Genomic DNA, 56,113 nt, shown 5'->3' with positions numbered 1-56,113 from the left:
ACGATGATGCGGCCGCGCCGAGGCCGGAGAAACAAGTGCGGCAACCGCCGCGAAGAAAAGCGCCAGCGCGACAACACGACGCGACAGGCGGTACGCAAACAACTCAACCATTCTTCATCCTTCGTTACACCCCGCTTCCCGTCGGCCCGTGCGGGGGCCGACATCCGCCGGGCCGTAAAGCTTCCGGATGTGGCGACAAAAAGACGCCACCTCGGCGAATGGCTGCGATGATTTTGTATCGGGACTGGCCTGATGCTGCCGCATTGCGGACAACTGCGTTAACTGCAATCCTGCAAACGCGGCTTGAAGAGAGGGAAACAGTTAATGCCCCACGCCACGACCAGGGACGACGTTCGCATCTATTTCGAAGAGGCGGGCCAGGGAACGCCGATTATTTTTCTGCACGAGTTCGCGGCCGACTACACCAATTGGGAGCCGCAGATGCGCTACTTCTCGCGCGGCCATCGCTGCATCACCTATTCGGCGCGCGGCTATACGCCGTCGGACGTGCCTGACGGCGAAGTCTATACCTACACGCATTTCTACACCGATGCGCTTGCCGTGCTCGATCACCTCGGCATCGAGCGCGCGCATCTCGTCGGGCTGTCGATGGGCGCCTATTCGTCGCTTCAGATCGGGCTCAACGCACCGCAGCGCGCGTTGTCGATGACACTGGCCGGCGTCGGCTCCGGCTCGGAGATCGAAGATCTCGAGAATTGGCGCAAGCAGTGCCGCGCCAATGCCGAGCAGTTCGATACGCTCGGCTCCGCTGAAGTCGCAAAGGTCACGCGCGAGGCGCCGAGCCGGATTCCGTTCCTGGTGAAAGACCCGCGCGGCCACGCCGATTTCTACGCCGCGCTGGCGCGGCACGATGCCAGGGGATCGGCCAACACGATGCGCGGCTTCCAGGGCGGTCGGCCCTCGATCTACACGATGACGGACGCGATCGCGAAGGTGACAACACCCGCGCTGATCATCTGCGGCGACGAGGACGATCCGTGCGTCGGGCCGAGCCTGTTCCTGAAGAAGCACCTGCCCGCGGCCGGCCTCGCGATGTTTCCGAAGTCCGGCCACGTGCTCAACCTGGAAGAGCCCGCGCTGTTCAACGAGAGCGTGGAGCGGTTCGTGACGCTGGTGGAAGCGGGGCGATGGCCGGTGCGGGATCCGCGGTCGCTGGCGCATTAAGGCGACGCAATCACCACACACTCCGTCATTGCGAGCGTAGCGAAGCAATCCAGGATCCCTCCGCGGGGACAGTCTGGATTGCTTCGTCGCAAGAGCTCCTCGCAATGACGGAGGAACTACTTCCCCCCGCCGCGGCTCAGCAAGAACACCGCCTGCTCGCCGAACATGTTCCACACCCACCAGGGCAGGTTCAGCGGCACGGGACGGCCGTAGAGATCGAGCGCGACCGAGCGCTCCATCTTGACGTTGATCTCGTCACAGAGCTGCACGAAATCCTTGATGGTGCAGAAATGGATGTTGGCGGTGTCGTACCAGGTCGCCGGCAGATTCTCCGTGCGCGGCATGTGGCCGCCGATCAGGAGCTGGAGCCGCATCTTCCAGAAGCCGAAATTCGGGAACGACACGATGGCGCGGCGGCCGATGCGCAGCAGGTTCTCCAGCACGACCCTCGGCTGCCGCGTCGCCTGCAGCGTCTGCGACAGGATCACGTAGTCGAAGGCATCGTCGGGATAGTTGACGAGATCGGTGTCGGCATCGCCCTGCACCACCGCAAGCCCCTTGGCGACGCAGCGGTTGACGCCCTCGCGCGACAGCTCGATGCCGCGGCCGTCGATGCCGCGGGTCTCCAGCAGCTGAAGCAGATCACCCTCGCCGCAGCCGACGTCGAGCACTTTCGAGCCCGGCTTGACCATCTCGGCCACCAGCAGATGATCGGCGCGAAACCGACCCGACGGCCCGGTCGCAACGCCGTTCAGGGGCAGCACTTCCTGGGCAGACATCGCTAGCGGTCCTCAAGGGTGAGCCCGCGCGCCTTGCCTGCCGATTGCAGGAACGCGCGGGAGATGTCGAAGAATTCGGGCACGTCGAGCAGGAAGGCATCGTGACCGCGATCGGTCTCGATCTCGGCAAAGGACACCCGTGCGCTCGATGCGTTCAGCGCGTGCACCAGCGCGCGCGATTCCGAAGTCGGGAACAGCCAGTCGCTGGTGAAGGAGACCACGCAGAAGCGGGTCTTGATTCCCGCGAACGCCTTCGCCAGCACGCCGCCATGGTCGGCAGCGATATCGAAATAGTCCATCGCGCGGGTCAGATAGAGATAGGAGTTGGCGTCGAAGCGCTCGACGAAGGACGAGCCCTGGTAACGCAGATAGGATTCGACCTGAAAATCCGCGTCGAACGAGAAGGTCGGCAGCTCGCGGTCCTGCATGCGGCGGCCGAACTTGCGATGCAGCGCCGCATCCGAGAGATAGGTGATGTGCGCCGCCATCCGCGCCACCGCGAGCCCGCGATGCGGATGGATGCCGCGATCGGCATAGCCGCCACCGTGCCAGTCGGGATCGGCCATCACGGCCTGGCGGCCGAGCTCGTGGAAGGCGATGTTCTGCGCCGAGTGCCGCGTCGCGCAGGCGATCGCGAGCGCAGAGAACACGCGGGCAGGATAGGCCGCGGTCCATTGCAGCACCTGCATGCCGCCCATCGAGCCGCCGACGACGGCAAACAGCGTGTCGATGCCGAGCCGGTCGATCAGCATCGCCTGCGCGCGCACCATGTCCGGGATGGTGATGACGGGGAAATCCAGGCCCCAGACCTTGCCGGTGGCGGGATTGATCGATGCCGGCCCGGTCGAGCCCATGCAGCCGCCGATCACGTTGGAGCAGATGATGAAGTAGTGCTTGGGATCGATGGGACGGCCGGGGCCGACCAGCGTCTCCCACCAGCCGGGCTTGCCGGTGACGGGATGCACATTGGCGACATGCTGGTCGCCGGTCAGCGCATGGCAGATCAGCACGGCGTTGGAGCGATCGGCGTTGAGCTCGCCATAGGTCTGGTAGGCGATCTGGAACGGGGAGAGATCGACGCCGCAATCGAGCCGCAGCGGCTGCTCGGCGCCGAAATGCGCGACCGGCGAGCTTGGATGATCCACCTCGTGCGACCGTTCGTCGGCGCTGATCGCAGGACTCGGTATCGACTTGACGCTACCCATCTCGGACATCGACCTCGTTTGCGACTGGCTGCTCGACCGCGCCGCTGACATCAGGCCATGAAAAACCCGGCCTGAACGATAGGTTCGGCCGGGATCGGAAGCGTCCCCGGCCTGTTTAGCGAATTTTTTAACGTGGCTGCAAGCCGGCCGGCTCAAATGACCACGGAACAGGCAAAAGCTACCGTCTTGGGCGGTTTTCGTCAAGTCGCGGCCCGGATCGGGCCAATTCGCCTCCCGCGCTGCCCGCGGAAAGGGCCGTCATTTCTCTTTGCTTTCGCCGCCCCGACTGCCTAATCAGGACATTGATCGCAGCGGTGACGGCCTTACCAATTGTCCTGCCGATCCGCACCGGAACGTCCTTCAACAGCCCAAGCGCTTCAACAATCAAGTCAGACATGACCCAACGTCCGCCCGCGCCACCATCGCTCCAGGAACTGCGCAAGGAGATCGACGCGATCGACGAGGGCATGCATCGCCTGCTGATGCAGCGCGGCGACATCATCGACCGCCTGATCCAGGTGAAGCAGACCCAGGAGGTCGGCTCGGCGTTCCGGCCTGCGCGCGAGGCTTCCATGATGCGCGAGATCGTGCAGCGTCATCGCGGCATCCTGCCGCTCGACACGGTCGAGAGCATCTGGCGCGTCATCATCTCGACCTTCACCTATGTGCAGGCGCCGTTCTCCGTGCATGCCGACATCTCGGTGAGCGAGCCGGCGATGCGCGATTCCGCGCGCTTCCATTTTGGCTTCACGGTGCCTTACGTCGCCCATTTCAGCGCGCAGGCGGCGGTCGAGGCGGTGGCGAAATCCAAGGGCGACCTGGCGCTGGTCTCGGCGACGTCGAGCCGCACGCCGTGGTGGCTGGAGCTGGAGGCGGATGGCGCGCCGAAGATCATCGCGCGGATGCCCTTCATCGAGCGCGCCGACCATCCGGCGGCACTGCCGGTGTTCGCGATTTCGCGGGTCGCCGACAGCGCTTTGGTGACGGAGGTCGAGACCTTCAGCGTCCGCGTATCCGGGTGGAATGCCGAGGTCGCGCGCGCGCTGTCGCCGCTCGCCGAGATCGTGGCGGTGCCTGACACCGCCTTTGACGGCGCGGCCCTGCTGGTCTCGGTCACCGGCGCGACCAGAATCGACAAGATCAGGGCTGCCCTGATCGAGGCGGGGGCCTCGGTCCGCTCCGCGGCCCTCGTCGGCAGCCACGCAACGCGCTATACGGTGCCCCCGACCGGGGCGAGATCGTAAATCGCGAGCAGCCCAGCCTATCCGGAGTCCAAGATGTCCCGCCCCGTGCCGAATCCCGGCATTCTCGATATTGCGCCCTATACCCCCGGCAAGAGCCCGGTGCCGGAGCCGGGCCGCAAGGTGTTCAAGCTCTCGGCCAACGAGACGCCGTTCGGGCCCTCGCCCAAGGCGATCGAGGCGTTCAAGCGCGTGGCGGATCATCTGGAGGACTATCCGGAAGGCACCTCGCGGGTGCTGCGCGAGGCGATCGGCCGCTCCTTCGGGCTCGATCCCAATCGCATCATCTGCGGCGCCGGCTCGGACGAGATCCTCAACCTGCTCGCCCATACCTATCTCAGCCAGGGCGACGAGGCGATCTCCACCACGCACGGCTTCCTGGTCTACCCGATCGCGACCATGGCGGTCGGCGCCAGGAACGTCGTCGCGCAGGAGACCAACCTCACCGCTGATGTCGACGCCATCCTGAAGGCCGTGACGCCGAAGACAAAGCTGGTCTGGCTCGCCAACCCGAACAACCCGACTGGCACCTATCTGCCATTCGACGAGGTCAAGCGGCTGCGCGCCGGCCTGCCCTCGCACGTGCTGCTGGTGCTGGATGCCGCCTATTGCGACTACGTCTCGCGCAACGACTACGAGATGGGAATCGAGCTCGTCGCCACCACCGAGAACACGGTGGTGACGCACACCTTTTCCAAGATCCATGGCCTTGCGGCACTGCGCATCGGCTGGATGTTCGGGCCCGAGCACATCATCGACGCGGTCAACCGCATCCGCGGTCCCTTCAACGTATCGACGCCGGCGATGTATGCCGCGGTCGCCGCGATCGAGGACACCGCGCACCAGGCGATGTCGAAGCAGTTCACCGAGACCTGGCGCAACTGGCTCACCGAGGAGATCGGCAAGCTCGGGCTGAAGGTGACGCCGAGCGTCGCCAATTTCGTGCTGATCCACTTCCCGACCGACAAGGGCAGGACCGCTGATGACGCCGACGCGTTCCTGACCAAGCGGGGCCTCGTGCTGCGCGGCTTAAAGAACTACGGCCTGCCGCATGCGCTGCGCATGACCATCGGCACTGAGGAGGCCAACCGCCTCGTGGTCGAGGGCTTGCGCGACTTCATGGGCGGCAAATGAGCACGACCGCGCACTTCCAGCGCGTCGCGCTGATCGGCTTCGGCCTGATCGGCGGCTCGATCGCGCGCGCTGCGAAGCTCCAGGGCTTAGCCGGCGAGATCGTCACCACCGCGCGCTCGGAGAAGACGCGCGCGCGGGTCGCCGAGCTCGGCATCGTCGATCAGGTCGTGGCCACCAATGCGGAGGCGGTGAAGGACGCCGATCTCGTCATCCTCTGCATTCCCGTCGGTGCCTGCGGGCCGGTCGCGCAGGAGATCGCCAGCCATCTGAAGCCGGGCGCGATCGTGTCTGACGTCGGCTCGGTCAAGGGCGCGGTGGTCCGGGACATGGCGCCGCATCTGCCCCAGGGCGTCCATTTCGTGCCCGCACACCCGGTCGCGGGCACCGAGCATTCGGGTCCGGATTCCGGCTTCGCTGAGCTCTTCATCAACCGCTGGTGCATTCTCACACCGCCGGAGGGCACCGACACCGAGGCCGTCGCTCACTTGCGCGCCTTCTGGGCGGCGATGGGGGCCAAGGTCGAGGTCATGACGCCGGATCATCATGATCTCGTGCTTGCGATCACCAGCCATCTGCCGCATCTGATCGCCTACACCATCGTCGGCACCGCCGACGAGCTGGCGCAGGTGACGGAATCGGAGGTGATCAAATTCTCCGCCGGCGGTTTTCGCGATTTCACCCGCATCGCGGCGTCCGACCCGACGATGTGGCGCGACGTCTTTCTCGCCAACAAGGAGGCCGTGCTGGAAATGCTCGGCACCTTCACCGAAGATCTCGCCAAGCTCACCCGCGCGATCCGCCGCGGCGACGGCGATGCGCTGTTCGACCACTTCACCCGCACCCGCGCCATCCGCCGCGGCATCGTCGAGATCGGCCAGGATTCGGCCGCGCCCGATTTCGGCCGGCCGCATGCGGCGCTGAAGAAGCCGTAGCTCCGCCCGTCTCTCCTCCGTCATTGCGAGGAGCGAAGCGACGAAGCAATCCAGACTGTTTCTCCGGAGAAAGTCTGGATTGCTTCGCTTCGCTCGCAATGACGGGGGAATCAATACAGCGGCGGAATCTCGCCGACCTTGACCGGGCCGAGCAGCACGGCGCCGTCGACGAATTTCAGCGGGAAGCTTCTCGCCTTCTTGCCTTCCAGCGTGCTCTCGGTGCCGATCGAATTGATGCCGGCGGCAACGCCGGCGTTGGCGTTCTGCTTGATGACCTTGCCGAGGCCGGGCACGGCGCGGTCGAGCGCGCCGAACAAATTGTTGAGGTCCTGCGACTTCACGCCGGGCGCGACGCGGTCGAGCGTTGCCTGCGGCACCCCCTCCTCCAACAGCTTCTCGATGCCGAGCGCCGGGATCACGCGCTCGAGGCCGGTCACCGTCATCTGCAATTCGCCGTCGAGTCGGCCAGAGGCCGAGAGGCCGAGCGTGCCGGCCGCAACCGCGATCATCTCGCCCTGCTGGATGCGCGACTGGACGATCTCGATGTGACCGCCGGCAGCCTGGATCTCGCGGAAGCGCTGCGGCCAAGGCTTTGGCGTGAGGTCGGAGAGGCCGGTGATCTTGGCGCGGGTGTCCGCCTCGAACGGCTCGGCGAGCAGCGGATGCACGCCCTGGATGCTGCCCTGCGCGACATGGAGCACGGTCTCGATCACGGGATGATCGGACGGCGATCCGTCGGCGAGGCGACCGTGCAGCTCGACCTGCTTGGCGCGCGCAAGCGGCACCTGCACGCTGCCGTCGAGACGGTTGAGGCTGGGACCGTCGAACACGATGGAAGCACGGTCCGGTACGGCCGGCAGGCCAGCCACGCTGGCGCGGCCCTTGCTCCAGTTCACCACAAAGGTGTTTTGCGTGACACCATCGGTCAGCGTCGCCGGCGCAGAGAATTCGGCGATGACGCGCTTGGGATCGTAAACCTGGGCCAAGACCAGGATGTTGTCGAGCTTTGCCGTGAACGGCGTCTTGCTCGCGTTCTGCGAGACCAGGGCGACGCTGGCGCCGGAGCACTGGACCTCGAAGCGGAATGGGAAGCCCGCGATCGAGCGCTTGGCGCAATCATAGATTCGACCGGACTTGGCTTCCTGCGCCCGCCAGGCGTCTGCGACGATTTCGGCCTGCGACGCGGCGTAGAACCAGAAGCAGCTCCAGGCGACGGCGAGGATCAGGACGAGGACGGGGGCGATGAAAAGGCCCCAACGGGAGCGGCGGCCTGGGGCAACGGTCATATTGGACATGCGGCGATCCTTTGACCCCAGATTCTGGCAAATGTAAGCGAGGCCCGTCTGCGACGAAAGGCGGAGAATTCACTTCGCCTGGGCCCGCGGTTCTGGTAGCCGTTCCCGAAATGTCCGAAATCTCCCTCCCCTCCGTCACCACTGCCAAGGGCGACCTCTGGGTGTTCGGCTACGGCTCGCTGATGTGGCGGCCGGGCTTCGAATTCGAGGAACGCGTCCCGGCGCGGCTGGTCGGCGAGCATCGCGCGCTCTGTGTCTATTCCTTCGTGCATCGCGGCACGCCGGAAAAGCCCGGCCTGGTGCTCGGCCTCGATCGTGGCGGCGCCTGCCGTGGCATCGCCTTCCGCGTCGCCGATAAGAACCGGGCCGACGTCGTCGCCTATTTGCGCGCACGCGAGCAGGTCACGTCGGTCTATCGCGAGGTGATGCGCTCGGTGTGGCTGGAGAACGATGCGCGCCAGCGCGTCTCCGCGCTCGCCTATGTCGTCGATCGCGGCCATGCGCAATATGCCGGCCGGCTGTCGCTCGCCGAGCAGCACCGCCATGTCATCCAGGGCCACGGCCAGTCCGGCGCCAACCGCGACTACGTGACGGCAACTGTGAAGGCCATCGAGGCCGAAGGTTTTCGCGACACGCAGCTGCATCAGCTTGCATTGATGCTGCATGGTGATGCCCATTCGCTGCACGCACCGGCTCCGGGCGAAGACAGCGAAAGCCGCTAAAGCGCGATAAGATTTGGACGAATTGCCATCGCGGTTTAGGTTGTTGTCCACGCATGATCTTTCCGGAAAACCGCTTCGTCTTTTGCGGATCATGCTTTAGCCGCCGGTCGGCGCGTAGCTTGGCGCGCTGCCGATCAACTGCTCCTGCTCTGTCCGCCCCGCTTCGACGAGGCGCCCGGTCGCGTCTTCGATGACCGTTTGCACGCGGGAGAGAAACTCGTCCTTCGGCAGACCCGCCGGCAACGGTTCGAGAAACTCCACCACCAGCGTGCCGGGATAGCGCATGAAGGTGCGGCGCGGCCAGAACAGGCCGGAGTTGAGCGCGATCGGCAGGCACGGCACGCCGCAGGACGAATAGATCTGTGCAAAGCCGGTCTTGTAGTTGGGCGGCGCGCCGGGAGCACGGCGCGTGCCTTCCGGAAAGATGACGAGCTGACGGCCGCTGCGCACCGCCTCGCGCGCCCGCCGCGTCATGTCGAGCAGCGCCTTCACACCGGCATTGCGATCGATCGCGATCATCCCGGTCTTGACCAGGAATTGACCGAACACCGGGATCTGCATGAGCTGACGCTTGAGGATGAAAATCGGCCGATTGAAGAAACCCGGTAGCACGAACGTTTCCCAGAACGACTGATGCTTCGCCACGATCAGCAGCGGTCCTTGCGGGATGTTCTCGACGCCGCGGAATTCCACCTTGATGTTGCAGACCACGCGCATCAGGACCAGCGTTGCCTTGGCCCACCATTCCCCCACCGTCAGCATCGCGCGCGGCGGCAAGGCGAAGGTCGGCAGCGCCACGATCGCAAGGCACACCAGCACGGCATAGAACAGCACGTTGAACACGAGCGAGCGCAGGAAAATCAGGAACATCGACGGTCCGATCAATTGCAGATCAATTGGCCTGTGCGGTGGCGGGCCGCTTCGGCTGCTGACCCGCAGGCTGCTCCGACATCTCGGGCCAAAGGTCAATCCCGAAATCCTCCAGCCGGACCCTGAGCTCGGCCGCGATATACTTGACATATTCCGACAGGAGCAGCCGCAGCGTCGAGCCCGAGGTCCACCACGGCTCCTCGCGCCATTTGTCGCCGACCACCGCGAACGGGATCAGCGTCGTCTGTGGCATCGCATGCGAGAATTCCACCAGCGCGCGCGGCATGTGATAGTTGGAGGTGACCACGATCAGCGATTTGAACCGGCGCCCCTCGGCCCAGCGCCGCGCCTCGGCCGCGTTGCCGCGGGTCGAGAGCGCGGTGCGGTCGAGATCGACGCAGCAGGTCATGAAGGACTGGTTCTCCGGCAAGGTGCGGGAGATGTCGCTCGCCGTCGAGGTCGGATGCACGCCGGAGATCAGGAGCCGCCTGCCGTAGCCGGCAGCGAGCAGCTCCATCGCATCCGAGACCCGCGAGGAGCCGCCGGTGAGGACCACGATGCCGTCCGCCTTGCGATCGGGCACCTTCTCGGCCCCGCGCAATTGCGCCAGGAACGCAATGAAGCCCGCCGCCGCGCCGACGAAGGCAAGCGCGATGATCGACACGATTGTCGCGCGCAGCCAGCCGCGCGGCAGTTTCGGCGATCGATCGTCGGTCGGCGCGGTCATGCGATGTCGGTGATCCCTTCCCTGAATGATTTTATGACGTTTTGAGGCGAAGTGGAGTCCGGTTTGAAAGGCTTATCAACGCTACGAAACTGTCAGGTCGCAAAGTCGAGCCACCCTCTCCCCTTGTGGGAGAGGGTGGCTCGCCGCGACAGCGGCGAGACGGGTGAGGGGTTCTCTCCGCGCGCAAATCTCTTGCAGCGAAATTGCGGAAGCAACCCCTCATCCGGCGCCATAGCCGAAGCTTCGCTTCGGCGTTCTCAAGAACGGAGGCCGAAGGCCTCCTATGCCACCTTCTCCCGCAAGGGGAGAAGGAAAGAAAAGAGCTCAATCAACATCATTCAATGTCGCGAACAGCGTCTGACGTGAGGCGACCGCCGTGATGGCGCCGATCAGCACGGCCTGGACCGCGAGAACGATGTAGCCGGACGGCCGCAGCGAGAAGGTGCCGAGCAGCGCGGCGAACTGGTCGCCAACGGGGGTACCGGAAAACCAGCCTGCGATGGACTCGGAGAAGCCGAACACCAGCATGGCGGCGCTCCCGCCGATCACGCCGCCCTCCAGGCCCAGCCTGAGGAAATGACGCAGGAAGTGATTGGCGATGTAGCGGTCGCCGGCGCCGACGAAATGCAGGACCTCGACGATCGGACGGTTCGCCGCCATGGCGCCGCGGGTCGCGAACGAAACCGAGATGATCGTGGCGATGATGACGAGCGCGAGGATGCCGAGGCCGGCCAGCACGGTGGCGTTCGTCATCAAGCGCATGCGCTCGATCCAGGCGCGGTGATCGTCGACGCTGGCGCCCGGCGCGACCTGCGTCACGCGCGCGCGCAAGGCGCCGAGATCGAGCGGCGTGCCCGGCTGCACGCGCGCGATGATCATGCGCGGCACCGGCAGATCGTCCATCGACAGGCCGGTGCCGAGCCAGGGCTCGAGCAGCTTGCCGCTCTCCTCCCTGGTGAACGGCTTGACCTCGACGATGCCGGCTTGCGCGCGCATCGCCTCCGTCACGGCTGCGGTATCGCGCTCGAGATCACGGCCGGTCTGCGGACGAACCTGGATGGTGATTTCGCTCGCGACGTCCGACTGCCATTCGGCGGCGGAGGCGCTCACCAGCAGCACCGTGCCCGTGGCCATCGAGGCGAGAAAGGTCATGATGGCGACCACGGCGACCAGCGCTCTGCCGTGGATCGAGGCGCGCGGCACGATCGGAGACATGTTGCGCGCCTTCGCCGGAAGCTGCGGACGCTCCTGTCCGAGGTCGACCAGCACGCCGCGCTCGTCGGTCCTACTCATAGACGTGCAACCGCCCCTGGTGCAGCACCAGGCGTCGCGCCTCGTACTGGTCCATCAGGCCGATGTCGTGGGTGGCGATGATCACGGCGGTGCCTGATTTGTTGAGCTCGATGAAGAGCCGCAGCAGGCGGCGGCCGAGCGTCGGATCGACGCTGCCGGTCGGCTCGTCCGCGAGCAGCAGTTGCGGCCGCGAGATCACGGCGCGCGCGATCGCCGCGCGCTGCTTCTCGCCGCCCGACAGGATCGGCGGCAGCGCGTCCATGCGATCGCCGAGGCCGACCCAGCGCAACAGGTCGATCACCTCCTTGCGGTAGCTCGACTCGCTGCGGCCCATGACGCGGAACGGCAGCGCGACGTTCTCATAGGTCGTCATGTGGTCGAGCAGGCGGAAATCCTGGAGCACGATGCCGATGCGCTTGCGCAGGTCCGCGATCTCGTCCTTGCTGAGCTGCGAGATGTCGTGGCCGAACAGATTGACGAGGCCCCGCGTCGGCCGATGCGACAGGAACAACAGGCGCAACAGGGAGGTCTTGCCGGCACCGGACGGTCCGGTGAGAAACTGGAAGGAATGCGCCGGGATCTGGAAGCTGAGATCGCGCAGGATCTCCGGCCCCAGACCGTAACGCAATCCGACATTTTCGAACCGAACCAAGCTCAGCTCCGTTCGAGAGGGGGCGCGGGTCGCACTGCGACGTTCCGCCATGCGCGATCAACGGGTTTTGCCGCCGTTATGGTTTCCGGTTCGTTAACGGTCGCCCTGTAGCGTAAAGGACGCCCGGTTCTCCGCGACCGTGGCATCGTCAAGACCAGTCCAAGACCTTCGTTCATGCATCAAGGCTCGTCCATGCATATCGTCTGCCCCCATTGTATGACATCCTACGCCATCAAGCTCGCGAGCCTTGGGGCGAACGGACGGGCGGTCCGCTGCTCCCGCTGCAAGGAGACCTGGATCGCCCATGCCGAGGATGCCATCGAGGAGGCCTCCGTTCCGGCCATGGCCGCAGCCAGCCGAGCCGACGACCAGTCCGATCTCGCCGAGCAATGGAACTCCTATGCCAAGGACAACGGCACCACTGAGGCGCCCGTCGTCGACAGCCCCTCGATCGCCAGCGACTGGCCGGATGAGGAGGCCCGCGAAACCGAGGACGAATGGTCAGCGGCGGCCCGGCAGGCCGAGGAGGAGGCCGCCGGCGCACAGCACCAATCCTGGTTCCGCGGCCTGTTCCGCCGCCGCGGCGCGCGGGTGAGCCGTCCGGTCGCCACCACGGCTCCGCGCAAATCCTGTTTTGGCCTGCCGACGGCCTGCGCCGCGATGGGCGCGCTGGTGCTGGCACTGGTGATCTGGCGCGGCGACGTGGTGCGGCTGCTGCCGCAGACCGCGGCGTTCTACAAGATGGTCGGGGTCGAGGTGAACCTGCGGGGCCTCGCCTTCAAGGACGTCAAGCTCTCCAGCGAGACCGTGGACGGTAAGCAGGTGCTGGTGATCGAAGGTGTGATCGTCGGCGAGGGCAAGAAGCCGCTCGACATCCCCAGGCTGCGCTTTGCCGTACGTGACGCGCAGGGCGCGGAGATCTACGCCTGGAATACGGTGCTGGAACAGACCGTGCTGCGGCCCGGCGAGCGCGCCTTCTTCCGCTCGCGCCTGGCCTCGCCGCCGCCGGAGGGCCGCAATATCGACGTTCGTTTCTTCAACCGGCGCGACATCGCCGGCGGCAGCGTATAATCGACCCCGCAGCGGAGGTTGATCCCAAGGTTGGTCTCATGCCGAAAATCTTGATCGCCGACGACGAGGATTCGATGCGCACGCTGGTGGCGCGCGCCATCGCCATGGACGGCCACGAGACCGTCACCGCCCAGGACGGCGCCGAGGCGCTGGAGATCCTGACCCGCGAGGACGGCGCCTTCGACCTGTTGCTCACCGACATCCAGATGCCGGTCATGGACGGCATCGCGCTGGCGCTCTCCGCCGCGCGCGATTTCCCTGATCTGACCATCTTGCTGATGACCGGCTTTGCCGACCAGCGTGAGCGCGCCTCCAACCTGAATGCGCTGGTGTATGACGTCGTGACCAAGCCTTTCTCGGTCGCGGACATCCGCACGGCGGTAGCCGATGCGCTGGCGGCGAGGAAGGGTCAGCGGCGGCGATAGCCACACACTTGCCGCTGTCATGCCCCGCCTAGTGCGCAATTGCGCACGGGGGCATCCAGTACTCCGCGGCTTCTCGATTCAAGCACCGCCGTCTCGGAGTACTGGATCGCCCGGTCAAGGCCGGGCGATGACACTGAGAGTGCCGCTCAAAACTCCTTCAGCAGACGCTCGAGATAGTCGAGCTCGATCTGCGGCCGCGAAGGATCGCCGAGGCGACGGCGGAGCTCTTCGAGAATGCGGCGGACACGCTGGGTGTCGATCTCGCCGGGAATCTTGACCGTGTAATCGTCGCCATATTCGCGCCCATGCAGCGGACGGCCCAGCGGATCGGTCTGGTTGCCACCGCTCTGCTGACGGCCGGCGCGCTGGCCGGGGCCGTCGCCCTGGCCGTCACCATCGCCCTGCTGCATCGCCTCGGCCATTTTCTGCGCACCCTTGCGCATCGCGTCGAGCGCCTTGCCCTGCGAATCCACGGCCCCGTCGGCATTGCCCTCGCCGAGCTTTGATCCCGCATCGCCCATGGCACCGTCGGCTGCATCCAGACTGCCGTCGTCATCGCCCTGGTCGCCGTCCTGATCGCCGTTCTGGCCAGGCTGGCCCTGGTCGCCTTGCTGGCCCTTCTGGCCCTGTTGGCCTTTCTGCCCCTTTTCCCCCTTCTGCGTGAGGCCGCGCTTGGCAAGCTCGTCCTGCAGCTTCTTCAGGCGGTCGCGCAGCCCCTGCTGGTCCTGCTGCAGCTCCGACATGGACTGATCGCCCTGCTGCTGCTTGCCGCGCGAGCGGTCGCGCCGGGAATCCTGGCCCTGCTTGAAGGTCTTGTCGCGCAATTGCTGCTGCTTGCGGATCATGTCGCCGAGCTCGTTGAGCGCCTGCTCCATGTCGCTCTCGCCGGACTGCCCCGGCTGCGCCATCTGGAGGCCTTCCAACATCTGCTGGAGCTGTTCGAGCAACTGCTTGGCGGCATCCTTGTCGCCGGAGCGCGACAGGCGCTCCATCCGGTCGATCATGTTCTGCAGATCCTGCTGGCGCAGGACCTTGGTATTCGGGTCGAGCGGCCGCGCCAGCTGCTGCGGATCATTGTTGTTGCGGAACTGCTCGGCGAGCTGGCGCATGAAATCGTTCAGCGCCTGACGCAGATCCTGCGTCAGCTTCTTGATCTCTTCATCGCTCGCGCCGCGCTCCAGCGCCTGCTTCAGCGCGTCCTGAGCCGCGCGCAACGCCTTCTCGACGTCGGAGATCTTGCCATCTTCGATCGTCACCGCAAGCGCCCACAGACTTGCGACGACCTCGCGCAGGGCCTCATCGGTGCGCGCGGCCTCGAGCTGTCGGGCCACGCTGTGCAGGCCGAGATATTGTCCGGGCTCCGGCGTGAACATTTCGGGCGCGATCATCAGCGCGTCGAGCGCGGCATAGACGTCGGAATTCTTGTTGGCGTCGAGCGCGAGAATGCGGCGCTGCTCGATCAGTGCACGTGCCAGCGGCTTGGTGAAGAGCCGTTCGGGCAGGCGCATGTTGAACGGTTTCGCTTGCGGCCTCATTGCCGGCCTCGTCCTTGGCCGTGAGGATCAGCGTGACCTCGGCGCCGGCATAGGGATCCTCGCTGAGATCCTTCACCGACTGTCCGACGCCGTTGCGGGTTCGCGCATTCGGCAGCGCGAGCGGGAATTGCGGCGGCTGGAACAGCGGCCGCGGCGCCGTCCTGGTGTCGCCATCACCGGCAGCGGTCTTCGCACCATCCTTGGCGCTGTCTTTGGCACCGTCCCGGGCATCGGTCGACCGCGGGGCGAATTTCACCTCGGCGCCGGTGACGCCGTAATCGTCCTCGATCTTGTAGGAGAGCTGGAGCGCGCCGCGCGCCTGGCGCTCCGGGTCCTTGGCGAGCGCGATCGTCGGCGGACGATCCGGCGTGGCCGCAAAGGCCCATTGCGGCTGGCCGGAGGGCGCGCGGACATGCGCGGTGCCGTCGCCGGAAATGGCGAAATGCCGCTCATTGGTCCCCTTGGGGCTGGCTTCAGTGGGGGCGACCTCCTTGAGGCCGCCGGAGACGGCGACATCCAGGTTGCCGCCGGAGGAGCGCACGATCAGGGTCGAGCCGGCGGGAACGGCGAGCGGACCGCTGGCGGGCAACGCGGCAGCCTCCTTGTTGGCGGCCGACAGGATGACCGGCGGCTTGCCGGTATAGAGCGGCGGCGTGACCCAGGCATCGACGCGAACATTGGTCGGCGCCAGCACCCCGTTCCAGTCGAAGGCGGCGCCAAGGCGCATCGCACGCTCGTCACCCGCGGCGAAGAAGGTGGCAACCAGCATCACCATGACGAGGGCACGCAGCGCCCAGGGATCGTGAAGCGCGAGACGCGGATGCGGCAGACCGGCGCGGATGCGCTTGATGGAGGCCAGCGTCCGCTCGCGCTGCGCCTGCCACAGCGCCTGCGCGACCGGGTCCTGCGAGGTCAGCGTGTCCGTGAGCGTGGTGGCCGGGCGGTGACGGATGCCGGAGCCGCGGTCGAGCCGGGCGAGCGCTTCCTCGCGGCTCGGCCAGCGGAAGCGAATCAACGGGAACAGGGCGACGGCCGCGATCGCGGCGAAGAGGCCAAGGCCGACGGCCCGGGCAACGAACGGGACGGCAAGCCAGAGGCCGGCCCAGGACACCACCAGGAACAGGCCGACGACGGTCAGAAGGCGCGCCACATTGGGCCAGGCACGCTCCCACGCGATGGCATAAGTAGCCCGATCAAGGGCCTGCGCCAGCTTCAGCCGCGACAGCGCATCACTGTTGCGGATCGGGTCTGACGGGCCGGGGGTGACGCCGTTCAATCAACTCTCCAGGTTGCCCGGTAGAGAAGAGCCTATCACAACGGCAGCACTGAGGCATCCGTTCCTGTACGGGAGAGCCTCCTTTTCCCGCATAACACGAGGACGTGACTGGCCCGGTGCAACCCCGTAATTTCCGCGCGCCATCCCCGAGGGAACGAAGGAAACGTCATGGACAAGAAGATGCACGACAAAGGCCTGGAGGTCCGCAAAGCGGTGCTGGGCGAGGCCTATGTCAACAACGCCCTGAAGAACGTCGACGATTTCAACCGTCCGTTCCAGGAGATGCTCAACGAATATTGCTGGGGCACGGTGTGGGGCCGCGAGGAGCTGCCGCGCAAGACCCGCAGCATGCTCAACATCGCCATGATCGCGATCCTCAACCGCCAGCACGAGTTTCGCGCGCACCTGAAGGGCGCTCTGACCAATGGTGTCACGCGCGAGGAGATCCGCGAGATCCTGATGCAGGTCGCGATCTATGGCGGCATGCCCGCCGCGGTCGACAGCTTCCGCATCGCGCGCGAGGTGTTCGCGGAGATCGACGGGAAGGCGTGAAGCCACAAACAGCATTCAACGTAGTGCACCGTCATTGCGAGCGCAGCGAAGCAATCCAGAATCCCTCCGCGGAGACAAACTGGGTTGCTTCGCTGCGCTCGCAATGACGACGGAAGGAGATGACACCATGGACATCGGATTCACCGGCCTCGGAAACATGGGCTTCCCGATGGCGCGGCGACTGATCGAGGCGGGACACAAGCTCGTCGTGTTCGACACGCGCAAGGAGGCCATGGACAAGCTGGTTGCGCGCGGGGCGACTGCGGCGTCTTCGCCGAAGGACGTCGCCGACCAGGTCGAGACCGTGATGGCGAGCCTGCCCTCGCTGCAGGCTTCCCGGGACGTTGCCACCGCCGCCAACGGCGTGATCGAGGGCAAGCGCGTCAAACGTTTCGTCGACCTCTCGACCGTCGGCTCGGCGATGGCCGCGAAGATTCACGGCCTGCTCGCCAAGCGCGGCATCGTGCAGATCGATTGTCCCGTCTCCGGCGGCGTCGGCGGCGCCGAGAAGGGCACGCTTGCGGTGATGGTGTCGGGCCCGAAAGCCGAGTTCGAGCTGCTGAAGCCCGCGCTCGACGTGATCGGAAAACTGTTCTTCATCGGCGAGAAGCCCGGCGCGGCGCAGACCATGAAGCTCGCCAACAATTTCCTCTCGGCCACCGCGATCGTGGCGACGTCGGAAGCGGTGGTCATGGGCGTCAAGGCCGGGCTCGATCCCGCCGTAATGATCGACGTCATCAACGCGGGCTCCGGCATGAACACCGCGAGCCGCGACAAGTTTCCGCGCGCGGTGCTGCCACGCACCTTCGACTTCGGCTTCGCCACGGGGCTGATGGTGAAGGACGTGCGGCTGGCGCTGGAGGAGATGAAGCAGCTCGGCTTGTCGATGGAAGTTGCGGATGCCGTCGGGCGGTTGTGGGAAACGGTGATCAGCGCGGAAGGCGCCGAGTCCGATTTTACCGCGGCGATCAAGCCGATCGAGAGGAAGGCGGGCGTTGTGGTCGGCGGGGCGAAATAACGCTCGTTCCGTAGATCAATTGCTCACAGCCACGGCGCGGGCTTATCCATCGCGATGAGTTGCTCGACCTCGATGCGCGGGCGCACCACCGCGTACTGGTCGTCCTTCACCAGCACCTCGGGCACCAAGGGCCGCGTGTTGTAGGTGCCGGCCTGCACGGCGCCGTAGGCGCCCGCGGTCATGATGGCGAGGAGATCGCCGGGCGTGGGCGTCGGCAGCGTGCGGTCGAGGGCGAGATAGTCGCCGGTCTCGCAGACCGGGCCGACGACATCGGCCTTGATGGTGGCGGCGCCCTTGGCGGGCTGCTTCACCGGCAGGATGTCGTGATGCGCCTCGTACAGCGTCGGGCGGATGAGGTCGTTCATGGCAGCGTCGATGATGACGAAGTTCTTGCCGTCGCCGTGCTTCACATAGATCACCTTGGCGACGAGAATGCCGGCATTACCGACGATCATGCGGCCCGGCTCGAACATCAGCGTGCAGCCGAGATTGTGGCTGACGCGCTTGACCATGGCGGCATAGGCGGCCGGCGCCGGCGGCGCCTCGCGGTCCATGTAATAGGGAATGCCGAGACCACCGCCAAAATCGACGTGGCTGATGTCATGGCCGTCCGCCCGCAGCGTCTGCACGAATTCGGAGAGGATGCGGAACGCGGTCTCCATGCCGGACAGGTCAGTGATCTGGCTGCCGATATGCACGTCGGTGCCGGTCACCTTGATTCCGGGCAGCTTCGCGGCGCGGGCATAGACCTCGCGGGCATGGGCGATGGGAATGCCGAACTTGTTCTCCGACTTGCCGGTCGAGATCTTGGCGTGGGTGCCGGCGTCGACATCCGGATTGACGCGCACGGAGATGCGCGCGGTCTTGCCCATCTCGGTCGCCAGCCGCGACAACAGCTCGAGCTCAGGCTCGGATTCGACGTTGAGGCACAAGATGTCGGCCGCGAGCGCCGCGCGCAGCTCTGCTTCCGTCTTGCCGACGCCTGAGAACAGGATCTTGCTGGCGGGAATGCCGGCGGCCATCGCCCGCTTCAACTCACCGCCCGAGACGACGTCGGCGCCGGCGCCCAGCTTGGCCAGCGTGCGCAGCACCGACTGGTTGGAGTTCGCCTTCATGGCGTAGCAGACCAGCACCTTCTCGCCGGCGAAGGCGTCCGTGAAGACGCGGTAGTGCCGCTCGAGCGTTGCGGTCGAATAGCAATAGAACGGCGTGCCGACGGTCGCGGCCAGCTCGGACAGGTTCACCGCCTCGGCGTGCAGCACGCCGTTGCGATAGTCGAAATGGTTCATGGCGCAGGCTCGGTTGTCCCGGCTTATTTCTTGCCGGGAGGTTCGTCCAGGAGCGGGTCGAGAATAAACGGCTTCTTCCGGCCCTTGGCCGCCGCGGGCTCGGCGTCCGCGCCGGAGGTGGGGTTGAAGAGGCTCGGCGTCTTCTGGGCTGCGGTCTCGGCGTCGGTCGGAGCTGCGACGTTGCCCGTGGGCGCATTGGAGGCGGTCGGCGGCAAATCCAGCGGGCCCTTGCGGCCGCAGCCGGCAAGCGCAAGCGCCGTCAGGCTCAAGACAATGATGGCCCACCCCGAACCGGCCGGGCGAAACTTTGACGTCACGACGAAATCCCCACTACGCGGGCCGCACCATACAGAGATTGGCACGCTCTGGCGAGAGCCGGATGACCATGAAACATCAGCGAAATTTTGCCTTCAGCCCAATTTTCGCTCTTTTTCCAGCCGCTTCGCCCAGGCGTTGGCCTGAGACGCGACATTCTTCGGCGCGGTGCCGCCGAAGCTGGTGCGGCTCTTCACCGACGATTCGACCGAGAGCACGCCGAGCACGTCCTTGGTGATCTTTGGCTCGATCGCCTGCATCTCCTTGAGCGGCAGCTCATGCAGCGCGACGCCGCCCTCGGCGGCCTTGGCCACGATGCGGCCGGTGACGTGGTGGGCCTCGCGGAACGGCATTTTCAGGGTCCGCACCAGCCAGTCGGCAAGGTCCGTTGCGGTGGCGTAGCCCTCGCCCGCGGCCGCCTTCATCCTGGCTTCGTCGGGAACGAGATCACGGACCATGCCGGTCATGGCGCGGATCGCCAGCGACAGCGCGGCAAAGCCCTCCATGGCGCCCTGCTTGTCCTCCTGCATGTCCTTTTGATAGGCGAGCGGAAGGCCTTTCATCACGATCAAGAGGCCATTGAGCGCGCCGATGACGCGGCCGGTCTTGGCGCGCACCAACTCGGCGGCATCCGGGTTGCGCTTCTGCGGCATGATCGAGGAGCCGGTGGTGAACTTGTCGCTGAGCCGGATCATGCCGACCAGCGGCGAGGTCCAGATCACGATCTCCTCGGCAAAGCGCGACATGTGCACGGCGCAGATCGAGGCCGCCGACAACGTCTCCAGCACGAAGTCGCGGTCGGACACCGCGTCGAGCGAGTTCGCCATCGGGCGGTCGAAGCCGAGCGCCTTGGCGGTGGCATGGCGGTCGATCGGGAACGAGGTGCCGGCGAGCGCGGCAGCGCCGAGCGGGGATTCATTCAGCCGCGTGCGCGCGTCCTGAAAACGGCCGCGGTCGCGTGCGGCCATCTCGACATAGGCGAGCAGGTGATGGCCGAAGGTGACGGGTTGCGCCGTTTGCAGATGCGTGAAGCCGGGCATCACGGTTGCGGCGTGCTCCAGCGCGCGCTCGACCAGCACCTGCTGGAACGCGGCGAGCGCGGCATCGGTCTCGTCGATCACGTCTCGGACGAACAGACGAAAGTCGGTCGCGACCTGGTCGTTGCGCGAGCGCGCGGTGTGCAGACGGCCGGCGGCGGGGCCGATCAGCTCCGACAGGCGGCTCTCGACATTCATATGGATGTCCTCGAGCGCGCGCTTGAATTCGAAGCCGCCGTTGCCGATCTCTGACAAAATCGTGTCTAGACCCTTGCCGATATTTTTCGCATCAGAGGCCGTGATGATGCCCTGGCTGGCCAGCATCGCAGCGTGAGCCTTGGACGCGGCAATGTCCTGGGCGAAGAGGTGACGATCGACGTCGATGGAGACGTTGATCTCCTCCATGATCTCGTCGGGACGTTCCGAGAACCGGCCGCCCCACATCTTGTTGCTCATGATCCCCTGCTCACGCCTTGATTTGCCGCACGTTTGCTGGCCGCAGCCAGCCGTATTAAGAGGCCCCTGATAGCCATATCTGCGACCGGATGACAAACGATATGCTCGACCAGAAGCCCTCCGCCACGCGCCGCATCCCCCTCGTCATTGCTACCGTGGCGATCGGAGGGCTGGCCGGCTTCGCTGCGCTGTACGGGCTAGGCCTCAGCCGGGCGCCGTCAAGTGACCCCGCGTGCCGGACGGCGGTGGCGACGGCGCAAAAAATCGCCCCGCTCGCCCATGGCGAGGTGGCGGCGCTGACCATGGCGAGCGCCCCGTTGAAGGTGCCTGACCTCGCCTTCGAGGACGCCGACGGCAAGCCGAAAAAACTGTCCGACTTCCGCGGCAAGACCCTGCTGGTCAACCTCTGGGCGACCTGGTGCGTGCCCTGCCGCAAGGAAATGCCGGCGCTGGACGAGCTCCAGGGCAAGCTGTCGGGCCCGAATTTCGAGGTGGTGGCGATCAACATTGACACCCGCGACCCGGAGAAGCCCAAGACCTTCCTGAAAGAGGCCAACCTGACCCGGCTCGGATATTTCAGCGACCAGAAAGCGAAGGTTTTTCAGGATCTTAAAGCCATAGGCCGGGCGCTGGGCATGCCGACCTCGGTACTGGTCGACCCGCAAGGCTGCGAGATCGCAACGATCGCGGGGCCGGCGGAATGGGCGAGCGAGGACGCGCTCAAGCTGATCCGGGCGGCGACGGGCAAGGCCGCCGCGTCGCTTTGAAGCTTAGGCGGTCACATTGAGATTGCCGCCGACACCAGGGCCGACATTGGCGAGCGAGGGCTGGCCGGCGCCGAGCAGGGTCAGGACGGTGGATTTCTCCATATCCGCGTTCTGCTTGGTCAGCGTCGCCGCAATATTCGACTGCAGCGCGCCTTGCTGAGCGGCCAGCATGGTGCTGACCATTGCCATCATGTCCATTACGCGAACCCTCGTACCGGCCGTAACCTAGGCGCGAGAGGTTAACGAGAGATGAGCGGAGAGAGGCGTCCCGGACAAGTTGCGGCACCATAAGCGCGTTCACGCGCGTCTTCGACGCACTATGGTGGCGCGCCGCAGAGCCGGAACCCACGCTTCTGCGTACAGGCGGCTTCCTGGGCCCCGGCTCTGCAGCGCATCGCACCGGACGATGCTTCGCATCGCCGGGAGCGCTGCGCAGCGTCCGGGGCACGAGACCACCTACCGCGTCGGTACCGGCTTGGCGCCGCGATAGTCGTAGAAGCCGCGCTGGGTCTTGCGGCCGAGCCAACCGGCCTCGACGTATTTCACCAGCAGCGGGCACGGGCGGTACTTGGAGTCGGCCAGCCCTTCGTGCAGCACCTGCATGATGGAGAGGCAGGTATCGAGGCCGATGAAATCGGCAAGCTCGAGCGGGCCCATCGGATGATGCGCGCCAAGCTTCATCGCCGCGTCGATGGCCTCGACATTGCCAACGCCTTCATACAGCGTGTAGATCGCCTCGTTGATCATCGGCAGCAGGATGCGGTTGACGATGAAGGCCGGGAAATCCTCGGAGACCGCGACCTGTTTGCCGAGCCTTGCCACGAATTCCTTTGCCGCTTCAAAGGTCGCATCATCGGTGGCGATGCCGCGGATCAGCTCGACCAGCTCCATCAGCGGCACCGGATTCATGAAGTGAATGCCGATGAAGCGCTCGGGCCGGTCGGTGGCGGCGGCAAGCCGAGTGATCGAGATTGAGGACGTATCGGAGGCGACGATCGCCTCGGGCTTCAACACTGCGCAGAGCTCGTGGAAGATCTTGCGCTTGACCTCTTCCTTCTCGACCGCGGTCTCGATGACGAGGTCGCAATCAGCGAGATCGTCGAGCTTTTCGGCGGGCGTGATGCGCGCCATCGCCTTGGCCTTGTCGTCCTCGGTGACGGCCTTTTTGGAGACCTGGCGCGCCAGATTGCCATTGATGGTGGCCATGCCTGACTTGAGGCGGTCGGCCGAAACGTCGTTGAGCACCACGTCGAAGCCGGCGAGTGCCGCGACATGCGCGATCCCGTTGCCCATCTGACCCGCGCCGATCACGCCGACCTTCTTGATCACTGCCGCCATAATGTCATCCACCGGAACGGCGCGACAAGCGCGCCCTGCCTATCCCCTTGAGCCGGGAGATCCGATTTAATCAGAACCTTGGCCCGAAACCTAGATTGGATCGCTTCGAAGGCGTGCCCCACGCCAAAGAAAACGCCTCAAAAATGAAACACCGGCCGGAGTTTATACCTCCGGCCGGTGTTTGTGATGCCTTTTACTTGCCGAGCTTGCCGAGTTCGGCCGTCAGCTCCGGAACCGCCTGGTAGAGATCGGCGACCAGGCCGTAATCTGCAACTTGGAAGATCGGCGCGTCCTCGTCCTTGTTGATCGCAACGATCACCTTGGAGTCTTTCATGCCGGCGAGATGCTGGATGGCGCCGGAAATGCCGACCGCGACATAGAGCTCGGGCGCCACGACCTTGCCGGTCTGCCCGACCTGCCAGTCGTTCGGCGCATAGCCCGCATCGACCGCCGCGCGCGAGGCACCGACACCGGCGCCCAGCTTGTCGGCGAGCGGCTCGATGTACTTGGCGAAGTTCTCGCGGCTCTGCATGGCCCGGCCACCGGAGACGATGATCTTGGCCGAGGTCAGTTCGGGACGGTCGCTCTTGGCGACTTCCTCGCCGACGAAGGTCGACAGGCCCGGATCGGCCGCCGCCGCCACGTTCTCGACCGGCGCGCTGCCGCCTTCACCCGCTGCGGTGAAGGTCGAGGTCCGCACCGTGATGACCTTCTTGGCGTCCTTCGACTTCACCGTCTGGATGGCGTTGCCGGCATAGATCGGACGCTCATAGGTATCGGGCGCGACCACCTTGATGATTTCCGAGATCTGCATCACGTCGAGCAGAGCGGCGACGCGGGGCATCACGTTTTTGAAGCGCGAGGTCGCCGGCGCGACGATCGCGTCATAGCCGGACGCCAGCGACACGACCAGTGCGGCCAACGGCTCGGCGAGATCGTGGGCGTAGAGGTCGCCATCGGCGAGCAGCACCTTCTTGACGCCGGCGAGCTTGGCAGCGGCATCCGCCGCGGCCTTGGCGTTCTTTCCGGCGATCAGCACCTCGACATCCGCGCCGAGCGCGGCAGCCGCGGTCAGGGCCTTGTTGGTCGCATCCTTGAGCGACGCGTTGTCGTGTTCGGCAATCAGAAGCGTCGTCATCAGAGCACCCCGGCTTCGTTCTTGAGTTTCGACACCAGCTCGGCGACGTCCTTGACCTTGACGCCGGCCTTGCGGCCCGCCGGTTCGGTCGTCTTCAGAACTTCGAGACGCGCGGCGACGTCGACGCCGTAATCGGCAACAGTCTTCTCCGCGATCGGCTTCTTCTTGGCCTTCATGATGTTCGGGAGCGACGCGTAACGCGGCTCGTTGAGACGGAGATCGGTAGTGACGATCGCCGGTCCCTTCAGCTTGACAGTCTGCAGACCGCCGTCGACTTCGCGCGTGACCTTGAAATCAGAGCCTTCGACTTCGAGCTTGGAGGCGAAGGTCGCCTGCGACCAGCCGAGCAGCGCGGCCAGCATCTGGCCGGTCTGGTTGCTGTCGTCGTCGATCGCCTGCTTGCCGAGAATAATGAGGCCGGGCTGCTCTTCCTCGGCAACCTTCTTCAGGATCTTGGCGACCGCGAGCGGCTCGACAGTGCCTTCGGCCTTCACGAGGATGCCGCGATCGGCGCCCATGGCAAGACCGGTGCGGATCGTCTCCGACGCCTGCGCCGGCCCGATGGAGACCACCACCACTTCGGTCGCCTTGCCGGCTTCCTTCAGGCGCAGCGCTTCCTCGACCGCGATTTCGTCGAACGGGTTCATGGACATCTTGACGTTGGCGAGTTCAACGCCCGATCCATCGCTCTTGACGCGGACCTTGACGTTGTAATCGACCACCCGCTTTACCGGCACTAAGACCTTCATCGATCCTCTTTCACTCAATTTGGGAGGGGGAGTTATCAACTGGCGCGGAACCTAAAGGCCTGATCCTGCCCGGTCAACGCGCGAAGGGGCCAATTTTTAGACCTTACAATGCGCCGCCCAAATGGGTCAGCGGTTCTGGCCCGGAACCCAGAGCACGTCCCCGGCGCCGTTATGGTTAGCGGCCCGGCTCGCCACGAACAGGAAGTCGGACAGGCGGTTCATATATTGGATGCCAGCCGCGCTGACCGGCTCGCCCGGCCGAGCCGCCAGTTCCACGATCGCGCGTTCCGCCCTGCGGCATATCGTGCGCGCCACATGCAGATAGGCAGCAGCCGGCGTGCCGCCGGGAAGCACGAAGGAGGTCAGCGGCGCGAGCTTGTCGTTGAGCGTGTCGATGTCGCGCTCGAGCCGCTCGACCTGGCTCGTCACCACCCGCAGCCGCTCGGTTTTCCCCTCCCGTTCGGGCACGGCGAGATCCGCGCCAAGGTCGAACAGATCATTCTGAATGCGGCCGAGCATCGCATCGAACTCGGGCATGTCCCCGGTGTGGAGCCTGACCACGCCGATCGCGGCATTGGTCTCGTCCACGGTGCCATAGGCGGCGATGCGTAGATCGTATTTCGGACGCCGCTCGCCGGTTCCGAGCGCCGTCGTGCCGTCGTCACCGGTCTTCGTGTAGATGCGGTTCAGCACCACCATGCTGGTTTCCTTGATTTTAGGGCATGATCTTGTCGGAAAACCGCTGAGCACTTTTCGCAAACGCGGTCCTTCGGGGTATGGATCATGCCCTATCGCCCCATCGCCCAGACCGCGAGCATCGCGATGATGATCGCCACGAACTGAAGCAGCACGCGCCAGCGCATCAGCTTCTGCGAGGTGTTGGGCGAACCACCGCGCATCATGTTGATGAGCCCGAGCAGCAGCACCAACGCCACGGCGCCGGCTGCCGCCGGTAGGATGAAAGTACTCAGGAGAGATGCCATTTGAGGGTAGATAACACCACGTGCGGCGGTCCGCCATCTCCCCAGTTCGTCATTCCGGGGCGATGCGGCGGGACCGAGCGAAGCGAGGCCCGGCGCGTCGAGCCCGGAATCCATCGTGCCACTTGCGCTGCGATTAGATGGATTCTCAGGTGCGCAATTGCGCACCGTAGCTCGCGCTTCGCGCGCCCCGGAATGACGGCGGGGCGCTTCGCGATCTGGCTTTTGAGCCAATAATGTCAGAAGCTAGCTGGATGATTTCCGATTTGTGTCCCTCGCCGACCGTCTTCCCCTCTCCCCGCAAGCGGGAGGAGGGAGCAGTACAGGGCAAGCCGTGAAAGCGATCCGCTACATCTACGTCGTCGTGATGGATGCGTTCTACACGTTCCTCGCCGATGACGGCTGGGCGATCGCTAGCCACATCGCGTTGTCGACGCTGATGGCGCTGTTCCCGTTCCTGATCGTGCTGACCTCGCTCGCCGGCTTCTTCGGCTCCAAGGAGCTTGCCGACCAGGCCGCCAGCCTGATGCTCCAGGTCTGGCCCAAGCAGGTCGCCGATTCGATCTCGGGCGAGGTGCATGACGTGCTCACCACCACCCGCACCGGCATTCTAACCATCGGAGCGGCGCTGTCGGTCTATTTCGCCTCCAACGGCGTCGAAGCGCTGCGGGTCGCACTCAACCGTGCCTATGCGGTAGTGGAGATGCGGCGCTGGTACTGGCTCCGGTTGGAATCGATTGCCTACACACTAATTGCAGCCTTCACTGCCCTCGCGATGGCGTTCCTGATCGTGCTCGGCCCGCTGATCATCGAGGCCGCGCGGCGCCACATTCCCCTGTTCGTCGAATCGAACGAGAGCATTCTCACCTGGCTGCGCTACGGCATCACTATCAGCGCGCTGGTGGTGGCACTGTTCATCCTGCACGCTTGGCTGCCGGCGGGACGGCGCAGCTTCCTCCAGATCATGCCGGGCATCGTCTTCACGGTGGTGGCGTCGCTGATCTCCGGCGTTGTCTTCGGACAGTATCTGGCGCGCTTCGCCAACAACTACGTCACGATGTATGCGGGGCTTGCCTCGGTGATCATCGCGCTGGTGTTCCTGTATTTCATCGCCGCGATCTTCGTTTACGGCGGCGAGCTCAACGCCGCGATCATCAAGTCGCGGCTTCCTCACGGCGTGTCGCTTCAAGCAGCGCAGTCGCTAAAGCCCGCGGAGACACAGGCTTGACAAGAAAGGCGTCGGCACCGGCCTCGCGCGAGGCTGCCTCGTCCTCGCCACGGCCGGACACGCCGATGATCGGGATCTGAGCCAGCGGCGTCGGCAGCGCGCGGATCCGCTTGATGGCCTCGATGCCGTCGATGCCCGGCAGCACCATGTCCATCAGCACCGCGTCGAACGCACCCTGCTCCAGCCGGTTCACGGCATCCTCGCCGCGCCCGATGAACTCGGCCTGATGGCCAAGCTCGGTCAGGATGGTGTTGAGCACGACGCGGCCGAACGGATTGTCCTCGACGCTGAGCACGCGAAGGGCGGCCACCGCCTCGGGCTCGCCGCCGTCCTTCGCCTTGCGGGCCTTGCCCGATCCCGTAGCGTCCAGCGACACCGTCAACGTGAAGGTGGCACCGCCACCGCGGCGCGGAGCGACGGTGATGTCGCCGCCCATCGCACGCGCCAATTGCTTGACCGAGGAGAGCCCCAGGCCGGCGCCGCCGAAGCGTGAGGCGATGGTGACATTGGCCTGGGTGAACGGGCGAAACAGCCGCTTGATCTCGGCCATGGTCAGGCCGATGCCGCTGTCGGAGACCGCAAAGGCGACGCCGACCCTGCCCTTGCCCTTCGCTTTGCCCTTGGCGGGACGCCACGGCTCGACTGCGAGCGCCACGCCGCCCTGGTCGGTGAATTTCACGGCATTGTCGATCAGGTTCTCGAGCGCGGCGCGCAGGCGGACGGGATCACCGACCACGAGCCCCGGGAGCTTTTCGGAGATCTCGACCTCGGCCTGGAGACCTTTGGCCGCGGCGCGGCCGGCCAGCGAATCGCCGGCGCTGCGGGCGAGCGTCCTGAGGTCGAACAGGTCCTGCCGCAGCGTGCTGCCGCCCTTTCCCGTTCCCTTGCCCGTTCTGGCGGCATCCACGAACAGCGTGGCAAGGCTCGCCAGATGCTCGGCACCGGCCTTGATGGTGTCGGCCCAGCGCCGCTCCCGTTCTCCGAGATCGGACGTCGCGAGCAGGTCGCTGATCGCCAGAATACCGGTCAGAGGGGTGCGGACCTCATGGGCAAAGGCGGCCAGCGCGGCCTGGACGACGTCCGGCGCGACCGCCTTGGTGCTGCGCTTGCGCAACCGGCCGGCCGCCCGCGGCCCCTTCCGAGGCAGCCGCCTGGACGTCCGCGTGGTGCGCGCTGGACGCGTCTTCGCCGCCATGAATCCCCTTCGAAGTACCCTCTTCGAACCCCGCGCTGGCCAAGCATGGCACGGAGGAACACCCGGAGTCACGGCGACGTTTTGCTAACCCCCAGAGAAACTTAACCTAATCCCACCAGCTGGCGGATAGCGGCAAGCGTGACGCCGGCCGCGCGCAATTCGCGCAGACCGGTCGAGCGGCTCGATTTCGACAGCTTCCGGCCCGCCTCATCGCGAATCAGCCGGTGATGGCGATAGGCGGGCTCGGGCAGGCCGAGCAGGGCCTGGAGCAAACGGTGCACCGAGGCGGCGTAAAACAGGTCCTGGCCCCGCACGATCTCGCTGACGCCCTGGAGCGCGTCGTCGACGACCACCGACAGATGGTAGCTGGTCGGCGTCTCCTTGCGGGCCAGGATCACATCGCCCCACGCCTCCGGCCGCGCTGGGACGATGCCGCGCTCGGCATCGGGCCCCTCGCCGAGCTCATTCCAGGTCAGGCCGGCGGCGCGACGGCAGGCCGTCCTCATGTCGAGCCGCAACGCGTAGGGCACGCCCGACGCGATCAGTCGTGTCCGCTCGTCAGCCGACAGCGATTTGGCATCTCCGGGATAAAGCGGCGCGCCGTCGGGATCGCGCGGCCACGACCCGTCAGCCTCGCGCGCAGCCACCAGCTTTCCGATCTCGGCCCGGCTTTCGAAGGCGGGATAGACGAGACCGAGCGCAAAAAGCTTTTCCAGCGCGGCGCGATAGTCGGCAAGATGCTCGGACTGCCGGCGCACCGGCATCTCCCAGGCAATCCCGAGCCAGGCGAGATCCTCGTAGATCGCGGCCTCGAACTCCGGCCGGCAGCGCGTCGCGTCGATGTCCTCGATCCGCAGCAACAGCCGCCCACCGGTTTCTCGCGCGCGATCGAGATTGAGCAGCGCCGAATAGGCGTGGCCGAGATGCAGGAGCCCGTTCGGGCTGGGGGCGAATCGGAAAACGGGTGGCATGGATTCTCACGAGACTTGTCATGGCCGGGCTTGACCCGGCCATCCATCTTCCAAGACTCTGTTACGATAGGAGATGGATGCGCGGGTCAAGCCCGCGCATGACGAGCAGGGCCACAATGACCATCCACCTCGAAACCCAGTCCGATCTCGAAGAGGCCGTCCACGCGCTGATCACGCGCGATCCGCGTCTCAAGCCCGTGCTCGAAATCGCGGGCATGCCGGCGTTGCGGCGGCGCGAGCCGGGTTTTACGGGGCTGGCGCACATCGTCTGCGGGCAGCAGCTCTCGACCGCGAGTGCCACGGCGATCTGGGGACGGCTGTCGGCCGCGTTCGATCCGTTCGACCATGACGCCGTGCGCCGCGCCCGCACCGACCGGCTGGGGCGGCTCGGCCTCTCCGCCGCCAAGATCAAAACGCTCAAGCATCTCGCCCGCGAGATCACCGCGCAGCGGCTGAACCTCGACGTGCTCGCCGAGGAGGATGCCGACGCGGCGCATCACACCCTGATCGCGCTGCCCGGCATCGGCCCCTGGACGGCCGACGTCTATCTGCTGTTCTGCCTCGGCCACGGCGATGCCTGGCCGGCCGGCGACCTCGCCGTGCAGGAGGGCATCCGCATCGGGCTCGGCCTCAAGGCGCGGCCGACGGAGAAGCAGATGGCGCCACTCGCCGAGCCCTGGCGCCCGCTGCGCGGTGCGGCGGCGCATCTGTGGTGGAGCTATTATCGTGCCGTGAGGAAGCGCGAGGGCGTGCTCGCGGGCCAGGCCTCATCATGACAGATGCGGTGTCCCGGACGCGGTGCGGCACGAAGTGACGCGCCGCAGAGCCGGGACCCTTGAGCGTCGCGAGATGGATGCATGGGCCCCGGATCAGCAGCGCAACACTGCGTGCTGCGCTGCGTCCGGGGCACGAGACCCTAACCCCGCAGCCTCGCGCGGTCGACCCGCGCGCATTCGGCCACGAAATCGACCACGGCGCGCACCGCCGGGAGCTCGACTAGGTCGGGATGGGCCAGCAGCCAGAGATCCGCGACGCTGGCCAGCTTCTGCGGGGCGACGCGCACGAGATCGGAATAGGCCTCGGCGACGAAGCACGATAGCGCGGAGATTCCGATGCCGGCGCGGACCGCCGCCAGCATGTCCCCCTGGGACGAGCAGCGCATCACCACCCTCGCCTGCCGCGTGACGACGTCGCTCCAGCGCGCAAGCTGCGCGTTGGATGCCTGGTCGGCGAAGCCGATGACGCTGTGCTCCTTCCACTCGCCGCGGCGTTCAGGCAAGGACCGCCCGGCGGCATAATCGCGCGAGGCATAGAAGCCCGTGCCGAGACGGCCGATCTTGCGGCCGACCAGGTTTTCCTCGCCGCTGTCGAAGGGCCGCAGCACCACGTCCGCCTCACGCCGGCGCACGCTCGCCGGAAACGGATGGGTGATGATCTCGAGCTGGATATGATCGTGCGCACGGAGGAAGGCCGGCAAGCGCGGCATCAGCCAATGCGAGGCCAGCGTCGCGCCGATCGACAGCTTGACGATGCCGCGCGCCTTGTGTCCTCCCGCTGCGACCGCGGTCTCAGCCCGGAGCGCCGCGGCCGCCATGGCCTCGGCGTGCTCGCGCAAGGTCCGCCCATCCGCGGTCAGCGCCAGGCCGTCGGTGGCGCGCGCCACCAATCGGGTGCCGAGCTGGGCTTCCAGCGCCGCGATCTTGCGGCTGACGGTGGGATGGCTGGTGTGCAGCCGGCGGGCGGCGGCGGTGAAGCTGCCGGTATCGGCGACCGCGACGAAGGTCTTGCAAAGGTCCCAGTCCATCGGCCGCCCCGTTCATAGCTGAATGACCATCCGTTCATTATTGAACGGCCCGAGCGCGCCGTCCAACCTTATAGTGGGATCAAATCCGCAACACGGGCGGCAATCCGCCTGGGCGACAATCAACAAGGAAACGCCTCGTCATCCGCCCACCGGCGGGACCCGCGTTTCAGGAGGACATGATGGCGCTGCCCGCTCTCTTGAAGGACTCGCTCGAGCTGCCCGTCGTCGGCTCGCCCCTCTTCATCGTCTCCGGGCCGGAGCTGGTGATCGCCCAGTGCAAGGCAGGCGTTGTCGGCTCCTTTCCCGCGCTCAATGCCCGTCCGGTCGAGAAGCTCGACGAATGGCTGAGCCGGATCGAGGACGAGCTCGGCGAATACAAATCGCGCAATCCCGGCAAGAAGGTCGCACCCTACGCGGTCAACCAGATCTGCCATGCCTCCAACGACCGGCTGATGAAGGACATGGACACCTGCGTAAAGCACAAGGCGCCCATCATCATCACCTCGCTGCGGCCCCCGGCGGAGATCGTCGAGGCCGCGCATTCCTATGGCGGGCTGGTGTTCCACGACGTCATCAACGTCAAGCATGCGCGCAAGGCCGCCGAGCAGGGCGTCGACGGCCTGATCCTGGTCTGCGCCGGCGCCGGCGGACATGCCGGCACGCTGTCGCCCTTCGCGCTGGTGCGCGAGGTCAAGCAGTGGTTCAAAGGCGCGATCCTGCTGTCGGGCGCGATCAGCGACGGTTTTGGCATCGCCTCCGCGCTGACGCTGGGCGCCGACCTCGCCTATATGGGCACGCGCTTCATCGCCACGAGGGAAGCCAATGCCGACGAAGCCTACAAATCGGCGCTCACGCAGCACGCCGCGCACGACATCGTCTACACCAACCTGTTCACCGGCGTGCACGGCAACTATCTCGGCCCATCGATCGCTGCCGCAGGACTGGACCCGGACAATCTCCCGGCCGCCGACAAATCGAGGATGAATTTCGGCTCCGGCGGCAACATGAAATCGAAGGCTTGGCGCGACATCTGGGGATCGGGCCAGGGCATCGGCCAGATCACCGACGTCCCTCCCGTCGCCGAGCTCGTCGGCCGCATGAAGGGTGAATTCGATCAGGCCCGGCAGGATTTCCTGATGCGCGTCAGCGCCTGACGGCTTGGTCCGACAAGAAAATTGGACTGGCAACAAAAATGGGAGGACATCATGAAACTGGCAGCCGCGCTGATCGGCCTGTCCCTGCTGGCGCTGGCCAGCGGCGGCGCCCGTGCCGAAGGCAGCGACGAGATCCGCATCGGCCAGACCCTGCCCTATAGCGGCCCGGCCTCCGGCTTCGGCGCGATCGGACGGACGCAGGAGGCGTTCTTCGACAAGATCAATGCCGAAGGCGGCATCAACGGCCGCAAGGTCAAGTTCATCACGCTGGACGACGCCTATTCGCCGCCGAAGACGGTGGAGCAGACCCGCAAGCTGGTGGAGCAGGACGAGGTGCTGATGATGTTCGGCTCGCTCGGCACCGCCACCAACAGCGCCGTGCAGCGCTATCTCAACGGCAAGAAGGTGCCGCAACTGTTCGTGCTCTCGGGCGCGACGAAATGGGCCGATCCGCAGAAATATCCTTGGACCATGCCCGGCATGGCCGCCTACGAATCCGAGGGCGTGGTCTATGCCAAGCACGTGCTGCGGGCCAAGCCCGACGCGAAGATCGCCATCCTGTCCCAGAACGACGATTTCGGCCGCGACTATGTCGCCGGCTTCAAGCGCGCGCTCGGCGCCAAGGCCGCCAGCATGATCGTCGCGGAAGCGACCTACGAGACCAGCGCGCCGACGATCAGCTCGCAGCTCTCGACCCTGAAGGCGTCAGGCGCCGACGTGCTGTTCGGCGTCGTGCTCGGCAAGTTCACCTCGCAGATGATCAAGGGCGTGGCCGAGATCGGCTGGAAGCCCGAGCTGTTCTTCGTGCCGACCTCGGCCTCGTCGATCTCGTTCCTGGAGCCTGCGGGGCTCGACAACGCCGTCGGCCTGATCTCGTCGAGCAATCAGAAGGACACGATGGACCCGCAATGGGCCAGCGATCCCGGCGTGAAGGAGTATTTCGCCTTCATGAAGCAATACATGCCGAACGCGGACCTCTCCAACTCCAACTACGCGGCCGGCTACCACTACGCGACGCTGCTGATGACGGTACTGAAGGCCTGCAAGGATAATGTCAGCCGCGACAACATCATGCGCCAGGCGGCCTCGCTGAAGGACGTGAAGCTGCCGCTGCTGCTGCCGGGCATATCCGTCGCCACCGGTCCCGACGACTACCTGCCGTTCCAGCAGCTTCAGCTCCGGCGTTTCAACGGCAAGAGCTGGGTGGGCTTCGGCGATGTGCTGGACGATCGCTAGATTCGAGGACACACAATGATCATCAGCGGCGAACGCCGGATCGGCTATGACGAGATCCAGGCGCGCATCAAACGCGCAGCGAGCGGCTTTCGCGCCCTCGGCCTTGCCGAGGGCGCCCCGGTCGCGATGATGCTGCGCAATGATTTTGCCCTGTTCGAGGTGGTTGCGGCCTCAGCCGCGCTGGGCAGCCCGGTGGTGCCGATCAACTGGCACCTCAAGGCCGAGGAGGTCCGCTACATTCTGACTGACAGCGGCGCAAAGATCCTGGTCTGCCACGCCGACCTGCTGCCGCAGATCCGTACTGGCATTCCGGAGGATGTCCGCCTGCTCGTGGTCGCGACGCCGCCCGAGCTCGCGGCGACCTTCGCCATTCCCCCTGATCTGACCGAGATCCCGGCGGGACTGACCGATTGGGATCGCTGGCGCGATAGCCATCCGGAAATGCAAGAGCCGCCGCGCCGTGCGGCGGCGATGATCTACACGTCGGGAACCACAGGCATGCCGAAGGGTGTGCGGCGCATGCCGATGCAGCCCGAACAGGCCGCCGCCTCCGAACGCGTCGGCGCGATCGCCTACGGCATCAAGCCGCGCGAGGACCAGATCGTGCTGATCAACGGGCCGATGTATCACTCGGCGCCGCATTCCTACGGCATGATGGCGTTCCGCAACGGCTGCACCATCGTGCTCCAGCCGCGGTTCGACGCCGAGGAGCTGCTGGCGCTGATCGAACGCCACCGTGTGACGCATATCCATATGGTGCCGACCATGTTCGTCCGCCTGCTCCGCCTGCCCGAAGTGGTCAGGCAGCGCTACGACCTCTCCTCGCTGCGCTTCGTCGTGCATGGCGCTGCGCCCTGCCCGCCCGAGGTCAAGCGGGCCATGATCGCGTGGTGGGGACCGGTCATCAACGAGTATTTCGGCTCGACCGAGACCGGCATCCCGATCTGGCACTCGGCCGAGGAGGCACTGAAGAAACCGGGCACGGTCGGCCGCGCCATCGAAGGCGGCATCGTCAAAATTTTTCGCGATGACGGCAGCCTCTGCGGCGAGAACGAGGTCGGCGAAATCTACATGCGCCAGACCGCCGTGCCCGACTTCGATTATCACGGCAGGGCGCAGGCCCGCGCCGAAGCGGGGCGCGACGGCCTCGTCAGCGTCGGCGACGTCGGCTATCTCGACGAGGACGGCTATCTGTTCCTGTGCGACCGCAAGCGCGACATGGTGATATCGGGCGGCGTCAACATCTATCCCGCCGAGATCGAGAACGCGCTGATCGCGCTACCCGGCGTCCGCGATTGCGCCGTGTTCGGCATCCCTGACGCGGAATATGGCGAACGGCTGTGCGCCTGCATCGAGCCCGAAAGCGGCGCGCAACTCTCAGCCGCCGCCGTGCAGGCGTTTCTGCGGGAACGGCTGGCCAACTTCAAGGTGCCGAAGGAGATCAAGTTCCTGGATGCGCTGCCCCGCGAGGCAACCGGAAAGATATTCAAACGCAAGCTGCGCGATCCCTATTGGGCAGATCGGAGGCCGAGCGCGCCTTAGCCCGCCGCCCCCGAATCCGGGGCTGAAGCATCGCCCGGCATATTCCGTCCGAGCAGGGCCATATGCTGGCATTGCTCGGGTCATCGGCTTTTGGCGGCCTGCGAAACCGTATAGCTTCGATCAGAGGAAACGCCGCGAAGACGGCCAAGAGGTCGCGCATGCTGGACAGGACGAAGGATATCTCCGTCGCCGCGCAAAGCTGGCTCGACGAGTTCGAACGCATCCTGGGCAAGCCTGATCCCTCGTCGCTCGGCGATCTCTTCGTCGCCGACAGCTATTGGCGCGACGCGTTGGCGCTGAGCTGGAACCTGCAGACGATCGCCGGCCGCGATAAGATCGCGCAGGAGCTGACCAGGCTCGCACCCAAGGCGGCGCCGATCAGCTTCAAAATCGCTCCCAACCGCGCGCCGCCGCGATGGGTGATGCGCGCCGGCACCAACACCATCGAAGCGATCTTCCACTTCGAGACCGCGATCGGCCGCGGCAGCGGCATTGTCCGGCTCATTCCCGACGGCCCTGACGACCGCCTGAAAGCCTGGACGCTGCTCACCGCCCTCGACGAACTCAAGGGGTTTGAGGAGCAGCTCGGGACGTCGCGGCCGCGAGGGCAGGCCTATTCGCGCGATTTCCGCGGGCCGAACTGGCTCGACCAGCGCAACGCCTCGCGCGACTACGCCGACCACGATCCGGCCGTGCTGGTGGTCGGCGGCGGCCAGGCCGGGCTCGCGATTGCGGCGCGGCTGAAGCAGTTGAAGGTCGACACCCTGATCGTCGATCGCGGGATGCGGATCGGCGACAATTGGCGCAAGCGCTATCACGCACTGACGCTGCACAATCAGGTGCAGGTCAATCACCTCCCCTACATGCCGTTCCCGCCGAGCTGGCCGGTCTATATCCCCAAGGACAAGCTGGCCAACTGGTTCGAAGCTTACGTCGATGCCATGGAGCTGAACTTCTGGACCGGCACCGAATTCGCAGGCGGCGCCTATGACGAGGCCGACAAGCGCTGGACGGTGACGCTGCGGCGCGCCGACGGCAGCCGGCGCACCATGCATCCGCACCATGTGGTGATGGCGACCGGTGTCAGCGGCATCGCCAATATTCCAGACATTCCGACCCTCGCCAATTTCAAGGGGACGCTGGTGCATTCCAGCCGCTACGAGGACGGCGAGAGCTGGATGGGCAAGCGCGCCATCGTCATCGGCACCGGCAACAGCGGTCACGACATCGCGCAGGATCTTTATTCCAGCGGCGCCGAGGTGACGCTGGTGCAGCGTTCGCCGACGCTGGTCACGAATATCGAGCCGTCGGCGCAGCTCGCCTACGCCACCTACAATGAGGGCACGCTCGAGGACAATGATCTGATCGCAGCCTCGATGCCGACGCCGCTCGCCAGGAAGACGCACGTGATGCTGACCGAGCAGTCGAAGCAGCTCGACAAGGAGCTGCTCGACGGCCTTGCCCGCGTCGGCTTCAAGCTCGATTTCGGCGAGGCCGGGACCGGCTGGCAGTTCAAATACCTCACCCGCGGCGGCGGTTATTATTTCAATGTCGGCTGCTCCAATCTCATCGTCGAGGGCAAGATCAAGCTCACGCAGTTTTCCGATATCGAGAGCTTCGTCGCCGAGGGCGCGCGGATGAAAGACGGCTCGACCATTCCGGCCGATCTGATCGTGCTCTCCACCGGCTACAAGCCGCAGGAGTACCTCGTGCGAAAGCTGTTCGGCGACGACATCGCCAACCGCGTCGGTCCGGTCTGGGGCTTCGGCGACGGCTTTGAGCTGCGCAACATGTACGCGCGCACGAAACAGCCCGGCCTCTGGTTCATCGCCGGCAGCCTCGCGCAATGCCGGATCAACTCGAAGTACCTCGCGCTCCAGATCAAGGCGATCGAGGAAGAGATGTTGGGGCAGATCTAGACACGTCATTCCGGGGCGCGCGCAGCGCGAATTATGATGCGCAATTGCGCATCTGAGAATCCATTTACCCACGAAAACACCGTACGATGGATTCCGGGTTCACGCTTCGTGGCGCCCCGGAATGACAAGAGGAGAAATCAATGCCAGCCATTCTCGGCACCGGCGAGCACCGCTACCGCGTGGTCGAAAATTTCGCGAAACTGCCGAACGGCTGGCAGCTCACCGACGTCGCCTCGGTCGCGGTCGACAGCAAGGACCAGATCTACGTCTTCAACCGCGGTGCCCATCCGATGGTGGTGCTGGACCGCGAGGGTAATTTCCTGCGCAGCTGGGGCGAAGGACTGTTCTCCCGTGCGCATGGCCTGCACATCGATGCCGACGACAATCTCTATTGCACCGATGACGGCGACCACACCGTGCGCAAATGCACCACCGACGGCAAGGTGCTGCTGACGATCGGCATCCCGGCAAAGCCGGCGCCGTTCATGAGCGGCGAGCCGTTCCACCGCTGCACCCACACCGCGCTGTCGCCGAAGGGCGAGATCTACGTCTCCGACGGCTATGGCAATGCGCGCGTGCACAAGTTCACGCCCGACGGCAAGCTGATCAAAAGCTGGGGCGAGCCGGGCACCGACCCCGGCCAGTTCAACATCGTGCACAATATCGCCACCGATGCCGACGGCTGGGTCTATGTCGCCGACCGCGAGAACCACCGCGTCCAGATTTTCAACGGCGAGGGCAAGTACGAGACGCAGTGGAACAATTTGCACCGGCCCTGCGCGCTGTGCTGCTGCGGCGGGGCCAAAAGCCCGACCTTCGTCATCGGCGAGCTCGGCCCCGGCCTTGCCATCAACCGCAATGTGCCCAATCTCGGCCCGCGGCTGTCGATCGTGGACGCCCGGGGAAATCGCATCGCGCGGCTTGGCGGTGAGGAGGGCCCGGGCGTCGCCAGCGGCAAATTCCTCGCGCCGCATGGGGTCGCATTGGACTCAAGGGGCGACATCTATGTCGGCGAGGTCGGCGTCACCAACTGGGAAACCAGCTTTCCGGACGAGGAGATGCCGGCCGCGGTGCGCGCGACGCGGTGCCTGCAGAAGCTGGAGCGGGTACGGGGGTAGCTGCCATGGTAAGGCCGGCCACGCTGAGCGGGCGGTTCCGCGCGCCCTGGGGGAATCGCGACTTTTTGAGCACTTTTGCCACCCCGCCGCCGCATTGCTTGCGCTTGAATAAGTCGCTCAACGGGCTTCACAATCCCGTCACGCTGCATGTAGTATGTCAATACATGCTGCTTCGCAGCGTACATTGGAGGCCGGGAGCGTTACTTGAACGCACATGTCTCGCAAGGCAGTTGGCCGGTGTTGGTGCTGAATGCGGACTTCCGGCCGCTGAGTTACTACCCACTGTCGTTGTGGTCGTGGCAGGACGCGATCAAGGCGGTGTTCCTCGACCGCGTCAACATCGTCGCGCATTACGATCAGGCGGTTCGAAGTCCCACGCTGGAAATGCAGCTGCCGAGCGTCGTCTCCCTCAAATCCTTCGTCAAGCCGACCACCCATCCCGCCTTCACCCGATTTAACGTCTTCCTGCGCGATCGTTTCGCCTGCCAGTATTGCGGCTCGCCCGAAGACCTCACTTTCGATCACATCATCCCGCGCAGCAAAGGCGGCCAGACCACCTGGGAGAACGTGGTCGCGGCGTGCTCGCCGTGTAACCTGCGCAAGGGCAACCTCACCCCGGCGCAAGCAAAGATGTTTCCGCGCCAGAGCGCGTTCGCGCCCACTGTGCACCAGCTCCATCGCAACGGCCGTCTGTTTCCGCCAAACTATCTGCACGATAGCTGGCTCGACTATCTGTACTGGGATACGGAGCTGGATCCGTAGGGGCGAGCCTCCGCGCGTTCGTGCTGGGACACATAAGAGTGTCAAAGGACACATCGGTGTGGAAGCCTCGATGCGTTCGCCTCAGATGTAGAACTTGAAAGGCAGCGGCGCGTGAGGTGCGATCGGGCCTGCTGTCAAGATCTCCCCAACCAGATCGGCGAACCGCAAGGTGACCGGCAGGCCATCGCAGAATTCGGCGCCGTTAAAGTTGAGCTTCGTGAGCGACATTACGTCCCGCATCACCTGCTCGATGTCGGCCGAACCGCGGCGGATCTCGATGGTGAGCGGATTCGGCACCTCGCGGCCGGGATAGGTCCGCAGTCGCGGAATGTAGCCTCGCGTCCACAGATAACCGGATGTTTCAGATGTCACTATCGCCGTGCCGCGCAGCACGGCGTTGGCGCCGTACCGGAAGGCCTTGATGTCCGCGTTATCGCGAATCTGGATGCCGACCAGTTTCGTCGACTGCGGGACGGCGCTGGCAAATCCAGCCCACTCCTTGGCTTCAAAGTTCGTCTTGCCGTGGATGAAAAGTTCCTTCGGTGCCTCGCCGTGATTGTCCTTGTAAGCGCGAACGATCATCTCCATCAGCTTCGCCGCCTGATCCTGATCGAGGTGGAAGGCGTCGTTCGCCTCCGAGTACCAAGGGCCCACGGCTCCCCTGAAGACAAGACCGTCTCCGGACCCGAGGAACATCTGCGCGCCGCAGCAGGCGTTGTCGCGCCCACTGGGCCGATCGATCCGCTTGAACACCAACCCCACATAGCAGACGCCGTCGCGCAGGTCGGCGAGGCGCCACGGGCGTCCGCCGATCTTGTAGAAGCTGGTGGTCGAGAGATTCCAGGCGATGGTCGCCGGATCCTGCATCTGCGCCTTGGCCTTCTCGGTCGGTGGATCGAGCGTGACTTCCTTGACGACCTGGATGACCTGGCCGGTGTCCATGACCCGCGCCTTAAGTTGGTTGTGGAAATTCAATTCGTATTCGTAGACGGCCGCTGCTTCCATTTCCTCCGGAAACATTGAGCCCCCGGTCAGGATCGCCCGAGCCGCCTTCATCCCGAGCTTCCGAGTGCCGGGTGTGCGCAGTTTCACGGGGACCGTCGATTTGGGGCGGCCATATTTGTAGATGTCGTCGGGTACGACTGCGAACCACAACTGCGGCCTCGCCTCCTCCTCGCGGAGATACTTCCTCAATGCCTCTTCGTACAACGCGACCGCGGAATAGATCGCCTGATGCCGATCTGCGCCGAGAATCCGTTTGCTCAGTTCGGCGGCGTCGATCGTGCACGTCGCGAACGGCTTGCTCGGCCAAGCGGCGCCGTAGACCGCCTCGAAACCGGGCCAGACGAATGTGTTGGCGTCATTGCGCTTTCTGTTCGGCGCCGGCGGCGGCACGCCGACGAATCTTTCGATCGAGGCGATCCACTTCGAATACTTTTCGAGACCGGCCGGCGTCGCGATCACCCCGACGTCCATGCGCGCCGGATTCTGTCCGGACGCGACGGGGCCGAACAGGAAGAGCCCGTCCTTCGGATGCTCCGCGCATTGGTCGTGCCCAAAGGACAGCTGCGGCTCGTCGATATGGATTGCCCGCCATGCCGTCGTCATTCTTCATCCTCGTCGTCGATCCCATCGTCCGACTCCTCGCCATCGTCGTCGGCTTCGTCCGGCTCCTCAGGCTCGCCCTCCTCGTCGACAACATCGAGGTCTAACGGCATGCGCATGCCGGCCGTGAGCTTCAGACCTTCGCCTGCGACAGCCCAACTGCGATGTTCGCCCAACCCGATCAGCACGCTCTCGGAGCCTCCGCCGAAAAACTCGAAGAAGGCCTGCCAGAGCGGTCGCCAAACGTGGTTGAACCAGCTCTTGCAGAAGCGCCGCCGCAGCTTGGTCATCTCGCCGGCGTCCTGCAGCGGCGTGTTCCCGTCCTTGGTGAAGACCACGTAGGGGCGCAGCCGCACGCTGGGCGCCTCGCCGAAGCGAACGACGGCCCGCATACCAAGATGCCAGTGCGCCTTGAGCACCTTGCTTTCGCCCACGACTTGCTTGTAGGTCCGCTTACCTTTCGCGTTCGTGTAGTAAACGCGATCGTCCGCGAGTAGGCCTTTCGGGAAGAACATGACCGTTCCGGCTGACGCGGCATAGGGCAACAGACCGCGAGACGCCAGATGCGCCTCGAATGACTCCCGAAGCATCCGGACCGCCCATGAGTTCGCGTCGCGGCGCTGCGGCCCCACCGGGTCCGTAAGCTTGCCTTCGAGGAAATTCGGGAAACTCGCCGTCGCGCGTATCGAAACAGTCAATTCGGGCGGCAGATGCGCCTGGATCTCGTGCGCGGCGGCAAAACTCACCAGCAGGCGATTGTGCATGGCGTGCGGATGCGTGACGGTCTCGATCGCTTGCTCGAATTTCTTATTGTCGCCCTCGTACTCGTAGAAGGAAATCGCGTCCGGAAGCCGAACGATCGGCATGATGCTGGTCAACAGGGGCTCGTCGGCTCGTTCAACGACGACATCGGACCGCACCGACGCCTGTCGCCACCGGTCAAACTCGGCCGATAAATCAGTGACCGCCCGCGGCATGCCGGCCTTCGTCAGCGTATCGACGAGGTCGGCGAGCTTCGCTCCCCATCCCGTCGTGAAGTCGATGGCGTTGAGCCGATGGATCTGGATCGGTAAGTCGCCGAAGGCGATGTCGTCGATCCTGACGGGGATGATGAAGTCCGGATCCTTCAAAGACTTCTTGACGGCGTCGGCCACTGAAATCTCGTTCTGGACCCCGTTGCGGTTCGGGTCGCAACTGGCCTTTGAGACCACGAATACGACCTTGCGAGTTCGCTTTCGCAACGCGTCCTCGATGCTGGTCCAGAACGGCGTCCCACCGGCCAGATCGAAGATATCGGCCCATACCTTGTACCCAAAGCCGGTCAGTCGAGTCCCGAGCCAGCGGACGAACTCGTTGTCGTCGGGCGTCGCATGGCTGATGAAGATCACAACACGCTCGGACAATCGAAGATGCTCCCCCAACCTTCTGCCGTCGTAATTAGAGGCGGATTGAATGACATTCACGTCCCCGGCGCGCTTTTCCCCCGCTCTCGCCGGGCAGAGCTTCCAGGCACGCTTTTGTCGACGAGTTGCGCGACGGCCTCACGGTTGTCCTGCGGGCTCAACGCAATCGAGCCATTGTCCTCAATCGACGGGAGATTCGGCAACTGACAATTTTCGCTTTGCCCGCTTTTGTTGCGCTTGAGGTAGTCGCGCGCAACACCTCCATGACCGACCAAGGCGGCCCGCTTCTCTTCCATGGCGACGGATTTGATCTCCGCGGCGATCTCTGACTGGGAAAAGAGACATTTATATAGGATGGAGCGCTAAACCGGTGACTTCGCGAAGCATTGCCATGTTCACTTATGCGAGTCCGACCGAAATCATTGGGCTTTCTTGGCTAATGTGACAGTCTCTTATGTCCCAGTACAGCGTTACCCCCGCTGCAAGGCAAGCGTCACGCCGCCGAGCGTGAGCGCCATTGCCGTCCATTCGCGATAGCCCAGCGGCTCGCCCAGAATGATGGCGGCGGAGACCACCCCGATCACGGGCACGATCAGCATGCCGGTCGAGGCCGTGGTCGGTGGCAGACGGCGCAGCGTCTCGAACCAGGTGACGTAGCAAAGGCCCATCGGCACCAACGTCATATAGACGAAGCAGCCGAGCCCCAGCGGGGTGATCGCGGTGACGTCAGGACGCTCGAACAGCACGCCGAGGATCAGCATCGTGGCGCAACCGAGCCCGACCTGCCAGGCGACGACGACCAGCGGCGGCATCGGCAGCGGCTTGCGGTTGAGCACGTTGCCGAGCGCGAACAGGATGGCGCAAAGCAGCGCCAGCACAATGCCCAGCAGCTTGTCGGCGCTGAACGCAAAGCCGTTGCCGCTCAGGAGCAGCGTGACGCCGGCAACGCCGAGGACAAGGCCGAAAATGTCCCGTAGGGCCGGCCGCGTGTGCAGCACCGGCCAGGCGAACAGCATCGCCCAGATGGGCATTGTATAGGCGAGCAGCGCGCCCTCGCTCACGGTCACATATTTCATAGCGACCGTGCCAAGACCCATCCAGGCCAAGACGTTGGTGAAGGTCGCAAACAGCAGCCGCGGGACGGCCTCGCGCGGAACGGCGAACGACTCCTTCCTGCCCAGCACCAGGGTGCCGAGAATGAACGAGGCGCAGACTCCGGCAAGACCCCGTGCGAACAGAGGCGGCCATTGCTGCAGCAACAGCTTCATCAGCGGCCAGTTCAACGCCCAGCCGAACGCCGTCACGCAGAGGCAGAGAGAGCCGATCGTCCTGTCGCGCCGCGCCGAGTCCATGGATAGCGCTTAGCAGGCCGACGCCGGCCACTCCACCTCGGCTGGTGCATGCGGGCCATCGCGGAGCAAGGAACCCGAAGCTTCCACGACCGTTCAGACCGTGGGCCAGGCGGCGCTCGCCTGCGCACGTTCCGCCATACGCATATTTCGGATGGCAAAATATCAAATGAGGGAAGGCCATGCCCACAGCCGAGCACGATCACGTCTACAAGATCCTGGACCTCGTCGGATCGTCCGAGACTTCGATCGAGGACGCGATCAAGAACGCAATCAGCCGCGCCTCCAAAACCGTTCGCGAAATAAGATGGTTCGAGGTCGTGCAGACGCGCGGCCATGTCGAGAACGGCGCCGTGCGCCATTTTCAGGTGACGCTACGCGTCGGCTTCACGCTGGAGGAATGACGTCGGGGACGGCAGGCAAAGCCGTTAGGCCGGGGCGGCGTGGTTAACGTAAGCCGACGAGAGTGAACCAAGATATCGACAATTCCCCCCGGTCGATTACGGGCCTGCACAATCATCGCGGATATTGCAACAGGCCGTTAAGGCGAAAGTGAGAGGTTTGCTCCGATTTGGAGCAGCCTGATGGTCACGAGCCGCGAACTCGGCAAGACGCGCCTTCCGCTCTGGGCGGCTGGATTCGTCGTGCTGATTTGCGTGGCGATCCTCGGCCTGAGTGCCTGGCACGAATGGGAGGCGCGCAACGCCGATCTGAGGAACGCCGAGATCGACGTCACCAACGTTGCTCATTCGCTGATGCAGCACGCGGACGACACGTTCGAGCTTGCCGATACGATCCTTGTCGGGCTGGTCCACCGGCTCGAAATCGACGGGACGGGTCCGGACGCGATTATGAAACTCCAAGCCTATCTGCCGACCCGCAAATCATCGGACCGCATCCGGGGCATCTTCGTCTATGATGCGACCGGCCGCTGGCTCGCCACGACGGAGCGCCTCGACTTCTCCAAGCTCAACAACAGCGACCGCGAATATTTCCAGCGCCATCGCGATTCCCCGGAGACGGGCACGCTGATCGGGCGGCCCGTCAAGAGCCGCTCCGGCGGCCAGTGGATCATCACCGTATCCCGCCGGATCAACGATTCCGACGGCGGCTTCGCCGGCGTTGCCCTGCTCACGATCGACGTCAGCTATTTCGTCAAGTTCTCCGAGCGGTTCGACATCGGGCTGAACGGCTCGGCATCTCTGCTCAACGACAGCGGCATCATGCTGGCGCGCAGCCGCGACGAGAGCGGCGCCTTCGTCGGACGCGACCTGTCCAATGCGCCCTTGTTCAAAAGTTGGAAAAGCCGCCCCGCCGCGGCGGTCTACTATTTCAAATCGCCGCTCGATGGCGTGGAGCGGCTGAGCTATTACCAGCGCAGCAGCCGCTATCCCCTGATGGTGCTGGCGAGCAAGTCGCAGGACGACGTGCTCGCCCCCTGGCGGCGCGCGGCAACAGCACGCATAACCTTCGTCCTCGGGCTCGTCGTCTTGATCGCGGTGATCGGCTACTATCTCGTCCGTCAGTTGCTGCAGCGGCAGCGCACGGCACAGGCCCTGGTCGCCAAGGAAGCCAATTTCCGCCTGCTGGCCGAGCAATCCAGCGACATGGTGACGCGCATCGGGCTGGATAACCGGCTGCTCTACGTCTCTCCCTCCTGCGCGCGCATCACCGGCTGGTCGGCCGAAGAATTGCTGGGCACGTCGGCCCTGGCCGGCATTCACGAGGACGACATGGAACGGGTTGAGCAGGCCATCGCCGCGCTGAAGAATGGCGAGACTGAGGAAGCGCGGTTCGTCTATCGGCAGCGTCATCGCGACAAAGGCGAGATCTGGGCCGAGGCGGCGCTACACGTGACCGTGGCGTCCGACAGCGGCGTGATCGACGGCGTTGTCGCAGTCGTGCGCGACATGACCGAGCAGAAGGATCTTCAGGACAAGCTCGCCTCGCTGGCAACCACCGACGGACTCACCGGCCTCGCCAACCGTCGCGCATTCGACGACCACCTTGCCGACGAATGGGCGCGGGCTCGGCGCGACGGCACGCAGCTCTCGCTGCTGCTGATCGATGTCGATCATTTCAAGAAATTCAACGACCTTTACGGACATCTGGCGGGCGACGCTTGCCTGCGCGCGCTGGGCCGGATTTTATCTGCCCAGGCCAGGCGTACAGCCGACCTCGCGGCGCGCTATGGCGGCGAGGAATTCGCCGTGCTGCTGCCGAACACCGGCCCTGAAGGCTGCGCCGAGGTCGGCGAAGCGATTCGCCAGGCGCTGCACGATCTCGCCATGCTGCATGCGCAAAATCCGCCTTCCCGGCTGGTGACTGCGAGCGTCGGCGGCGCGGCGGCTCTTCCGTCCCAAACCGCGATGGACTGTAGCACGCTGGTTGCCGCCGCCGACCGTGCGCTCTACGTCGCCAAGGAGAGCGGCCGAGACCGGCTGGTGATGTCGGGCCAGGTGATACCATGGCCCGCGAAACGCGCATGACCTGATCGGCCGGCGTTTGTCGCCCGCGATTGAGCAGGATATGACTGAGATCACGGCTGGATCCTTGGCCGATCCGAGAGTGCTGCTGTGACCGATGCGATCAAGCTCGTCCTGTTCGACATGGACAATGTCCTGTGCGACTACGACAGGGGTAAGCGCGTCGCATGTCTCGCCGAGCTTGCGGGATCGACCTGCGAAGCCGTCCACGCGGCGATCTGGGGCAGTGGCTTTGAACTGCTCGGCGATTCCGGCGCGCTTGAAGCCGCGGACTATCTGCGGGGCTTTGGCGAACGCATTGGCTATCCCGTGTCGCTCGACGAGTGGGTCGAGGCGCGGCGCCGTTCAATGCGGGCCAATCACACAATGCTGGAGATCGCCGGGAGCTTGCGGCAAACCGTCGACATTGCCGTCCTGACCAACAATACCACTCTGGTCGCGGACCACATCGACACACTGCTGCCGGACTTGCGTCCGCTCTTCGGCTCCCGAATCTACACCTCGGCCCAGTTCAAGACCGCGAAGCCGGACCCGCGCTGCTACCGCCTCTGCCTGTCGGAGCTCAGTGTGTCGCCGGAGACCACCCTGTTCGTCGACGATCTCCTCGCCAATGTCGCCGGCGCGCGCGAGGCGGGTCTCGTCGCGCATCACCACACGTCCGTAGAGACTTTCAGGCAGGTCCTGTCGGAGCATGGCCTGCTTCACGACGAGTGAAGGCGTGCTCCGCTTTGCACAGCATCAGGCGAGGTGGCACGCCACGAAGTGTCCGCCCGCCCCTTCCTTCAGCACGGGCGCGCTTTCGGCGCAGCGCGGCTGGGCGATCGGACAACGGGTGTGAAAGTGGCAGCCCGATGGCGGCTTCATCGGGCTCGGCACATCGCCCTTGAGACGGATGCGCTCGCGCTTGAGCTTGGGATCGGGCACCGGCACCGCCGACAACAGCGCCCTGGTGTAGGGATGCTGCGGATTGCGGTAGAGGTCGCTGGCCTTGGCCAGCTCGACGATGCGGCCGAGATACATCACCGCGACGCGGTCGGAGATGTGCTCGACCACCGAGAGATCGTGGGCGACGAAGAGATAGGTGAGGTTCAGCTCGGCCTGGAGGTCTTCCAGGAGATTGATGACCTGGGCCTGGATCGACACGTCGAGCGCGGAGACCGGCTCGTCGCAAACGATGAGCTTCGGCTCGACCGCAAGCGCGCGCGCGATCACGATGCGCTGACGCTGGCCGCCGGAAAATTCGTGCGGATAGCGCCGCATGTGCTCGGCCTTGAGCCCGACCTTCACGAGCAGGCCGGCAACGCGCTCTTCGCGCTCCTTGGCGGAGGTCGCGAGATTGTGGATCGTGAACGCCTCGCCGAGGATGGCGCCGACCGTCATGCGCGGGTTGAGCGAGGCGAATGGATCCTGGAACACCAGCTGCATGTTCCGCCGCATCGCGCGCAGATCGTTGCCTCCGAGCTTGCGCACGTCCTGGCCGTCAAAGGTGACCTCGCCGTCGGTCGGCTCGATCAGGCGCAGCACGCAGCGGCCCGTGGTGGACTTGCCGCAGCCGGATTCGCCGACGAGGCCGAGCGTCTCGCCGCGATTGACCGAGAACGACACACCGTCGACCGCGTAGACCGTGCCGACCTGGCGCGACAGCAGGCCGCCGAGCACGGGGAAATGTTTCTTCAGGCCGCTGACGCGCAGCAACGGTTCGCTCATGCCGCGCCTCCCAGACTAGAGTCTCCCAAGTGACAGGCCATGCGATGGCCTGGCGAGACCTCGCGCAGCAGCGGTTCCTTCTCGGTGCAGACGTTCATGGCGAACTTGCAGCGCGGCGCGAAGCGGCAGCCAACCGGTGGATTGATCAGGATCGGCACCGAGCCGCCGATCGCCTCCAGACGCGTCTTGTGCTCGCTGTCGAGGTCGATGCGCGGGATCGAGCGGATCAATCCTTGCGTATAGGGGTGGCGGGGATCGCCGAAGAGATCGTCGACGGGCGCTTCCTCCACCACCTTGCCGGCATACATCACGACCACGCGCTGCGCCGTCTCGGCGACCACGCCCATGGCATGGGTGATCAGCATCACCGCCATGCCGAAGCGTTCCTTCATGTCCTGCAAGAGGTCGAGGATCTGCGCCTGGATGGTGACATCGAGCGCGGTGGTCGGCTCGTCGGCGATGATCAGCTTCGGCTTGCAGGCGAGCGCCATCGCGATCATCACGCGCTGACGCATGCCGCCGGAGAACTGGTGCGGGTAATTGTGCACGCGGCCTTCGGCGTTGGGGATCTGCACCAGCTTCAGCATCTCGATGGTGCGCTCGAGGGCCTGCTTTCTCGTCACCGCCTCGTGGCGGCGCAAGCTCTCGGCGATCTGCTCGCCGATCGTGAGCACCGGGTTGAGCGAGGTCATCGGCTCCTGGAAGATGAAGCCGATCTCCTTGGCCCTGATCTCATCGAGCTGATTGCTGGTCAGCGGCACGAGATCGCGCCCCTCGAAGATGATCTGGCCGGCCGCGATGCGGCCCGGCGGCATCGCGATCAGCTTCAGGATCGACATCGCGGTCACAGTCTTGCCGCAGCCGGATTCGCCGACGACGCAGAGCGTCTCGCCCTTGTTGATGGAAATGTCGACGCCGTCGACGGCCTGGAGAATGCCGTCGTCGGTGGAAAAGTGGGTTTTCAGGCCCTTGATCTCGAGCAGCGGCGCCATCAGATCACCCGTCGCGCATCGAGCGCGTCACGCAGGCCGTCGCCGATGAAGTTGATGGCGACCACCGCGATGAAGATCGCGCCGCCCGGAAACAGCGCCCAGTGCGGGCCGATGTCGAGAAAGTCCTTGGCATCATAGAGCAGCCGGCCCCAGGTCGGGGTGTCCGGGGGGAAGCCGAGGCCGAGGAAGGACAGCGTCGATTCCGCGATGATGGCGGCGGCGACGTCGATGGTGCCTGCGATGATCACCGGGCCGACCGCATTGGGCAGGATGTGCCGCACCACCTGCCGCACCGGGCTGGCGCCGAGCGCGCGCGCGGCTTCGACGAACTCCTTTTCACGGATCGACAGGAACTGCGCGCGCACCAGCCGCGCCACCGGCATCCAGCGCAGGCCCCCGATCACGAGCACAATCAGGATGAAGATGCCGCCCTCGGGGCCGAACACCTGCTTCAGCCCGTCGCGGAAGAGATAGATCAGCAGCAGGAGCAGCGGCAGCTGCGGCAGCGACAGGAACAGGTCGGTGAGCCACATCAGGCCGTGTCCGAGGGCGCCGCGCGACATGCCGGCGAGCGCGCCGATCAGCGTGCCGATGAAGACCGAGACCAGCATCGCGGCGAGCCCGACCGCGAGCGAGATCCGGCCGCCATAGATCATGCGGGCGAGGATGTCCTGGCCGAGATCGTCGGTGCCAAAGGGATGCGCGAGTGAAGGTCCCTGCATGCCTGCGACGATGTCGATCTCGTTGATCTTGATGCGCCAGATGAACGGGCCGACCACCACCGCCAGCACCAGGATCAGGAGCAGGAAAGCGCTGATCACGGCGAGCCGGTGGCGGCTGTAACGCCGCCACGTCTCGCGCCAGGGCGAGTAGGCGCGCCGCTCAGCGGAGGGAGATGCGAGGGTCAAGCCAGCCATAAAGGACGTCCGCGATGAGATTGAACAGCACGACCAGGCACGCGAACACGAAGGTCACGGCCATCACCACCGGCGTGTCGTTGGAGAGGATGGAGGAGATCAGCAGCGAGCCGATGCCGGGGATGCGGAAGATCTGCTCGGTGACGATGGCGCCGCCGAACACCGCGGGCATCTGCAGCGCGATCAGCGTGACCACCGGGATCATGGCGTTGCGCATCACGTGCTTGACGATCACCGTGGCCTGGCCGAGGCCCTTGGCCCGCGCCGTGGTGACGTAGTCGAGCCGGATGACGTCGAGCATCGCCGAGCGCACGAAGCGCGTCATCGACGCCGCCTGGAACAGGCCGAGCACCGCCACCGGCATGATCGCCTGCCTGATCATCTCCAGCACCCAGCGAATGCCGGTGGCCTTGATGTCGGTGGTGTAGACGAAGGGCAACCAGTCCAGCGTGACCGAGAAGATCAGGATGAACAGGATGCCGGTGAAGAAGGTCGGCAGCGAGAAACCGACGAAGGCGAGCGTGTTGGCGATCTGATCGAACAGCGAGTAAGGCTTCGTCGCGGCATAGACACCGACCGGAATCGCGATCAGCAGCGCCAGGATCTGCGCCGAGCCGATCACGTAAAGCGTGGCCGGCAGGCGCTGGAGGATCAGCGTGTCGACGTTCATCCGGCTGACGAAGGAGAAGCCCCAGTCGCCGTGCACCATGGCGTTGAGCCAGTGCAGGTAGCGAAGGTGGATCGGATCGTCGAGGCCGAACTTGGCCCGGAGTGCAGCCTGCACTTCGGGCGGCACGTTCGGGTTGGTCGCCAGTTCGGAGAACGGATCGCCGGGGGCGAGCGCGAGCACGACGAACAGCACGACCGAGATTCCGAGCAGACTCGGAATCGCGATCAGCAGGCGACGCAGGACGTATTGGCTCATGAGGGAAGGGCCCCGTTTAGAGTTGGGGGATCATTCCTCGCGGTACCAGTCGAACAGGTTGTCGGTTTCGTTGGCCCAGCCGGAGATCACCGGGCGCAGCGTGTTGGACGCCGCCTCCACCTTGAGCCGGTGCTGCGCCGGAATGAACACGGTGTCCTGGAACAACAGGTCGTTGGCCTTGACGTAGAGCGCCGCGCGCTTGACCGGATCCATCTCGCCGTCTGCTGCGTCGATGGTGGCGTCATACTCCTTGTTGACGTAGCGCGGGAAGTTGGTGCCCTGCCACTTGTTCTCCTTCGTCGCCACGTTGTTCGAATGATAGCGGCGCATGTGCTGGGCCGGATCCGGCTGGCTCATCGGTATCTGGAACATCTCGATGTCGGCGTAAAATTTCGCGTAGGTGTCGGGATTGGCGACGTCCGACGAGAAGAACACCGAAGCCACGACCGACTTCAGCTCGACGTCGATGCCGGCCTTCTGACAGGCCTGCTTGACGATCGCCTGGGTCTTCTGGCGCGGGCCGTTGATCGAGGTCTGGTACAGCAGCTTGAGCTTCTTGCCGTCCTTCTCTCGGATGCCGTCCGTGCCGGGCTTCCAGCCGGCATCGTCCAGAATCTTCGAAGCCTTCTCGATGCTGAACTCCCACGAGGTGTTCTTGGAGACGAACTTCTCCGGCCCGTTGAGGAAGTTCGCGGTGGTGCGGCCGGCGCGGCCGTAGATCGCCTTCTTGATGGACTCGCGATCGACCAAGAGCGAAAGCGCCTTGCGCACGGCCGGATCGGAGAACAGCGGGTGCTTGGTCTTCATCGACGAGCGTTCGCCGTCGACCTCGGTGTTGGGATCGGTGAAATTGAGCGCGATGAACTCGGTGTCGCCGCCCACGGCATAGATCGTCTTGCCCTTGCCGCCCTTCTCCAGGCGCAGCAGGACGTCGTCCTCGACCTGGATGTTCCAGCCGAAATCATACTCGCCGGTCTGGATCACCGCACGCGCGGCCGAGACCGCGTCGCCGCCGCCCTTCATCTCGAGCGTGTCGAAATAAGGCCGGTTCGGCATGTGATAGTCTTTGTTGATCTCGCCGCGGATCAGGTCGCCGGGCTTGAACTCGATGAACTTGTAGGGGCCGGTGCCGATGGGCGCGAGATTGTTCGGCGCCTCGCGCGACTTGGAGCCCTTGTACTCGGCAAACAGGTGCTTGGGCAGAATCTGTCCGGTCGCGCCGACGAAGGCGTCCGCCCAGAACGGCGTCGGCTTCTTGAAGGTGAGGCGCACCGTCAGATCGTCCACCTTCTCGACCGTGATGTCGCGGTAGGTCGCCACGGTGACGGCGGCCGTCGCGGGATCGATGATGTATTCCCAGGTGAAGACGACGTCGTCGGCGGTGAACGGCTTGCCGTCGTGCCATTTCACACCTGGCTTCAGCTTCCACGTCACCGACTTGCCGTCAGCGGCGAGCAGGCCGTTCTGGATCGAGGGGATCTCCGCCGCCAGCACCAGCTTCATGTTGCCGTCGGGATCCCAGCAGGCGAGCGGTTCATAGAACAGGCGCGAGCCGTCCTGGTCCTTGGTGCCGGTGGCAAAATGCGGATTGAGCAAGGTCGGGCCCTGCCACCACAGCAGCTTCAGCGCACCGCCGCCGCCGCGTTTGGTCGGCTTGTAGGTGGACGCGCCCTGGGCCATGGCCACACCGCCGAGCGCGAGGATCTGGTTGGCCAAAGGTGCAGTCAGACCAACGGCGGCCATGCGCTGGATGAAGGCGCGGCGGTCCATCCGCCCGTCCTTCACCTGACCGATCATCGAACGCAGTTCTTTATCCAGCATGGTTGTCCCCCCGTCTGGTTCCGGTATGGATGCAGGCGGCCGCAAGAGGCGACCGCCGGGTTTGGCTGGCGGTAGATGGCACACCGAATGGGGTGCACGTCAACTGGGACCGTGTGTATGCAAACGGTCTTCTGTCTGTCCGTTGGGCAAAATTGCGTTCCGCAGCCCATCCGTTCGGCAATCCAGCATCAAAATGTGCTGGATTGCGCGCTGCACTGCGGAAAATTTGTTCGCTGCATCAGACGAAGTATCGAGGTGAAATTCTACGCCACGGACATGTCGAGCGGCGGCGCGACGTGATCCGGCAGCGGACACACATAAGGTGTCTTGGCCGTGCGCGTCTTCAGATCCGCCTTGGCAGCCTTGATCAGCTCCGGTTCCGTCAGCGCCTTGATGCCGAGACCGGCCATCGCCTTGGCCGCCTGCACCATGGCCTTGTGGGCATGCGGGCTCTTGCCCTGCGCCACCACCTGCCAGGTGTGGAAGGGCGTGCCGATCGCAACCGTGGGTGCGTGCACCTGCACGGTCGGCACCACCCAGCTCACGTCGCCGACATCGGTCGAGCCTACAAGCGGGTTGCGCTTGGCATCGAGTGGCACCAGGAAGTCGGCCAGCGGCCGATCTGTCGCCTCCATGCCGATCGCGTAATAGACCGACGAGATGTCCTTGTCGCTCAGCGTCGCACGGATCTGGCCGGCAAAGTTCTTGTCCGCATCGTCGAAATGCGGCGGTCCGAGCTCTTCCATCACCCGGTGCAGCGCCTGTTCCAGCGGCGCGTTCGGCAGAATGTTGGAGACCGCGGAGATGATCTTCATCTCCACCTTGGTCTCCGTCATCAACGCGGCGCCTTGCGCGATCTTGGACACGCGTTCGACCAGCTCGTTCATGCCGGGAAGATCGCGGGCGCGGATCGAGTAGCGCACGCGCGCATGGGCCTGCACCACGTTGGGCGCGATGCCGCCGGTGTCGAGCAGCGCATAATGCACGCGCGCATCGCTCGGCATGTGCTCGCGCATGTAGTTCACGCCGACATTCATCAATTCCACCGCATCGAGCGCCGAGCGGCCGAGATGCGGCGAGGCAGCCGCATGCGAGGTGCGGCCGGTGAAGATGAAGTCCGCGCGCGTGTTGGCGAGCGACGGCGTCACCGCCACTTCCCAGAAACTGTGCGGATGCCAGGTGATGGCGATGTCGGCGTCCTCGAACGCGCCGGAGCGCACCATGAAGGCCTTGGCCGCGCCGCCTTCTTCCGCAGGGCAGCCGTAATAGCGCACGCGGCCGGGCACCTTGTTCTCGGCCAGCCAGTCCTTCACTGCAGTTGCGGCGAGCAGCGCGGCGGAACCGAGCAGATTGTGACCGCAGCCATGGCCATGGCCGCCGGTCTCGATCGGGCGATGCTCGGCAACACCTGCCTCCTGGCTGAGGCCCGGCAGTGCGTCGTACTCACCCATGAAGGCGATGACCGGACCGCCCTCGCCCCACTCGCCCATCAGCGCCGTCGGGATGCCGGCGACGTTCTCGGTGATGCGGAATCCCTGATGGCGCAGCTCGGCGAGATGCTCGGAGGCGGACCGCGCCTCCGTGTAGCAGACCTCGGGCATGCCCCAGACCCTGTCGCTGAGGTCGATGAAACGCGCCTTGATCGTGTCGACGCCACGCCAGATGTCGCTGCGGTTGTCCATGCTTCGATCCGTGATCCCTTGGTAAAACGAAGCGGCAATGGTTAGCAGCTTCGCTGTGCGGCGCCTAGCATCCCGCCGGACAGCAGCCATGCGGCCGGTGCCGGATCGCACGGACGTCCTTCTGTGCACGAGGTGTTTCCGTCCCTTTCGAAGATTTCACGCGGCGTTCTCCGGAATAGTTGGGAACGAGGCTTTCAAGACGGCCTGCTCCGGCCTAAATTAGGCGTGCTTCGCGCGTCGTTCCGCCAGCCATGCCGGAGCGATGCCCTCAGCCAGGAGAACTCCATGAGCACTCTGACCGAATGGAGAGTGCCGCCGGCGAACCAGCCGCGGGCGAGCGACTACGGCTTCGATCTCGACCGCGCGCTTGGCTCCGTCGTCGGCCTGCACGCCATCATCCCGCCGGACGCCTTCAGCGCCGAGACGCTGGGCACCGAACGCGCCGGCAACGGCGTCGTGATCGACGACGGGCTGGTGCTCACGATAGGTTATCTCATCACCGAGGCAGAGTCGGTCTGGCTGCACCGCGCCGACGGACGCGTGGTGGAGGGCCATGCGCTCGGCTTCGATTCCGAGACCGGGTTCGGGCTGGTGCAGGCGCTCGGCCCGCTCGACGTCGCGCCGCTTCCGCTGGGCTCGGCGGCGGCGACCCGGATCGGCGACCGCGTCGTGGTCGGCGGCGCCGGCGGGCGCACGCGCTCGGTCGCGAGCCAGATCGTGGCTAAGCAGGAATTCGCCGGCTACTGGGAATATCTGCTGGATGAGGCCATCTTCACCTGTCCGGCACATCCGAACTGGGGCGGCACGGCGTTGCTCAACGAACGCGGCGAGTTGATCGGCATCGGCTCGCTCCAGCTCGAGCGCGAACGGGACGGTAAGGCCGAGCACGTCAACATGATCGTGCCGATCGATCTGTTGAAGCCGATCCTGGAGGACTTGCGCAAATTCGGCCGTGTCAACAAGCCGGCACGGCCCTGGCTCGGGCTCTACTCGACCGAGATCGACAACCGCGTGGTGGTGATCGGGATCTCCGCCAACGGCCCGGCCGCCCGCGCCGAGCTCAAGACCGGCGATGTCATCCTCGCCGTGGACGGCGACAAGGTCACGAGCCAAACCGCCTTCTACAAGAAGATGTGGGCGCTCGGCGCCGCCGGCGTCGACGTGCCGCTCACCGTGCATCATGAAGGCGTCACCTTCGACGTCACGGTGACGTCGACCGATCGCTTCAAGCTCCTGAAGGCGCCGAAGCTGCACTGATCGCAAGGCTTGAGGAAGCGGGCGATGACCGAGGCCGTGGTGGACGACATCGTGGCCGTGCTGCCGCCGCTGCTCAATGCGCTGGAAGCGCTCGGCTTCTTCCAGCGGAATTTGCACCCGCCGGCCTTCGCCTCCGTGATGAACGCAATCGGCACGCCGGACAAGGCGCTGCAGGCCGCACACACCGCGATTGGAGAGTGGCCGGAGCAGTTCGCTGGCCTCCGCGAGCGGCTCGATCACGCCTGCAACGAGACGCTTGCCGCCTTTGCCGGCATCCGTGAGGTCGAACGCGGCAATGGCGATCTCGTCGCCGTCTTCCGGGCCCTGCGCCATGTCCCGCGCGCGCAGGAGGCGCTCTATCCGCTGGCGGTGCAGTTTCCGCCGGTGAGCAGCTTCTTTCTCAGCGCTGCCAATCGCGAAAATGGCGATCTGCTGTCGCGACTGGAAGTCGGCGCAGGCGAGCACACCGGCATCTTCCACGACCACAACGAGCCTGGCAGCCGCGGCGGTTTCTCGGTCTATGTCCCCGAATATTACACGTCCGACCGCGCCATGCCGCTGGTGATGGCGCTGCATGGCGGCAGCGGCAACGGGCGCGGTTTTCTGTGGAGCTGGCTCCGCGATGCCCGCAGTCTTGGCGCAATCCTGGTGGCGCCGACCGCGACCGGCCCGACCTGGGCGCTGACGGGCGATGACGCCGACACGCCGAACTTGATGCGCATCCTCGAGACGGTGCGCGGCCGCTGGAACATCGACCCCTCGCGCATGCTGCTGACCGGCATGAGCGACGGCGGCACCTTCTGCTACGTCACCGGCCTCGACCGCGCCTCGCCCTTCACACACCTTGCTCCGGTCTCGGCGACTTTTCATCCGCTGATGGCGGAGATGGCGGACGCCGAGCGCATGCGGGGCCTGCCTGTGTTCATCACCCACGGCAAGCTCGACTGGATGTTTCCGGTGCAGACCGCGCGGCAGACGCAGGCCGCACTCGCTGCCGCCGGCGCGGACGTCACCTACCGCGAGATCGACGATCTCAGCCACACCTATCCACGCGAAATC

53 protein-coding genes, 1 pseudogene and 1 riboswitch (2 of these 55 only partly in view) are annotated in these 56,113 nt (G+C 65.1%); of the genes and pseudogenes, 23 read left to right on the top strand and 31 right to left on the bottom strand.

Annotated features, from left to right (window positions below):
* Positions 1-111, bottom strand: the 5' portion of a protein-coding gene (locus ACVIIV_RS11400; protein WP_456744274.1) for a TIGR02594 family protein. Its footprint begins 549 nt before the window's first position; the window shows 111 of its 660 coding nt (coding positions 1-111); the start codon lies at positions 109-111; its stop codon lies beyond the left edge, outside the window.
* Between the two features lie 213 nt (positions 112-324).
* Here ACVIIV_RS11400 and ACVIIV_RS11395 point away from each other — a divergent pair, with 213 nt between their 5' ends.
* Positions 325-1,185: an alpha/beta fold hydrolase gene (locus ACVIIV_RS11395; protein WP_456744273.1), complete on the top strand. Its 861-nt coding sequence runs from the start codon at positions 325-327 to the stop codon at positions 1,183-1,185.
* Positions 1,186-1,301: 116 nt separating this feature from the next.
* On the opposite strand, the gene metW is transcribed toward ACVIIV_RS11395, so the two are convergent.
* Complete coding sequence (gene metW, locus ACVIIV_RS11390) at positions 1,302-1,964, bottom strand: methionine biosynthesis protein MetW (RefSeq protein ID WP_456744272.1); 663 nt, start codon at positions 1,962-1,964, stop codon at positions 1,302-1,304.
* 2 nt (positions 1,965-1,966) lie between these two features.
* Positions 1,967-3,169 (bottom strand): homoserine O-acetyltransferase MetX, encoded by a 1,203-nt coding sequence (metX, locus tag ACVIIV_RS11385; RefSeq protein WP_456748706.1) that lies wholly within the window; start codon positions 3,167-3,169, stop codon positions 1,967-1,969.
* Between the two features lie 94 nt (positions 3,170-3,263).
* Positions 3,264-3,343, bottom strand: a riboswitch (SAM riboswitch).
* A 221-nt stretch (positions 3,344-3,564) separates the two neighbouring features.
* Between metX and ACVIIV_RS11380 the strand changes: the two genes are divergently transcribed.
* The 3 genes from ACVIIV_RS11380 to ACVIIV_RS11370 are packed head-to-tail and all read left to right on the top strand — an operon-like array spanning position 3,565 to position 6,476.
* On the top strand, positions 3,565-4,413 hold the full coding sequence (locus ACVIIV_RS11380; RefSeq protein ID WP_456744271.1) for a chorismate mutase: 849 nt from the start codon (positions 3,565-3,567) through the stop codon (positions 4,411-4,413).
* Between the two features lie 33 nt (positions 4,414-4,446).
* Positions 4,447-5,544 (top strand): histidinol-phosphate transaminase, encoded by a 1,098-nt coding sequence (hisC, locus tag ACVIIV_RS11375; protein ID WP_456744270.1) that lies wholly within the window; start codon positions 4,447-4,449, stop codon positions 5,542-5,544.
* Positions 5,541-6,476 (top strand): prephenate/arogenate dehydrogenase family protein, encoded by a 936-nt coding sequence (locus tag ACVIIV_RS11370; RefSeq protein WP_456744269.1) that lies wholly within the window; start codon positions 5,541-5,543, stop codon positions 6,474-6,476. Before hisC ends, ACVIIV_RS11370 begins: the two co-directional genes overlap by 4 nt.
* A 110-nt stretch (positions 6,477-6,586) precedes the next feature.
* Here ACVIIV_RS11370 and ACVIIV_RS11365 read toward each other — a convergent pair whose 3' ends face one another.
* Entirely contained in the window at positions 6,587-7,771 is a 1,185-nt protein-coding gene (locus tag ACVIIV_RS11365; RefSeq protein WP_456744268.1) for a DUF2125 domain-containing protein, read from the bottom strand.
* Between the two features lie 110 nt (positions 7,772-7,881).
* Between ACVIIV_RS11365 and ACVIIV_RS11360 the strand changes: the two genes are divergently transcribed.
* Positions 7,882-8,493 (top strand): gamma-glutamylcyclotransferase, encoded by a 612-nt coding sequence (locus ACVIIV_RS11360; RefSeq protein WP_456744267.1) that lies wholly within the window; start codon positions 7,882-7,884, stop codon positions 8,491-8,493.
* A gap of 96 nt (positions 8,494-8,589) precedes the next feature.
* Here ACVIIV_RS11360 and ACVIIV_RS11355 read toward each other — a convergent pair whose 3' ends face one another.
* From ACVIIV_RS11355 to ftsE, 4 genes are all read right to left on the bottom strand, one after another.
* Positions 8,590-9,363 carry a lysophospholipid acyltransferase family protein gene (locus tag ACVIIV_RS11355; RefSeq protein ID WP_456744266.1) on the bottom strand — a complete coding sequence of 258 codons (774 nt, stop codon included), beginning with the start codon at positions 9,361-9,363 and terminating at the stop codon, positions 8,590-8,592.
* Positions 9,364-9,385: 22 nt separating this feature from the next.
* Positions 9,386-10,090: a YdcF family protein gene (locus ACVIIV_RS11350; RefSeq protein WP_456744265.1), complete on the bottom strand. Its 705-nt coding sequence runs from the start codon at positions 10,088-10,090 to the stop codon at positions 9,386-9,388.
* Between the two features lie 324 nt (positions 10,091-10,414).
* Entirely contained in the window at positions 10,415-11,383 is a 969-nt protein-coding gene (locus ACVIIV_RS11345) for a cell division protein FtsX (protein WP_456744264.1), read from the bottom strand.
* Positions 11,376-12,035, bottom strand: a complete 660-nt coding sequence (gene ftsE, locus ACVIIV_RS11340; RefSeq protein ID WP_456744263.1) for a cell division ATP-binding protein FtsE — start codon at positions 12,033-12,035, stop codon at positions 11,376-11,378. Before ftsE ends, ACVIIV_RS11345 begins: the two co-directional genes overlap by 8 nt.
* 192 nt (positions 12,036-12,227) lie before the next feature.
* On the opposite strand from ftsE, the gene ACVIIV_RS11335 reads away from it, so the two are divergent.
* Positions 12,228-13,106: an MJ0042-type zinc finger domain-containing protein gene (locus ACVIIV_RS11335; RefSeq protein ID WP_456744262.1), complete on the top strand. Its 879-nt coding sequence runs from the start codon at positions 12,228-12,230 to the stop codon at positions 13,104-13,106.
* 38 nt (positions 13,107-13,144) lie between these two features.
* Positions 13,145-13,531: a response regulator gene (locus ACVIIV_RS11330; RefSeq protein ID WP_456744261.1), complete on the top strand. Its 387-nt coding sequence runs from the start codon at positions 13,145-13,147 to the stop codon at positions 13,529-13,531.
* A gap of 146 nt (positions 13,532-13,677) precedes the next feature.
* Here the strand turns inward: ACVIIV_RS11330 and ACVIIV_RS11325 are convergent.
* Positions 13,678-16,342: pseudogene (locus ACVIIV_RS11325) on the bottom strand (TIGR02302 family protein).
* 168 nt (positions 16,343-16,510) lie between these two features.
* On the opposite strand from ACVIIV_RS11325, the gene ACVIIV_RS11320 reads away from it, so the two are divergent.
* Both ACVIIV_RS11320 and ACVIIV_RS11315 read left to right on the top strand, forming a co-directional pair.
* Positions 16,511-16,894 (top strand): carboxymuconolactone decarboxylase family protein, encoded by a 384-nt coding sequence (locus ACVIIV_RS11320; RefSeq protein ID WP_028134137.1) that lies wholly within the window; start codon positions 16,511-16,513, stop codon positions 16,892-16,894.
* A gap of 127 nt (positions 16,895-17,021) precedes the next feature.
* Complete coding sequence (locus tag ACVIIV_RS11315; protein ID WP_456744260.1) at positions 17,022-17,912, top strand: NAD(P)-dependent oxidoreductase; 891 nt, start codon at positions 17,022-17,024, stop codon at positions 17,910-17,912.
* A 23-nt stretch (positions 17,913-17,935) separates the two neighbouring features.
* On the opposite strand, the gene lysA is transcribed toward ACVIIV_RS11315, so the two are convergent.
* The 3 genes from lysA to argH all read right to left on the bottom strand — a co-directional run bounded on the left by lysA (position 17,936) and on the right by argH (position 21,009).
* Positions 17,936-19,201, bottom strand: coding sequence for a diaminopimelate decarboxylase (gene lysA / locus ACVIIV_RS11310; RefSeq protein ID WP_456744259.1), 1,266 nt, complete (start codon positions 19,199-19,201; stop codon positions 17,936-17,938).
* 23 nt (positions 19,202-19,224) lie between these two features.
* Positions 19,225-19,518 (bottom strand): LPS translocon maturation chaperone LptM, encoded by a 294-nt coding sequence (lptM, locus tag ACVIIV_RS11305; RefSeq protein WP_456744258.1) that lies wholly within the window; start codon positions 19,516-19,518, stop codon positions 19,225-19,227.
* A 93-nt stretch (positions 19,519-19,611) separates the two neighbouring features.
* Positions 19,612-21,009, bottom strand: coding sequence for an argininosuccinate lyase (gene argH, locus ACVIIV_RS11300; protein ID WP_456744257.1), 1,398 nt, complete (start codon positions 21,007-21,009; stop codon positions 19,612-19,614).
* A 101-nt stretch (positions 21,010-21,110) separates the two neighbouring features.
* Here argH and tlpA point away from each other — a divergent pair, with 101 nt between their 5' ends.
* Positions 21,111-21,776, top strand: coding sequence for a thiol:disulfide interchange protein TlpA (gene tlpA / locus ACVIIV_RS11295; protein ID WP_456744256.1), 666 nt, complete (start codon positions 21,111-21,113; stop codon positions 21,774-21,776).
* A 3-nt stretch (positions 21,777-21,779) separates the two neighbouring features.
* On the opposite strand, the gene ACVIIV_RS11290 is transcribed toward tlpA, so the two are convergent.
* From ACVIIV_RS11290 to ACVIIV_RS11265, 6 genes are all read right to left on the bottom strand, one after another.
* Positions 21,780-21,974 carry a hypothetical protein gene (locus ACVIIV_RS11290; protein ID WP_008543352.1) on the bottom strand — a complete coding sequence of 65 codons (195 nt, stop codon included), beginning with the start codon at positions 21,972-21,974 and terminating at the stop codon, positions 21,780-21,782.
* 258 nt (positions 21,975-22,232) lie between these two features.
* On the bottom strand, positions 22,233-23,114 hold the full coding sequence (locus tag ACVIIV_RS11285; protein ID WP_456744255.1) for a 3-hydroxybutyryl-CoA dehydrogenase: 882 nt from the start codon (positions 23,112-23,114) through the stop codon (positions 22,233-22,235).
* Positions 23,115-23,307: 193 nt separating this feature from the next.
* Complete coding sequence (locus tag ACVIIV_RS11280) at positions 23,308-24,252, bottom strand: electron transfer flavoprotein subunit alpha/FixB family protein (protein ID WP_456744254.1); 945 nt, start codon at positions 24,250-24,252, stop codon at positions 23,308-23,310.
* Positions 24,252-25,001: an electron transfer flavoprotein subunit beta/FixA family protein gene (locus tag ACVIIV_RS11275; protein ID WP_456744253.1), complete on the bottom strand. Its 750-nt coding sequence runs from the start codon at positions 24,999-25,001 to the stop codon at positions 24,252-24,254. The genes ACVIIV_RS11280 and ACVIIV_RS11275 overlap by 1 nt, the downstream gene beginning before the upstream one ends.
* Positions 25,002-25,127: 126 nt before the next feature.
* Positions 25,128-25,700: a cob(I)yrinic acid a,c-diamide adenosyltransferase gene (locus ACVIIV_RS11270; protein WP_456744252.1), complete on the bottom strand. Its 573-nt coding sequence runs from the start codon at positions 25,698-25,700 to the stop codon at positions 25,128-25,130.
* Between the two features lie 89 nt (positions 25,701-25,789).
* Positions 25,790-25,984, bottom strand: a complete 195-nt coding sequence (locus ACVIIV_RS11265) for a twin transmembrane helix small protein (protein WP_028178512.1) — start codon at positions 25,982-25,984, stop codon at positions 25,790-25,792.
* Positions 25,985-26,315: 331 nt separating this feature from the next.
* On the opposite strand from ACVIIV_RS11265, the gene ACVIIV_RS11260 reads away from it, so the two are divergent.
* The gene (locus tag ACVIIV_RS11260; protein ID WP_456744251.1) at positions 26,316-27,209 is read left to right on the top strand and encodes a YihY/virulence factor BrkB family protein; all 894 of its coding nucleotides are present in this window, start codon (positions 26,316-26,318) and stop codon (positions 27,207-27,209) included.
* Here ACVIIV_RS11260 and ACVIIV_RS11255 read toward each other — a convergent pair.
* On the bottom strand, positions 27,136-28,404 hold the full coding sequence (locus ACVIIV_RS11255; RefSeq protein WP_456744250.1) for an ATP-binding protein: 1,269 nt from the start codon (positions 28,402-28,404) through the stop codon (positions 27,136-27,138). The genes ACVIIV_RS11260 and ACVIIV_RS11255 overlap by 74 nt on opposite strands.
* A gap of 101 nt (positions 28,405-28,505) precedes the next feature.
* Positions 28,506-29,375, bottom strand: coding sequence for a tRNA glutamyl-Q(34) synthetase GluQRS (gene gluQRS, locus ACVIIV_RS11250; RefSeq protein ID WP_456744249.1), 870 nt, complete (start codon positions 29,373-29,375; stop codon positions 28,506-28,508).
* A gap of 116 nt (positions 29,376-29,491) precedes the next feature.
* On the opposite strand from gluQRS, the gene ACVIIV_RS11245 reads away from it, so the two are divergent.
* The gene (locus ACVIIV_RS11245) at positions 29,492-30,151 is read left to right on the top strand and encodes a DNA-3-methyladenine glycosylase family protein (RefSeq protein ID WP_456744248.1); all 660 of its coding nucleotides are present in this window, start codon (positions 29,492-29,494) and stop codon (positions 30,149-30,151) included.
* A gap of 140 nt (positions 30,152-30,291) precedes the next feature.
* On the opposite strand, the gene ACVIIV_RS11240 is transcribed toward ACVIIV_RS11245, so the two are convergent.
* Complete coding sequence (locus tag ACVIIV_RS11240) at positions 30,292-31,179, bottom strand: LysR family transcriptional regulator (RefSeq protein WP_027573289.1); 888 nt, start codon at positions 31,177-31,179, stop codon at positions 30,292-30,294.
* Positions 31,180-31,358: 179 nt separating this feature from the next.
* Here ACVIIV_RS11240 and ACVIIV_RS11235 point away from each other — a divergent pair, with 179 nt between their 5' ends.
* From ACVIIV_RS11235 to ACVIIV_RS11210, 6 genes are all read left to right on the top strand, one after another.
* A complete protein-coding gene (locus ACVIIV_RS11235; protein WP_456744247.1) occupies positions 31,359-32,333 on the top strand; it encodes an NAD(P)H-dependent flavin oxidoreductase in 975 nt (324 codons plus the stop codon).
* 51 nt (positions 32,334-32,384) lie between these two features.
* Positions 32,385-33,569, top strand: a complete 1,185-nt coding sequence (locus ACVIIV_RS11230) for an ABC transporter substrate-binding protein (protein ID WP_456744246.1) — start codon at positions 32,385-32,387, stop codon at positions 33,567-33,569.
* Between the two features lie 15 nt (positions 33,570-33,584).
* Entirely contained in the window at positions 33,585-35,111 is a 1,527-nt protein-coding gene (locus tag ACVIIV_RS11225; protein ID WP_456744245.1) for an acyl-CoA synthetase, read from the top strand.
* Positions 35,112-35,269: 158 nt separating this feature from the next.
* On the top strand, positions 35,270-37,030 hold the full coding sequence (locus ACVIIV_RS11220) for a flavin-containing monooxygenase (RefSeq protein ID WP_456744244.1): 1,761 nt from the start codon (positions 35,270-35,272) through the stop codon (positions 37,028-37,030).
* A 140-nt stretch (positions 37,031-37,170) separates the two neighbouring features.
* Positions 37,171-38,148, top strand: coding sequence for a peptidyl-alpha-hydroxyglycine alpha-amidating lyase family protein (locus ACVIIV_RS11215; protein ID WP_456744243.1), 978 nt, complete (start codon positions 37,171-37,173; stop codon positions 38,146-38,148).
* Positions 38,149-38,352: 204 nt separating this feature from the next.
* Complete coding sequence (locus ACVIIV_RS11210) at positions 38,353-38,910, top strand: HNH endonuclease (RefSeq protein WP_008543309.1); 558 nt, start codon at positions 38,353-38,355, stop codon at positions 38,908-38,910.
* An 81-nt stretch (positions 38,911-38,991) separates the two neighbouring features.
* Here the strand turns inward: ACVIIV_RS11210 and ACVIIV_RS11205 are convergent, their stop codons facing one another.
* The 4 genes from ACVIIV_RS11205 to ACVIIV_RS11190 form a co-directional block, all read right to left on the bottom strand.
* Positions 38,992-40,305, bottom strand: coding sequence for an argonaute/piwi family protein (locus ACVIIV_RS11205; protein ID WP_456744242.1), 1,314 nt, complete (start codon positions 40,303-40,305; stop codon positions 38,992-38,994).
* Positions 40,306-40,514: 209 nt separating this feature from the next.
* On the bottom strand, positions 40,515-41,918 hold the full coding sequence (locus tag ACVIIV_RS11200) for a toll/interleukin-1 receptor domain-containing protein (RefSeq protein ID WP_456744241.1): 1,404 nt from the start codon (positions 41,916-41,918) through the stop codon (positions 40,515-40,517).
* Positions 41,919-41,974: 56 nt separating this feature from the next.
* Positions 41,975-42,214: a hypothetical protein gene (locus ACVIIV_RS11195; protein WP_456744240.1), complete on the bottom strand. Its 240-nt coding sequence runs from the start codon at positions 42,212-42,214 to the stop codon at positions 41,975-41,977.
* 174 nt (positions 42,215-42,388) lie between these two features.
* A complete protein-coding gene (locus tag ACVIIV_RS11190; protein WP_456744239.1) occupies positions 42,389-43,270 on the bottom strand; it encodes a DMT family transporter in 882 nt (293 codons plus the stop codon).
* Positions 43,271-43,449: 179 nt separating this feature from the next.
* Between ACVIIV_RS11190 and ACVIIV_RS11185 the strand changes: the two genes are divergently transcribed.
* From ACVIIV_RS11185 to ACVIIV_RS11175, 3 genes are all read left to right on the top strand, one after another.
* A complete protein-coding gene (locus ACVIIV_RS11185; protein ID WP_197960362.1) occupies positions 43,450-43,671 on the top strand; it encodes a dodecin in 222 nt (73 codons plus the stop codon).
* A gap of 180 nt (positions 43,672-43,851) precedes the next feature.
* On the top strand, positions 43,852-45,756 hold the full coding sequence (locus ACVIIV_RS11180) for a sensor domain-containing diguanylate cyclase (protein WP_456744238.1): 1,905 nt from the start codon (positions 43,852-43,854) through the stop codon (positions 45,754-45,756).
* A gap of 60 nt (positions 45,757-45,816) precedes the next feature.
* Positions 45,817-46,467, top strand: coding sequence for an HAD family hydrolase (locus ACVIIV_RS11175; protein WP_456748705.1), 651 nt, complete (start codon positions 45,817-45,819; stop codon positions 46,465-46,467).
* Between the two features lie 24 nt (positions 46,468-46,491).
* On the opposite strand, the gene ACVIIV_RS11170 is transcribed toward ACVIIV_RS11175, so the two are convergent.
* The 6 genes from ACVIIV_RS11170 to ACVIIV_RS11145 form a co-directional block, all read right to left on the bottom strand.
* Positions 46,492-47,460 carry an ABC transporter ATP-binding protein gene (locus tag ACVIIV_RS11170; RefSeq protein WP_271589490.1) on the bottom strand — a complete coding sequence of 323 codons (969 nt, stop codon included), beginning with the start codon at positions 47,458-47,460 and terminating at the stop codon, positions 46,492-46,494.
* A complete protein-coding gene (locus tag ACVIIV_RS11165) occupies positions 47,457-48,452 on the bottom strand; it encodes an ABC transporter ATP-binding protein (RefSeq protein WP_456744237.1) in 996 nt (331 codons plus the stop codon). Before ACVIIV_RS11165 ends, ACVIIV_RS11170 begins: the two co-directional genes overlap by 4 nt.
* Positions 48,452-49,369: an ABC transporter permease gene (locus ACVIIV_RS11160; RefSeq protein WP_456744236.1), complete on the bottom strand. Its 918-nt coding sequence runs from the start codon at positions 49,367-49,369 to the stop codon at positions 48,452-48,454. The genes ACVIIV_RS11165 and ACVIIV_RS11160 overlap by 1 nt, the downstream gene beginning before the upstream one ends.
* Positions 49,335-50,294: an ABC transporter permease gene (locus ACVIIV_RS11155; protein WP_456744235.1), complete on the bottom strand. Its 960-nt coding sequence runs from the start codon at positions 50,292-50,294 to the stop codon at positions 49,335-49,337. The genes ACVIIV_RS11160 and ACVIIV_RS11155 overlap by 35 nt, the downstream gene beginning before the upstream one ends.
* Positions 50,295-50,324: 30 nt before the next feature.
* A complete protein-coding gene (locus ACVIIV_RS11150; RefSeq protein ID WP_456744234.1) occupies positions 50,325-52,115 on the bottom strand; it encodes a peptide ABC transporter substrate-binding protein in 1,791 nt (596 codons plus the stop codon).
* A gap of 263 nt (positions 52,116-52,378) precedes the next feature.
* Positions 52,379-53,797: a M20 family metallopeptidase gene (locus ACVIIV_RS11145; protein WP_456744233.1), complete on the bottom strand. Its 1,419-nt coding sequence runs from the start codon at positions 53,795-53,797 to the stop codon at positions 52,379-52,381.
* A 285-nt stretch (positions 53,798-54,082) separates the two neighbouring features.
* On the opposite strand from ACVIIV_RS11145, the gene ACVIIV_RS11140 reads away from it, so the two are divergent.
* Positions 54,083-55,054 carry a S1C family serine protease gene (locus ACVIIV_RS11140; protein WP_456744232.1) on the top strand — a complete coding sequence of 324 codons (972 nt, stop codon included), beginning with the start codon at positions 54,083-54,085 and terminating at the stop codon, positions 55,052-55,054.
* Between the two features lie 24 nt (positions 55,055-55,078).
* Positions 55,079-56,113: the 5' portion of a phospholipase gene (locus tag ACVIIV_RS11135; RefSeq protein WP_456744231.1), read on the top strand. 36 nt of this gene lie beyond the right edge of the window; 1,035 of the gene's 1,071 nt are visible here — the first part of the coding sequence; the start codon lies at positions 55,079-55,081; its stop codon lies off the right edge, out of view.

This window comes from Bradyrhizobium sp. USDA 4354 (assembly GCF_054060315.1).
Note: the sequence above shows the minus strand (reverse complement) of the source record. Positions and strands in the feature narration are given on the sequence as shown.

Excerpts from the sequence above, each read along its gene's own strand:
- ACVIIV_RS11365 (WP_456744268.1), bottom strand. The coding sequence starts at position 7,771 with ATGTCCAATATGACCGTTGCCCCAGGCCGCCGCTCCCGTTGGGGCCTT.
- ACVIIV_RS11195 (WP_456744240.1), bottom strand. The coding sequence starts at position 42,214 with ATGGAAGAGAAGCGGGCCGCCTTGGTCGGTCATGGAGGTGTTGCGCGC.
- lysA (WP_456744259.1), bottom strand. The coding sequence starts at position 19,201 with ATGAACCATTTCGACTATCGCAACGGCGTGCTGCACGCCGAGGCGGTG.
- ACVIIV_RS11290 (WP_008543352.1), bottom strand. The coding sequence starts at position 21,974 with ATGGACATGATGGCAATGGTCAGCACCATGCTGGCCGCTCAGCAAGGC.
- ACVIIV_RS11140 (WP_456744232.1), top strand. The coding sequence starts at position 54,083 with ATGAGCACTCTGACCGAATGGAGAGTGCCGCCGGCGAACCAGCCGCGG.
- ACVIIV_RS11160 (WP_456744236.1), bottom strand. The coding sequence starts at position 49,369 with ATGGCTGGCTTGACCCTCGCATCTCCCTCCGCTGAGCGGCGCGCCTAC.
- ACVIIV_RS11275 (WP_456744253.1), bottom strand. The coding sequence starts at position 25,001 with ATGAAGGTCTTAGTGCCGGTAAAGCGGGTGGTCGATTACAACGTCAAG.
- ACVIIV_RS11240 (WP_027573289.1), bottom strand. The coding sequence starts at position 31,179 with ATGGACTGGGACCTTTGCAAGACCTTCGTCGCGGTCGCCGATACCGGC.
- ACVIIV_RS11265 (WP_028178512.1), bottom strand. The coding sequence starts at position 25,984 with ATGGCATCTCTCCTGAGTACTTTCATCCTACCGGCGGCAGCCGGCGCC.
- ACVIIV_RS11235 (WP_456744247.1), top strand. The coding sequence starts at position 31,359 with ATGGCGCTGCCCGCTCTCTTGAAGGACTCGCTCGAGCTGCCCGTCGTC.
- ACVIIV_RS11345 (WP_456744264.1), bottom strand. The coding sequence starts at position 11,383 with ATGAGTAGGACCGACGAGCGCGGCGTGCTGGTCGACCTCGGACAGGAG.
- ACVIIV_RS11330 (WP_456744261.1), top strand. The coding sequence starts at position 13,145 with ATGCCGAAAATCTTGATCGCCGACGACGAGGATTCGATGCGCACGCTG.
- ACVIIV_RS11320 (WP_028134137.1), top strand. The coding sequence starts at position 16,511 with ATGGACAAGAAGATGCACGACAAAGGCCTGGAGGTCCGCAAAGCGGTG.
- gluQRS (WP_456744249.1), bottom strand. The coding sequence starts at position 29,375 with ATGCCACCCGTTTTCCGATTCGCCCCCAGCCCGAACGGGCTCCTGCAT.
- ACVIIV_RS11360 (WP_456744267.1), top strand. The coding sequence starts at position 7,882 with ATGTCCGAAATCTCCCTCCCCTCCGTCACCACTGCCAAGGGCGACCTC.
- ACVIIV_RS11255 (WP_456744250.1), bottom strand. The coding sequence starts at position 28,404 with ATGGCGGCGAAGACGCGTCCAGCGCGCACCACGCGGACGTCCAGGCGG.
- metX (WP_456748706.1), bottom strand. The coding sequence starts at position 3,169 with ATGGGTAGCGTCAAGTCGATACCGAGTCCTGCGATCAGCGCCGACGAA.
- ACVIIV_RS11350 (WP_456744265.1), bottom strand. The coding sequence starts at position 10,090 with ATGACCGCGCCGACCGACGATCGATCGCCGAAACTGCCGCGCGGCTGG.
- ACVIIV_RS11150 (WP_456744234.1), bottom strand. The coding sequence starts at position 52,115 with ATGCTGGATAAAGAACTGCGTTCGATGATCGGTCAGGTGAAGGACGGG.
- ACVIIV_RS11145 (WP_456744233.1), bottom strand. The coding sequence starts at position 53,797 with ATGGACAACCGCAGCGACATCTGGCGTGGCGTCGACACGATCAAGGCG.
- ACVIIV_RS11380 (WP_456744271.1), top strand. The coding sequence starts at position 3,565 with ATGACCCAACGTCCGCCCGCGCCACCATCGCTCCAGGAACTGCGCAAG.
- ACVIIV_RS11355 (WP_456744266.1), bottom strand. The coding sequence starts at position 9,363 with ATGTTCCTGATTTTCCTGCGCTCGCTCGTGTTCAACGTGCTGTTCTAT.
- ACVIIV_RS11335 (WP_456744262.1), top strand. The coding sequence starts at position 12,228 with ATGCATATCGTCTGCCCCCATTGTATGACATCCTACGCCATCAAGCTC.
- metW (WP_456744272.1), bottom strand. The coding sequence starts at position 1,964 with ATGTCTGCCCAGGAAGTGCTGCCCCTGAACGGCGTTGCGACCGGGCCG.
- ACVIIV_RS11185 (WP_197960362.1), top strand. The coding sequence starts at position 43,450 with ATGCCCACAGCCGAGCACGATCACGTCTACAAGATCCTGGACCTCGTC.
- ACVIIV_RS11190 (WP_456744239.1), bottom strand. The coding sequence starts at position 43,270 with ATGGACTCGGCGCGGCGCGACAGGACGATCGGCTCTCTCTGCCTCTGC.
- ACVIIV_RS11315 (WP_456744260.1), top strand. The coding sequence starts at position 17,022 with ATGGACATCGGATTCACCGGCCTCGGAAACATGGGCTTCCCGATGGCG.
- ACVIIV_RS11180 (WP_456744238.1), top strand. The coding sequence starts at position 43,852 with ATGGTCACGAGCCGCGAACTCGGCAAGACGCGCCTTCCGCTCTGGGCG.
- ACVIIV_RS11215 (WP_456744243.1), top strand. The coding sequence starts at position 37,171 with ATGCCAGCCATTCTCGGCACCGGCGAGCACCGCTACCGCGTGGTCGAA.
- tlpA (WP_456744256.1), top strand. The coding sequence starts at position 21,111 with ATGCTCGACCAGAAGCCCTCCGCCACGCGCCGCATCCCCCTCGTCATT.
- ACVIIV_RS11165 (WP_456744237.1), bottom strand. The coding sequence starts at position 48,452 with ATGGCGCCGCTGCTCGAGATCAAGGGCCTGAAAACCCACTTTTCCACC.
- ACVIIV_RS11230 (WP_456744246.1), top strand. The coding sequence starts at position 32,385 with ATGAAACTGGCAGCCGCGCTGATCGGCCTGTCCCTGCTGGCGCTGGCC.
- hisC (WP_456744270.1), top strand. The coding sequence starts at position 4,447 with ATGTCCCGCCCCGTGCCGAATCCCGGCATTCTCGATATTGCGCCCTAT.
- ACVIIV_RS11370 (WP_456744269.1), top strand. The coding sequence starts at position 5,541 with ATGAGCACGACCGCGCACTTCCAGCGCGTCGCGCTGATCGGCTTCGGC.
- ACVIIV_RS11280 (WP_456744254.1), bottom strand. The coding sequence starts at position 24,252 with ATGACGACGCTTCTGATTGCCGAACACGACAACGCGTCGCTCAAGGAT.
- ACVIIV_RS11395 (WP_456744273.1), top strand. The coding sequence starts at position 325 with ATGCCCCACGCCACGACCAGGGACGACGTTCGCATCTATTTCGAAGAG.
- ACVIIV_RS11245 (WP_456744248.1), top strand. The coding sequence starts at position 29,492 with ATGACCATCCACCTCGAAACCCAGTCCGATCTCGAAGAGGCCGTCCAC.
- ACVIIV_RS11170 (WP_271589490.1), bottom strand. The coding sequence starts at position 47,460 with ATGAGCGAACCGTTGCTGCGCGTCAGCGGCCTGAAGAAACATTTCCCC.
- ACVIIV_RS11155 (WP_456744235.1), bottom strand. The coding sequence starts at position 50,294 with ATGAGCCAATACGTCCTGCGTCGCCTGCTGATCGCGATTCCGAGTCTG.
- ACVIIV_RS11285 (WP_456744255.1), bottom strand. The coding sequence starts at position 23,114 with ATGGCGGCAGTGATCAAGAAGGTCGGCGTGATCGGCGCGGGTCAGATG.
- ACVIIV_RS11270 (WP_456744252.1), bottom strand. The coding sequence starts at position 25,700 with ATGGTGGTGCTGAACCGCATCTACACGAAGACCGGTGACGACGGCACG.
- ACVIIV_RS11220 (WP_456744244.1), top strand. The coding sequence starts at position 35,270 with ATGCTGGACAGGACGAAGGATATCTCCGTCGCCGCGCAAAGCTGGCTC.
- argH (WP_456744257.1), bottom strand. The coding sequence starts at position 21,009 with ATGAGCAACAAGATGTGGGGCGGCCGGTTCTCGGAACGTCCCGACGAG.
- ACVIIV_RS11225 (WP_456744245.1), top strand. The coding sequence starts at position 33,585 with ATGATCATCAGCGGCGAACGCCGGATCGGCTATGACGAGATCCAGGCG.